49 protein-coding genes and 2 pseudogenes (1 of these 51 running past the window's edge) are annotated in these 48,944 nt (G+C 56.3%); 20 read left to right on the forward strand and 31 right to left on the reverse strand.

Annotated elements, in window-relative coordinates; genetic code table 11:
* The 6 genes from tssM to NR195_RS05060 all read right to left on the reverse strand — a co-directional run.
* Positions 1-3,623, reverse strand: partial view of a type VI secretion system membrane subunit TssM gene (gene tssM / locus NR195_RS05035; protein WP_256844200.1) — the 5' portion only. Its footprint begins 7 nt before the window's first position; only the first 3,623 of its 3,630 coding nucleotides appear in the window; its start codon is at positions 3,621-3,623; its stop codon lies off the left edge, out of view.
* 3 nt (positions 3,624-3,626) lie between these two features.
* On the reverse strand, positions 3,627-4,865 hold the full coding sequence (locus tag NR195_RS05040; RefSeq protein ID WP_010246128.1) for a DotU family type VI secretion system protein: 1,239 nt from the start codon (positions 4,863-4,865) through the stop codon (positions 3,627-3,629).
* A 14-nt stretch (positions 4,866-4,879) separates the two neighbouring features.
* Positions 4,880-6,223 carry a type VI secretion system baseplate subunit TssK gene (gene tssK / locus NR195_RS05045; RefSeq protein ID WP_010246132.1) on the reverse strand — a complete coding sequence of 448 codons (1,344 nt, stop codon included), beginning with the start codon at positions 6,221-6,223 and terminating at the stop codon, positions 4,880-4,882.
* Positions 6,224-6,228: 5 nt separating this feature from the next.
* Positions 6,229-6,723, reverse strand: a complete 495-nt coding sequence (tssJ, locus tag NR195_RS05050) for a type VI secretion system lipoprotein TssJ (protein ID WP_187505385.1) — start codon at positions 6,721-6,723, stop codon at positions 6,229-6,231.
* A 23-nt stretch (positions 6,724-6,746) separates the two neighbouring features.
* Entirely contained in the window at positions 6,747-7,343 is a 597-nt protein-coding gene (locus NR195_RS05055; protein ID WP_010669898.1) for a hypothetical protein, read from the reverse strand.
* 1,069 nt (positions 7,344-8,412) lie between these two features.
* Entirely contained in the window at positions 8,413-9,933 is a 1,521-nt protein-coding gene (locus tag NR195_RS05060; RefSeq protein ID WP_010669897.1) for an aldehyde dehydrogenase family protein, read from the reverse strand.
* A gap of 232 nt (positions 9,934-10,165) precedes the next feature.
* On the opposite strand from NR195_RS05060, the gene NR195_RS05065 reads away from it, so the two are divergent.
* Positions 10,166-10,729, forward strand: coding sequence for a class I SAM-dependent methyltransferase (locus NR195_RS05065; RefSeq protein WP_033766984.1), 564 nt, complete (start codon positions 10,166-10,168; stop codon positions 10,727-10,729).
* Here NR195_RS05065 and NR195_RS05070 read toward each other — a convergent pair.
* A complete protein-coding gene (locus NR195_RS05070) occupies positions 10,717-11,442 on the reverse strand; it encodes a glutamine amidotransferase (protein WP_187505384.1) in 726 nt (241 codons plus the stop codon). The two genes, NR195_RS05065 and NR195_RS05070, sit on opposite strands and share 13 nt — an antisense overlap.
* Positions 11,443-11,615: 173 nt before the next feature.
* On the opposite strand from NR195_RS05070, the gene NR195_RS05075 reads away from it, so the two are divergent.
* From NR195_RS05075 to NR195_RS05090, 4 genes are all read left to right on the forward strand, one after another.
* Positions 11,616-12,500 carry a DMT family transporter gene (locus tag NR195_RS05075; protein ID WP_010669895.1) on the forward strand — a complete coding sequence of 295 codons (885 nt, stop codon included), beginning with the start codon at positions 11,616-11,618 and terminating at the stop codon, positions 12,498-12,500.
* A 46-nt stretch (positions 12,501-12,546) separates the two neighbouring features.
* Positions 12,547-13,923, forward strand: coding sequence for a CoA transferase (locus NR195_RS05080; RefSeq protein WP_256844201.1), 1,377 nt, complete (start codon positions 12,547-12,549; stop codon positions 13,921-13,923).
* A 104-nt stretch (positions 13,924-14,027) separates the two neighbouring features.
* Complete coding sequence (locus NR195_RS05085) at positions 14,028-14,288, forward strand: type II toxin-antitoxin system RelE/ParE family toxin (RefSeq protein ID WP_061901548.1); 261 nt, start codon at positions 14,028-14,030, stop codon at positions 14,286-14,288.
* 72 nt (positions 14,289-14,360) lie between these two features.
* Complete coding sequence (locus NR195_RS05090) at positions 14,361-14,726, forward strand: helix-turn-helix domain-containing protein (protein WP_010246157.1); 366 nt, start codon at positions 14,361-14,363, stop codon at positions 14,724-14,726.
* Positions 14,727-14,849: 123 nt separating this feature from the next.
* Here NR195_RS05090 and NR195_RS05095 read toward each other — a convergent pair whose 3' ends face one another.
* From NR195_RS05095 to ghrA, 5 genes and pseudogenes are all read right to left on the reverse strand, one after another.
* Positions 14,850-15,416 (reverse strand): molecular chaperone, encoded by a 567-nt coding sequence (locus NR195_RS05095; protein WP_010246159.1) that lies wholly within the window; start codon positions 15,414-15,416, stop codon positions 14,850-14,852.
* 27 nt (positions 15,417-15,443) lie between these two features.
* A pseudogene (locus NR195_RS05100) lies at positions 15,444-15,638 on the reverse strand (phosphatase); the annotation flags it as partial.
* A gap of 465 nt (positions 15,639-16,103) precedes the next feature.
* Positions 16,104-16,799, reverse strand: a complete 696-nt coding sequence (locus NR195_RS05105; protein WP_064691199.1) for a hypothetical protein — start codon at positions 16,797-16,799, stop codon at positions 16,104-16,106.
* Between the two features lie 604 nt (positions 16,800-17,403).
* A complete protein-coding gene (locus tag NR195_RS05110) occupies positions 17,404-18,141 on the reverse strand; it encodes a phosphatase (protein ID WP_256844202.1) in 738 nt (245 codons plus the stop codon).
* 39 nt (positions 18,142-18,180) lie between these two features.
* A complete protein-coding gene (gene ghrA / locus NR195_RS05115; protein WP_010669887.1) occupies positions 18,181-19,122 on the reverse strand; it encodes a glyoxylate/hydroxypyruvate reductase GhrA in 942 nt (313 codons plus the stop codon).
* 210 nt (positions 19,123-19,332) lie between these two features.
* On the opposite strand from ghrA, the gene treA reads away from it, so the two are divergent.
* Both treA and NR195_RS05125 read left to right on the forward strand, forming a co-directional pair.
* Positions 19,333-21,018, forward strand: a complete 1,686-nt coding sequence (gene treA, locus NR195_RS05120; protein WP_158149392.1) for an alpha,alpha-trehalase TreA — start codon at positions 19,333-19,335, stop codon at positions 21,016-21,018.
* 191 nt (positions 21,019-21,209) lie between these two features.
* On the forward strand, positions 21,210-23,309 hold the full coding sequence (locus NR195_RS05125) for a TonB-dependent siderophore receptor (RefSeq protein ID WP_256844203.1): 2,100 nt from the start codon (positions 21,210-21,212) through the stop codon (positions 23,307-23,309).
* Between the two features lie 66 nt (positions 23,310-23,375).
* Here NR195_RS05125 and NR195_RS05130 read toward each other — a convergent pair whose 3' ends face one another.
* Positions 23,376-23,624 (reverse strand): GlsB/YeaQ/YmgE family stress response membrane protein, encoded by a 249-nt coding sequence (locus tag NR195_RS05130; RefSeq protein ID WP_010246168.1) that lies wholly within the window; start codon positions 23,622-23,624, stop codon positions 23,376-23,378.
* 211 nt (positions 23,625-23,835) lie between these two features.
* Between NR195_RS05130 and NR195_RS05135 the strand changes: the two genes are divergently transcribed.
* Positions 23,836-24,570, forward strand: a complete 735-nt coding sequence (locus NR195_RS05135; RefSeq protein ID WP_031592913.1) for a flagellar brake protein — start codon at positions 23,836-23,838, stop codon at positions 24,568-24,570.
* Positions 24,571-24,666: 96 nt separating this feature from the next.
* Entirely contained in the window at positions 24,667-25,797 is a 1,131-nt protein-coding gene (locus NR195_RS05140; protein WP_031592912.1) for a mechanosensitive ion channel family protein, read from the forward strand.
* Positions 25,798-25,908: 111 nt separating this feature from the next.
* On the opposite strand, the gene NR195_RS05145 is transcribed toward NR195_RS05140, so the two are convergent.
* The 8 genes from NR195_RS05145 to NR195_RS05180 form a co-directional block, all read right to left on the reverse strand.
* Entirely contained in the window at positions 25,909-27,327 is a 1,419-nt protein-coding gene (locus NR195_RS05145) for an L-fucose/L-arabinose isomerase family protein (protein ID WP_250327408.1), read from the reverse strand.
* Between the two features lie 20 nt (positions 27,328-27,347).
* A complete protein-coding gene (locus tag NR195_RS05150; RefSeq protein WP_256844204.1) occupies positions 27,348-28,835 on the reverse strand; it encodes an FGGY family carbohydrate kinase in 1,488 nt (495 codons plus the stop codon).
* Positions 28,836-28,837: 2 nt separating this feature from the next.
* A complete protein-coding gene (locus tag NR195_RS05155) occupies positions 28,838-29,782 on the reverse strand; it encodes a transketolase family protein (protein ID WP_010669881.1) in 945 nt (314 codons plus the stop codon).
* Positions 29,775-30,605, reverse strand: a complete 831-nt coding sequence (locus NR195_RS05160; protein WP_039391653.1) for a transketolase — start codon at positions 30,603-30,605, stop codon at positions 29,775-29,777. Before NR195_RS05160 ends, NR195_RS05155 begins: the two co-directional genes overlap by 8 nt.
* A gap of 189 nt (positions 30,606-30,794) precedes the next feature.
* Positions 30,795-31,901 carry an ABC transporter permease gene (locus NR195_RS05165; protein WP_010246189.1) on the reverse strand — a complete coding sequence of 369 codons (1,107 nt, stop codon included), beginning with the start codon at positions 31,899-31,901 and terminating at the stop codon, positions 30,795-30,797.
* A gap of 2 nt (positions 31,902-31,903) precedes the next feature.
* Entirely contained in the window at positions 31,904-33,418 is a 1,515-nt protein-coding gene (locus NR195_RS05170; RefSeq protein ID WP_182499945.1) for a sugar ABC transporter ATP-binding protein, read from the reverse strand.
* Positions 33,418-34,017, reverse strand: a complete 600-nt coding sequence (locus NR195_RS05175) for a DUF2291 family protein (RefSeq protein ID WP_033771476.1) — start codon at positions 34,015-34,017, stop codon at positions 33,418-33,420. Before NR195_RS05175 ends, NR195_RS05170 begins: the two co-directional genes overlap by 1 nt.
* A 2-nt stretch (positions 34,018-34,019) precedes the next feature.
* On the reverse strand, positions 34,020-34,961 hold the full coding sequence (locus NR195_RS05180) for a D-ribose ABC transporter substrate-binding protein (protein ID WP_010246199.1): 942 nt from the start codon (positions 34,959-34,961) through the stop codon (positions 34,020-34,022).
* A gap of 184 nt (positions 34,962-35,145) precedes the next feature.
* On the opposite strand from NR195_RS05180, the gene NR195_RS05185 reads away from it, so the two are divergent.
* Entirely contained in the window at positions 35,146-36,120 is a 975-nt protein-coding gene (locus NR195_RS05185; RefSeq protein ID WP_010246202.1) for a sugar-binding transcriptional regulator, read from the forward strand.
* Here NR195_RS05185 and emtA read toward each other — a convergent pair.
* Positions 36,113-36,742, reverse strand: coding sequence for a membrane-bound lytic murein transglycosylase EmtA (gene emtA, locus NR195_RS05190; protein ID WP_256844205.1), 630 nt, complete (start codon positions 36,740-36,742; stop codon positions 36,113-36,115). The genes NR195_RS05185 and emtA overlap by 8 nt on opposite strands.
* Before the next feature lie 164 nt (positions 36,743-36,906).
* On the opposite strand from emtA, the gene ldcA reads away from it, so the two are divergent.
* Positions 36,907-37,830 (forward strand): muramoyltetrapeptide carboxypeptidase, encoded by a 924-nt coding sequence (gene ldcA, locus NR195_RS05195; protein WP_080740521.1) that lies wholly within the window; start codon positions 36,907-36,909, stop codon positions 37,828-37,830.
* Between the two features lie 22 nt (positions 37,831-37,852).
* A complete protein-coding gene (locus NR195_RS05200; RefSeq protein ID WP_010246210.1) occupies positions 37,853-38,515 on the forward strand; it encodes an MBL fold metallo-hydrolase in 663 nt (220 codons plus the stop codon).
* On the opposite strand, the gene NR195_RS05205 is transcribed toward NR195_RS05200, so the two are convergent.
* The 3 genes from NR195_RS05205 to NR195_RS05215 all read right to left on the reverse strand — a co-directional run bounded on the left by NR195_RS05205 (position 38,516) and on the right by NR195_RS05215 (position 39,691).
* Positions 38,516-38,929, reverse strand: a complete 414-nt coding sequence (locus NR195_RS05205) for an N-acetyltransferase (protein WP_010669877.1) — start codon at positions 38,927-38,929, stop codon at positions 38,516-38,518.
* Positions 38,930-38,943: 14 nt separating this feature from the next.
* On the reverse strand, positions 38,944-39,327 hold the full coding sequence (locus NR195_RS05210) for a hypothetical protein (RefSeq protein ID WP_010246217.1): 384 nt from the start codon (positions 39,325-39,327) through the stop codon (positions 38,944-38,946).
* Positions 39,328-39,511: 184 nt separating this feature from the next.
* Positions 39,512-39,691 carry a hypothetical protein gene (locus tag NR195_RS05215; RefSeq protein ID WP_256844280.1) on the reverse strand — a complete coding sequence of 60 codons (180 nt, stop codon included), beginning with the start codon at positions 39,689-39,691 and terminating at the stop codon, positions 39,512-39,514.
* 214 nt (positions 39,692-39,905) lie between these two features.
* Between NR195_RS05215 and NR195_RS05220 the strand changes: the two genes are divergently transcribed.
* From NR195_RS05220 to NR195_RS05230, 3 genes are all read left to right on the forward strand, one after another.
* Complete coding sequence (locus tag NR195_RS05220; RefSeq protein ID WP_191938212.1) at positions 39,906-40,235, forward strand: hypothetical protein; 330 nt, start codon at positions 39,906-39,908, stop codon at positions 40,233-40,235.
* Positions 40,236-40,296: 61 nt separating this feature from the next.
* The gene (locus tag NR195_RS05225) at positions 40,297-40,854 is read left to right on the forward strand and encodes a hypothetical protein (RefSeq protein WP_022625839.1); all 558 of its coding nucleotides are present in this window, start codon (positions 40,297-40,299) and stop codon (positions 40,852-40,854) included.
* A 6-nt stretch (positions 40,855-40,860) separates the two neighbouring features.
* Positions 40,861-41,895: a phosphatase gene (locus NR195_RS05230; RefSeq protein ID WP_256844206.1), complete on the forward strand. Its 1,035-nt coding sequence runs from the start codon at positions 40,861-40,863 to the stop codon at positions 41,893-41,895.
* A 20-nt stretch (positions 41,896-41,915) separates the two neighbouring features.
* Here NR195_RS05230 and NR195_RS05235 read toward each other — a convergent pair whose 3' ends face one another.
* Positions 41,916-42,128, reverse strand: coding sequence for a DUF2767 family protein (locus NR195_RS05235; RefSeq protein WP_010246232.1), 213 nt, complete (start codon positions 42,126-42,128; stop codon positions 41,916-41,918).
* Positions 42,129-42,340: 212 nt separating this feature from the next.
* Here NR195_RS05235 and NR195_RS05240 point away from each other — a divergent pair, with 212 nt between their 5' ends.
* From NR195_RS05240 to NR195_RS05255, 4 genes are all read left to right on the forward strand, one after another.
* Positions 42,341-42,589 carry a YqjD family protein gene (locus NR195_RS05240; RefSeq protein WP_010246235.1) on the forward strand — a complete coding sequence of 83 codons (249 nt, stop codon included), beginning with the start codon at positions 42,341-42,343 and terminating at the stop codon, positions 42,587-42,589.
* A 169-nt stretch (positions 42,590-42,758) separates the two neighbouring features.
* Complete coding sequence (locus NR195_RS05245; RefSeq protein WP_010246238.1) at positions 42,759-42,929, forward strand: hypothetical protein; 171 nt, start codon at positions 42,759-42,761, stop codon at positions 42,927-42,929.
* A gap of 363 nt (positions 42,930-43,292) precedes the next feature.
* The gene (locus NR195_RS05250) at positions 43,293-44,354 is read left to right on the forward strand and encodes a glycosyltransferase family 9 protein (protein ID WP_256844207.1); all 1,062 of its coding nucleotides are present in this window, start codon (positions 43,293-43,295) and stop codon (positions 44,352-44,354) included.
* Positions 44,354-44,692 (forward strand): DUF1493 family protein, encoded by a 339-nt coding sequence (locus tag NR195_RS05255; RefSeq protein WP_122458854.1) that lies wholly within the window; start codon positions 44,354-44,356, stop codon positions 44,690-44,692. Before NR195_RS05250 ends, NR195_RS05255 begins: the two co-directional genes overlap by 1 nt.
* Here the strand turns inward: NR195_RS05255 and NR195_RS05260 are convergent.
* On the reverse strand, positions 44,686-45,693 hold the full coding sequence (locus tag NR195_RS05260; RefSeq protein WP_187515613.1) for a glycosyltransferase family 9 protein: 1,008 nt from the start codon (positions 45,691-45,693) through the stop codon (positions 44,686-44,688). The genes NR195_RS05255 and NR195_RS05260 overlap by 7 nt on opposite strands.
* 390 nt (positions 45,694-46,083) lie before the next feature.
* Between NR195_RS05260 and NR195_RS05265 the strand changes: the two genes are divergently transcribed.
* Positions 46,084-46,527: a hypothetical protein gene (locus NR195_RS05265; protein ID WP_167861874.1), complete on the forward strand. Its 444-nt coding sequence runs from the start codon at positions 46,084-46,086 to the stop codon at positions 46,525-46,527.
* 99 nt (positions 46,528-46,626) lie between these two features.
* Here NR195_RS05265 and NR195_RS05270 read toward each other — a convergent pair whose 3' ends face one another.
* The 4 genes and pseudogenes from NR195_RS05270 to NR195_RS05285 form a co-directional block, all read right to left on the reverse strand.
* The gene (locus NR195_RS05270) at positions 46,627-46,764 is read right to left on the reverse strand and encodes a hypothetical protein (RefSeq protein WP_256844208.1); all 138 of its coding nucleotides are present in this window, start codon (positions 46,762-46,764) and stop codon (positions 46,627-46,629) included.
* 56 nt (positions 46,765-46,820) lie between these two features.
* Positions 46,821-47,228, reverse strand: coding sequence for a hypothetical protein (locus NR195_RS05275; RefSeq protein WP_256844209.1), 408 nt, complete (start codon positions 47,226-47,228; stop codon positions 46,821-46,823).
* 130 nt (positions 47,229-47,358) lie between these two features.
* A complete protein-coding gene (locus tag NR195_RS05280) occupies positions 47,359-47,670 on the reverse strand; it encodes a hypothetical protein (RefSeq protein WP_256844210.1) in 312 nt (103 codons plus the stop codon).
* A gap of 246 nt (positions 47,671-47,916) precedes the next feature.
* Positions 47,917-48,944 (reverse strand): annotated as a pseudogene (locus tag NR195_RS05285) (hypothetical protein); the annotation flags it as partial.

Genomic DNA, 48,944 nt, shown 5'->3' on the forward strand with positions numbered 1-48,944 from the left:
CAGCTAAAGCCGGGAAGCTGGAACGGGTTACGAATGCTGCCAGGGGTGAACGACAGCGTGACCTGATGACCGTCCACGCTGAAACTCGCTTCGCGGGTCAGGCCGCCTGCCGCTGTCAGCCGGGCGCGGTCAAAGAAGCGATTGAGCGCCCAGGGACCGCTGGTGACCAGCGTGGAGGTAGTGCCGTTGGTCAGACCCAGCTGCATCCGCACCTGGCTGGTGCCGCCGGGGCCGGGCCAGCTGACCATCTGCACCGCCTGCGGTCCGTGGCTGTAGCGTAAAATCTGCCCATCCACATCCAGCGTCAGGTTAAGGATGTCGTTATCCATTTTTACCGTGCGCAGCGTGACGCGGAAGCCGGGCGTGGTCGCACCATTGGCAAAGAAGGCATCGCGGATTGACTGCGCCTGCTGGAAGGGCCGCAGCAGGGCTTCGCCTCCCGGCAGGGTTTTACCGTCAATGCCCGGCGTAAAGCGCCACGCCGCGTTGGTGGTGTCGACTTTGCTGGCCAGGTTGTCGCGGAAGAAGCTGTCCATCATGCCGCTGCCGGGTGCAAACATCCGCGCCAGATCGTCTGGTGTGACCTCACTGCGCGCAGAGCGAACCAGCGGATAACGACCGGCGATCGCCTGGCGGCAGAAACTGCCCACTTCCATGGTGATGCGCTTGCGGACGTTATCCATATCGCGGCGCTGTGCGTCGCTGCTGGCACCCACCGCCATGCTGGAAACCATGTTCTGCAATGAACCCGGCAGACGGCCGGCACTGGCCTGCAGACGACTGATGGCATCGCTGGCCGGGGGCGGCATCCCGCTGTTCGCCGCATCCTGTACGGCGGTGAGGTAGCGATAGAGATCGTCAATCTGATGCAGGAAGTCATCCACCGCCAGCACCTTACTGCCCTGCTGCAGCGGCTGGGCCAGCTCCAGAACCGGCGCAAAGTGAAGCGCGACGGCCTGCTCCGGTGATGCCTGGGTGGCGGCCTGTCCGCGCGCGGCACTGGCCTCGGGCGAGGTAAACAGCGCTTCAAGGGTGCGGGTGGCGCTGTTATCCGACGGCTTTGCTGCCTGCGCGGTTTTCTCATCCGGTTGCGCCCGGTTCAGCGTCAGCAGACCACCGAGGTTAATCACCAGCTGGCGCAGCGGCGAATGGTTGCCCGACAGCAAACGGGCGGTGTTGATGCGTTGCGAGAGATCGGCGCTGCTGTTGAGCTGAATATCGCTGAGAAACTGCTCCCACTGCCGGATATAGTCCTGCACGTAGAGCTGGCGCACCGCAAGATCCGTCTGCTCACTTTTCTGCTGCGGCGCGGCGCCGCCCAGCACCCAGAGATCGTCCTGATACAATGCCTGGGTCACCGGGGCAATCTGCTTATCCACGTGCTGCCAGTAGCCATCCGGCGTATAGAGACCCGCCACACCGTCATTGACCGATTTACCGCTTTTGCGGGAAAAAACCAGCTCGCTCTGGGGGCCACCCAGCGCCGCCAGCGTCACCGGCTGCAGGCTGTCATCACGTTGCAGCAGGCGCTTCAGCCGTCCATAGACGCGCTGTGACAGCGGCATCTGATTAATCAGCGCCTGCTCGCGCTTTACCAGCGCTTCATCCTTCGCATACGGCGACGAGTGAATCTGCGTCTCCAGCAACTGTTGCAGGTGCCACGCCAGCTGTTTCACCTGCTGCTGAGTGACGTTCTGCGGCAGTTCGCGTGACAGGTTGAGCATCAGCCACGCCTGCAGGAATTTGCCATCATAGTGCTTTGGCTGATAGAGCATCTGATACGCCTTTAGCGCTTCATAGCTGTAGTCAGCATCACTGCCGTTGTCATTACGCAGCCAGCGGGTGATGTTCTGCGCCACCTGCGGCAACAGCAGCTGTTTCAGTGCCTTGTCGTAGAGTGCGCGGGTGGCATCGCTGACCTCGGTGCCGCGATAAAGCCCCATGCGGCGCGTCAGCGGCGGTGCTTCCAGCGAGAAGTCGGCGCTCTCCGGCAGGTGCAACAGGGTGTTGAGATAAGGCACCAGCGCAAAGAGATCGCCATTGACCTGCTGCTGAAGCTGATCACCCAGTTGTTCAACCTGCGGCGCTTTAGCGGCCATCTCCTGCAGATAAGCTTTGTTTTTACTGTAGCTGGTGAGCCACAGCGCCCCGGCCACCAGCAATATCAGCAGCAGCGCCAGATAACCCGACCAGAGTCCGGCGCGGTTGCGCAGCTCCCACCAGCGGTTGCTGCCCGCCAGACCGGACTCCTGGAAAATCACATTTTCCAGCACCCCTTTCAGGAAGAAGCTCTGCCCTTTGTTCTGCGGGATGGGCGACTCTTTATCGACCTTATCCCAGCTTCCTGACTCGCCAGCCTGCTGCCCCGGCAGATTCAGTGCGCGGTTCAGCTCGCCCATCACCCGGTCAAACGGCAGTCCCTCCTGGGTGCCGCTGGCAAAGTAGATACCGCGCGGCGCGAACTGGGTTTCAAAATCGGAGCGGGCAAACAGCGTATCCAGCGCGTCTGCCAGCAACGGCCGCAGCGCCGCAAACTCCTGCGGGAAGAGATAGCTCTCTGCCCGCGCCTGCGCGTCGCTTTCCGTCAGCAGCCGATCGGCCAGTCCGGCATCCAGACGCTGTTGCAGCAGGGAATACTCCTGCTGGAACTGGTTATTAAGTTCGAAATCGGCGGCGGACGCCTTCGCCCAGGGAAAGGTGAATCCCCAGATTTGTTCACGCTGCGCTTTATCCAGCGAGGCAAAGTAGCTGCGGAACCCTTTGAGCAAGTCCGCTTTAGTGACCAGCACATAGACCGGGAAACGGATGCCGAGACGATCGTGCAGCTCCATTAACCGCTGACGCAGTGCCAGCGCCTGATTACGCAGCGCCTCGGGCGACTGCGACAGCAGGTCGGAAACGCTCAGCGTGACGATGACGCCGTTGATCGGCTGACGTCCGCGATATTTACGCAGCAGGTCGAGAAAATGATGCCATTCGCTGGCATCACGCTCCTGCTGACTCTCCTGGGTACTGTAGCGCCCGGCGGTATCGAGCAGCACCGCGTCATTGGTGAACCACCAGTCGCAGTTGCGGGTGCCGCCAATGCCGCGCAGCGCCGACTTGCCGAATTTATCTGCCAGCGGAAACTGCAGCCCCGAGTTGACCAGCGCGGTAGTTTTACCGGCACCGGGCGCGCCGATGATCATGTACCACGGCAGCTGATAGAGATACTGACGGCCAAAGCGCTGTGCCCAGAGCGGCGTGCCCTTGCTGCTGTGGCGCTGGAAGTGCGCCTTTTTCAGCATGTCAGTGGCTTCGGAGAAACGCCCTGCCAGCACCTGCTCTTCACTGGTCAGGCGCTGACGATCGGCTTCCGGCGCATCGCTTTTGCCCGTTTCAAGGCTCGACATCAGCTTGCGATTGAGCCAGATGTTATAGAGCCGCGGAATCGCCTGGCCTAAGCCCCACACCAGATAGAGCAGCGCGATACTGATAATGCGGTTCTGCTCCGGCTCAAGCGGGCGCGAATCGACGATTGAGAACACCGGGCCAATCACCCAGATGATAAAAGAGAGCGCGGTAATGCCGACAAAGCCCCACGCGAGGCGGCTGGTCAGCACCGCAAACAGGATATTCAGCATGGATCAGTTCCCTCTCGCCAGGCCGTTGAGTTCGGCATGCGTCGCATCCGGTGCCACCAGCAGGGTAATTTCAACACGACGGTTACGTGCACGATTTTCTGCGCTGTTATTAGGCACCAGCGGATTGCTTTCACCGCGCCCTTCCGCTTTCACCCGTGACGGCTGCGCCAGCTGCTGTTGCAACAGGGTCTGTACTGACCGGGCACGTGCCAGCGAAAGCTCAAAGTTGGAGGCGAAGCGGGCACTGCGGATCGGCACGTTATCGCTGTAGCCAATCACCTGAATCTGGCCGCTGACATTGTTCATGGCGGCAGCGATGCGCTGGATTACGTCGGTGTAACGTCCGCGCACCTCGGTGGCCGCCGAGGCAAATAGTCCGTCCCCTTTCAGCGTCACCACGCTGCGGTCCGCTTCGTCACGCACCGCTACCAGCCCGGCATCAATTTCCGGTTTCAGGAAAGCGCGCAGGTTCAGCGTGGCGGGCGGTGGTGGCGCAGGGTTACCGATCTTCACTTCCGGCAGCGCCGTCTGATAGATACGGGCCAGTACCGGGGAGGTGTAATCGCCGAGACGCCAGTTGAGCACGATATAGAACAGGCAGGCCGCCAGCCCCGCCACCGCCGCACAGGCCCACAGCGGGATCATTGGCCGCCACAATTTGCGCAGGACCGGCTGATCGGTGGGATGCGGAGACAGCGCTGCTGCATAATTGCCACGCACGCTTTTGATCATCTGCAGCAGGCGCTGTTTGATGGTCTCCAGCTGCGAGCGACCGTTGTCCAGCACCCGGTAGCGTCCTTCGAACCCCAGCAGCAGGCAGAAGTAGATCAACTCCAGCATCAGAATGTGGCGTCTTGGGTTCTGCGACAGCTTAGCCAGCAGCTGAAAAAACTTTTCGCCGCCCCAGGTTTCATTGTGAAAGGTGACCAGCAGACCATTGCTGGTCCAGACGCCGCGGCTGCCCCACGGCGTCAGCGCCGCCGCCTCATCCAGCGCGGTACAGAGACAGTATCGCGCACCGATGATCACTTCATAGCCCAGGCCTGACTGCTGGCAGCTCAGCTCGAAGCGCCGAATCTGATCGATCAGCTGCTGACGCAATTGTGCCGGGTCTTCATGTGATACCGAGTGACGGATCTGAGGAATGGCGTTAATCAGGGGGTTGGCCGCCGCGACCAGCACATTCTGATGGCTGGCCTCCGGCGCAAGATCGCTGTGTGATTTTTGTTGTTCCTGCATCATGCTGCGTGCTCAGTTTATGATTCTGACTGACTACGAATGGCCCAGAACTCCATGTTCAGACCTGGAAACTCACCGGCAAGATGCAGCGCAAAAGCGCCCGAGCGCTCCATCTCTTTCCATAGCTCGCTGTTCTTATCCAGTTCGAAATAGCTGTATCCGGCATGCCACGGGATCTGTGGCGGCGCGCCGGGCATCGCCCGAAGTGCCAGACCGGGCAATTGCAACTGCACCAGATCGCGGATTTTGCTGACCGGGGCGACTTTCATCTGCGCCGGGAAGTGGGTTTTGAGGGTGTCGGCTGGCACGCTGGCTTTCACCGCCAGCACAAAGCCAAACTCATGCACCATACTGCTCTCCGGCACGGTCGCGACGTTAAGACCGTGCGAGCGCTGAATCAGCGGCAGCTGAATCGCGCTCTCTTCCATCACCTGGGACAGCCCCTGACGCAGCAGCAGTGACAGGCGGCTAAAACAGCTGTGCAGATCGTCATGATCGTAGAGCGGCAGGCCATCGGGCGCGCGGGCTGGCGTCCAGGTACTGAGCTCCGCCGCCAGTTGCAGCCAGTGGCTGTAGAGCGTTTCAGGATGCAGCAGCGGCAGATGTTGCAGGTGAGTGTGCAGGCCAAGCTGACGATTGAGCAGCGCCAGCAGCATAAAATCGACCATATCCGCGCTGTTAAAACGACCGGTGCCCGGCGCGCGCTGACTCAGCTGCTGGCTGCGTTGCTGGATCAGCCCGTGCAGATCGTTGAACATGTTTTGCAGCGGACGGCTGCTGTTAAGCGTCAGCATCGGCGGGATGTAGTCGCTGTCGAGCCGGATGTGGTTGTCGCTGCGTTTTTCAATCACCTGAGCCACGCCCATGGCGGTCCACTCGGCGGTCAAATCCTGTTCCAGCATCAGCCGCAGACGCAGTTTGCCGAACTGCACCGTGGCGCTGCCCACGGCCTGGGCATTGTCATCTTCCACTTCTGCTTCCCAGGCGAGGTAGCGCGCCAGAGAATCCTGCGACTCCTGAAAGGCCACCGCTTCGCGGCCATTGCGGCGTGCCGGAATGGCCAGCACCACTTTGCTGCGGTCAACGGAGGCAGGCAGATCAAGCGGGGCCGGACCGTGCTGTGGCTGGCTGAAGGCAAAAAACGTGCCGTCAGGCAGACAACCGCTGGCGGCGCTCAGCGCCAGTTTCCCCTGGCGCAGCAGCGCTTCATCGAACTCCAGATCGTAAAAACCCCAGGTATAGGCGCGCTGCGACTGGCCCCACTCACGCAGGGTGCTGAGAAGATAATTTTCTGACTGCTGGAAATGGTGAGGACGCAGAAACATCCCCTCGGTCCAGACCACCTTTTCGGCTCTGTTCATAGACATCACTGTTTTTCCACGCGAAGGCCGTTAATCCCCGCCACGATGCGCGCATTCAGCTCACCATCGTCACGCTTCCAGAACGCCCAGAATGAGGGTGATTCGCCTTCTGGAACCGGCAGCGACAGTCGCCAGACCTTGCCATCCAGCGCCTGATATTCCGCCATGATGCCGATGAAGCGCGCCTCGGGCAGACTCTTAATCCGCAGCGTTTTATGGGGCTGAGTGGAAGTCAGGAAGAACTGTTGCATATTGAGTTGCGCATTATCCAGCGCGGTAGCGGACTGGTTTTGCAGGGAGTAGAAGTCAGCCGACATAAATTCCGCATCGGAGGTCAGTAATACCACCCGGATTTTCAGCGGCGCACCGCCGTTAACCTGGTTTTGCGCCTGAACGTCCAGGTTGTACCAGGCAACGGGCTGTGGAGTACTGCTGCACGCGGTCATCAGCCACGTCAGCAGCACTATCAGCGCCCCACGCCATAGCGTTGTTGTCATCATCCCGCCCTCCCTGCTTAGTGCGATTAGTTAATAATCCAGGTTCCGTTAGTGCTGTTCTGGCAGGCGGTGCTGTCACCGTTTACCGCAACACAGGTTTTCTTCTTGCTGCTGCGCACCCGGCGCTTCGGCTGGTCAGCCTTGATCGTCTGATCGTAAAGCTCGCTTTTCACCACGGCGCGAAATGGCACATAGCCGGTCAGCTGAACGGTTGCCTGCGGCGCTGCGGAGGGCGCTGACTCTTTAACGGCACTGCTGGCTTTACCCGGTTCAGGTTCTGCTGACGCCTGAGCGGGTTCACCCAGCGCCAGCCAGTTGTTCTCTACCTGACCAATCACGGTGTAGCTTTCGCCGGTTTTCAGCGTCTCCACCACCTTGCCGCCAAAACTCGGATGGCTCATCACCGAAGCGGGATAGAGCGCACGGTAGGTTTCATTGACCGGGCTGAACTGCGCAGGCGGTTTAACCGCATAACGGTGACTGATCACCACGCCATCCACGGTGCTGGTAACCAGCGTGTCATCCGTCATTTTTGGCGGCGTTTTACAACCCGCGACAGAAAAAACAAACATCAGGCCTAACGCAATACGGAGCTTCACCATTTTTTTCATGTTGTGTTCCATTCATATCCTGGAGAGTGGCCAGAGGCCGGTTGTCAGTAATGAAAATCGGGAATGTGGTGCTGATAGAGCGCCACTTAGTGCCAGCCTAAAAGAAAAACCTTAAGCAAATAGCGTTAACGTGCCATGGCGAGGCACTTTAAAAGATCAACTAACGTTAACTATTAAAAAGCAACTCTGGCGACCGGGACAGGTGCAGCGAGAAATCTGAGCTGGCAAGAAATGATCAGAAACATGATCTAATTTTTTGCGTCAGATTGGATGAGGAAGGCAAAACCCAAGCTTTACTTATGCCATCCCTGGCCGAAAAACTGACATATTGACTCAGATTTACACTTGTGACGCTATTCGCTGACAAAAGAAAAAAGCGCAGCGCACAGGCTGATTTTCCTGTTTTCACGATCACATTCAGTAAGTTACAAGATGTGTATAAGCTCATAGCTACCGCACGAGCCAGGTATATCCTGCCCGTCGGTATGAAATCACAATTCCTTTGTAAACATAAGCTGCGAGTTTACAGAAGATTGACAAAATTTCAACGGGCCACTTTCATAAGATTTTACTTAAGTAAAGTTTAAGTAATTTACTTAGTGCAAATATGTGTTACTTTTAATCACTCACTTAGGATTATTCCTAACATGATGAGCAACTATGAAGTATTCTTACACAGAAAACAGACACCCCTGTAGTCAGCATTAAAAAATCTCATGTAAAAAATGGCGCTGTTTCAACAGGCCGGAATGAAGGTTAACGGCGAGGTGACCGTAATACGTGGCAGTTTTTAGCGTAAAAAACAGTGAGATAATGCCTACAAATCAGCAAGTTGTTTCATTATGGGACGGTTCATAAAGGGCTGAGGATGAGGTGGTCGTGAAGCGAGGTAAGCGAAGCGCAAAACGGCCCGGCGTCGCTTTAAGAAAGGACTAATTAATTGTTCTTTATCGGCATTGCAGCCATTGCCACGCTTCTGATGCTTCTCAGCATGCCCGGCTATGTGGAGCAAAAAAAACCACGCCGTAGCGTGGTTCTGAGGGAAAAGTGCAGGGTTATCCTGGCAGGTTGCGGGCCAGACCTAGAAGAAGCCCAGCGGCTCGATACTGTAGCTGACCAGCAGGTTTTTAGTCTGCTGATAGTGATCCAGCATCATTTTGTGAGTCTCACGCCCGATACCCGACTTCTTATAGCCACCAAAGGCAGCGTGCGCCGGATAGAGGTGATAACAGTTGGTCCAGACGCGCCCGGCTTTAATCGCCCTGCCCACACGGTAAGCACGGTTGATATCGCGGGTCCAGACGCCAGCACCTAACCCATAGATGGAGTCGTTGGCGATACTGATTGCTTCTGCCTCATCTTTAAAGGTGGTGATGCCAATGACCGGGCCAAAGATTTCCTCCTGGAAAACGCGCATGCTGTTGTTGCCTTTCAGCAGTGTCGGCTGAATGTAGTAGCCGCTGTTAAGTGAGTCATCCAGCTTCTCTACGCCACCGCCCACCAGCACTTCCGCGCCCTCCTGTCGGGCAACCTCAAGATAAGAGAGAATTTTATCGAACTGCTGCTGCGACGCCTGCGCGCCCACCATGGTTTCGGTATCCAGCGGATCGCCACGTTTGATGGTTTTTACCCGCTTCATCACGGCCGCCATAAAGGGTTCGTAGATCGACTCCTGTACCAGCGCACGCGACGGACAGGTACAGACTTCGCCCTGATTCAGGAAGCCCAGCACGACGCCTTCGGCGGCTTTCTCTATAAAGCTCTCCTCCGCCTGCATGATGTCTTCAAAGAAGATGTTAGGTGATTTACCGCCCAGCTCGACGGTCGAGGGGATCAGGCTTTTTGCTGCCAGCTCCAGAATATGACCGCCGGTTGCGGTAGAGCCGGTGAAGGCTACCTTGGCGATGCCGGAATGGGAGGCGAGCGCTTCACCCGCCTCTTTGCCGAACCCATGCACCACGTTCAGCACACCCGGCGGCAGCAGATCTTTAATCAGATCGACAAAAACGGTGATCGACAGCGGGGTCTGCTCAGCCGGTTTCAGCACCACACAGTTACCCGCGCCCAGTGCCGGAGCCAGTTTCCACGCCGCCATTAATAGCGGAAAGTTCCATGGAATGATCTGCGCTACCACGCCCAGCGGCTCATGGAAATGATAGGCGGCGGTAAACTCATCAATCTCGGCGGCACTGCCCTCCTGCGCCCGGACACAACCGGCAAAGTAACGGAAGTGATCGACGGCCAGCGGCATATCGGCCGCCAGGGTTTCGCGTACCGGTTTACCGTTATCCCAGGTTTCATAGACCGCCATCGTCTCCAGATGCTGTTCCAGCCGATCGGCGATTTTCAGTAACAGCAGCGAGCGTTGTTGCGGCGAGGTCTTGCCCCAGGCTTCCGCCGCCGCTGCCGCAGCAGCCACAGCGTTATCAACATCGGCAACGTCTGAGCGCGGAAACTCACCGGCCGCAGAGCCGTTCACCGGGGAGGTATTGGTGAAGTAGTTGCCGTTCACCGGCGCGACGAATTCACCATTAATGAAGTTGCCATAATTCTTTTGTAGGGTAATCAGAGAACCCTGTTCTCCGGGGGCGGCATAACGCATGATCATTCTCCTGACAGGTGACTGATGTAACAATGATGAAACTTATTATTAACATGAAGCATCATCAAGAGCCTGTCAGTTCTGTTAACCGGAAACTGTGACCGCCCCGAAGGAATGGGTGTTTACGCTTCGTCTTTAGATAATTCCGACTTTTACCCAAAAGGCTGGTCAGAGAGAAACTTGTGCGGCACAAAGGGGTCAACGTGAGGATGAATTCATTCTGGAGATGAGCATGCTGGCTTCAGCTTTTACCCTGATGCGCGCTAAAGCCAATTTCGTGCATCAGTTTATCCGCAACCCGCGCAAGATGGGCAGCATTACGCCCTCGTCAGAGGCGCTGTGCCGCACCATGATTACGTCGGTGGAATGGCCTGAAAAGTTACGTATCGCCGAACTCGGCGCGGGCGACGGTGTACTGACGCGGCAGATACTGGCGCAGATGTCACCCGATGCCACGCTGGATGCCTTTGAGATCAGCAGCACGCTGGCCGATAAGCTTAATGCGCTGAACGATCCGCGCATGACGGTGCGCACCTGTTCAGCGGAATACCTGAGCGGAGAATATGACGTGATCTTCTCTGGCCTGCCGCTGCTCTCCTTACCCACTGAATTGCGTGAGGCGATTCTGCGTGCGGTGTATAACGCCCTCGGGCCCAACGGCGTCTTTGTACAGTTCCAGTATACCTCGCTGACTCAGCCAGACCTGTCGCGCTACTTCACCTGGGAGCGCCAGCGGGTGATGAAAAACGTGCCACCCGCCTGGGTCTATCGCTGCACGCGTCACTACGCACCCTGAGCTTGCGCCATTGCAGGGCGCGTTTGTTGCCAGAACGCCACCAGCAACTCACGCGCCCAGTCTTTCCCCTCCATCTCGTTTTCCCCATCTTCTGTACAGCCTTTGGGCATACAAACGTTCATGATGTGCCGTGAAAATTCAGGATGAAACTGCACCGATAGCGCCTGCGGCGAATAACGGACAATCTGACAGCCATCGCGCGCAGAGGCGGCCAGCACCTGCGCCTGTTGTGGCGCGCTGATCACCGACTGGCGATGTGACAGCCAGACGCTGAAGTCCTGTGGCAATTTCTTTAGTAGCGGATCGCGCTGCGCCTCCGGCATACAGTTGATTGGTAACAGCCCGCGTTCCCAGCCGTTGGGGTTGTCCGCCACCTCGCCACCCAGCGCATAGGCCATCAGCTGGTGACCGTAGCAGACCCCCAGCAGCGGCAAGCCGTGATCCATCGCTGCGCGAATCCATACGGCGCTGCGTTCGCTCCATTCAGCGTGATCGGTGACCATCGCCCAGGAACCGCTGAGGATCGCCCCGGAAATCTGGTCGAAAGCGGGTAGCGCCTCGCCCAGATGGGGCCGTACAATCAGGTATTCATCGGGTTGCAGGTTTAACGCGTCGATGAACCAGCGCGGCTGTTCACCAATCTCTGAGACAACGTTTGCGGGTGGGACTTCAAGCTGAATTAACGCAAGGGGTAAGGCGGACGTGTAGGTCATACCGAATCAGTTCCTTTAAGAAGTCGTTTCAAATCAGTCTGCCAGCAACGCGCCCGAAAGTCTCATCAGGCTGCGCCGCAATCGCAGAAAATTTCTCCCTGCGATTGGCTGCAATGCCGCAGTTCGTGCCATCATTAGCGGGCTAAGCAAAAAAACATCGAAAGGATATTATCGTGGCTGTGCGGCATTTTTTTCTGATTCTGATGGTGGTTTCAATCTGGGCCTTCAACAACGTTGCGGTGAAATGGGGCCTGCTGGAGCTTCCACCACTTTTCCTGACGTTTATGCGCTTTGTGGTCGTCGCCATCGTACTGGTACCGTTTTGCCGGATTAACCGTCAGCAGCTACCCTGGCTGTTGCTGCTGGCTTTCACGTTCGGTTTTATGCACTTTTCGCTGCTGTTTGTCGGCCTGCGCTATACCGATGCCGGCACCGGCGCGATTGTGGTTCAGCTCGGTACACCCATTGCCATGCTGCTGGCGATGGTGGTGCTGAAAGAGAAGCTGAAGCTGGTGCAGCTGATGGGCATTATGATCTCGCTGAGCGGCGTCGTCGTGCTCTCCGGCAGCCCGACGATTCCGTCGTGGTGGGTGCTTTGTCTGTTGTTGTGCAGCGCCACCGGCTGGGCTGTCAGCAACCTGATTGTGAAAAAGTCACCGCCGATTAAACCGCTGACCATGACCGGCTGGATTGCGTTTCTGGCCATTCCTGTCGTCGGCGCATCCAGTCTGTTGATGGAATCACATCAGCTCTACGCCCTGCAAAATGCGGGCTGGCATGGCTGGTTTGCCATTCTTTATAGCGCTATCGCCTCGTCAATTGTCGCCTATACACTGTGGTATATGCTGCTGAAGAAATATAACGTCAACCTGATCATGCCCTACTCACTGCTGACGCCGGTATTATCCGTGCTGATGGGGATTGTAGTGCTGGGCGACAGCCTCAACAGCTTCAAGATTATCGGTGCGTCGCTGGTGATCCTTGGTACCGCTATTGCTGTAATCAACCTGCGTAGCCTGCGGATGCATGCCCGCTTCCCGCGCCTGCGGCGGCGTTAATCCCGCGTGCTATGCTTGAGAAATCACCTCTCTCAGGAAGCACAACATGGACTCACCGCTTGCCGCCTCTCTCTGGCAGCAGATGCAGCAGGGATTGCGAGGTCGCGACGCCGCCTGGCCTCTCCCCGCCTTCGTTGATCGCGCCACCTTCTCTTCTGCCTTTGCCGTCAGTGAACTGGCGGCCACCAGTATCGGTCTGGCAACGCAGGCTGCTGCTGCGCTTATCGCCACATCCCGCCCTGAACTCTCTCCGCCCGTCACCGTTAACGTCCGGCTAGCGTCACGCTGGTTTCAGCAGAGCTTTCATCCGCTGAATCGCGCGGCACCCGCGATGTGGGATGCGTTTGCCGGTGACTATCGCAGCCGGGATGGCTGGATCCGTCTGCACACCAACGCCGTGCATCACCGGCTGGCGATGGAGCGGGTGCTGGGCGCGCACGCCGATCGCGCAGCACTGGCGCAGCAGGTGCAACAGTGGCAGGCCAGCGAACTGGAGCAGGCCGTTATTGATGCGGGTGGCTGTGCCGCAGAGATGCGCAGCGCCGCCGCCTGGCAGCAGCATCCGCAGGGCCTGGCCGTGCAGCGCGAACCGCTCTTTAGCTGGCAGACCACACAACAGGCAGCGGCGCCGGCGTGGCCGCTGGCCGAAGCCCGTCCTTTACTGGGCATCAAAGTACTGGATCTGACGCGGATTATTGCCGGGCCGGTCGCTACCCGTTTTCTTGCCAGCCTGGGAGCCAGCGTGCTGCGCATCGATCCGCCCGGCTGGCAGGAGCCGACGCTGGATGAAGAGATGAGCTGCGGCAAGCGACGAGCGGTGCTGGATCTGACTCAGCCCGCCGATCGCGAGCAGTTTATCCACTTGCTGCGTGAAGCGGACGTGCTGGTACATGGCTATCGGGCGGATGCGCTGGAACGGCTCGGGTTTGACGCGGAGACCCTTCAGTCCCTCTCACCCGGTCTGGTTGATGCCGGCCTGAATGCCTGGGGCTGGCAGGGTCCGTGGCGCAATCGCCGGGGTTTTGACAGTCTGGTGCAGATGGGGTGCGGCATTGCTGAAAGAGGCATGCAGTGGCAGCAGAGCGACAAACCGGTTCCGCTGCCGGTGCAGGCGCTGGATCATGCCAGCGGCTATCTGCTGGCGGCGGCGGTGCTGGAGGGATTACGGCGACGCATTACTGAGGGCCACGGCAGTCAGGTCCGGCTGTCGCTGGCGCGCACCGCGTGGCTGTTGCAGCAGCATCCCACCGATCAGCGCACAGGCTCCGGCATTGCGCCGCAGGTTAAGGATAACCTGCCCTGTTACGAATTAACGCCGTGGGGGTTTGGAGTGAGGCTGCGAGCGGCCGCCTGGCTGCCCGGCACCCCACAGCTCTGTGCGACGTCAGGCTGTGCGCCGGGTACGCACCCGGCGACGTGGTGAAGCAAAACATTAGATAATTAGAAAAATAATGTTGATAGCATTAGATTGCTATCTTATTATTTACATATGAGTCAGGGACGAAGTTCATTGAAACGGGGTGCAGAATGGTCAGGGTAGACTGGTCCAGGCGGGCATTGAAGCACCTTATGAAGATCGACAAACGTTATCAGAAAATCATTTACCAGAAGGTGGGTGAGTTAGTCAGTTTCCCGGTCGTCACACTGGACATTAAAAAAATGCAGGGCAGAGATAATCACTACCGGCTGCGGGTTGGCAACTACCGGGTCCTTTTTACGTTAACCGGGGGCGAACCGGTGATTCTGGAAATTACAGAGGTAGCAAGAAGAACATCCGTCACTTACTAAAGCTTTTTGGATACCGGCATAGCCTTACGCACTCACGACCTCTGCTGCGACACACAATTACCCGGATAAACTATGTCAAAACAGTACATCTATGATGAAGCAGGCAAACCCCAGTTTGTGGTCTTGCCGGTGGCGGAATATGAAAGGCTGCTCTCGGCCAGCGATGGCGAATGGGAGACTATTCCTGTGGAGGCTGACGAGCACGACGATGAGACGATCCCGCACGACGTTGCAGGGATCATGATTGAGCAGGAAGTGAGTCTTCAGGCGGCCTGGCGCATCTGGCGGGGGCTTAGCCAGCATGATGTGGCTCAGCAGTTGGGGACCACGCAAAGTGCGATCTCTCAACTGGAGCGTATTGAAAGTAAGCCGCAGAAAAAGACGCGTGAACGTCTCGCAAAACTGTATGGCTGCCGACCCGGGCAGTTAATCCTGTAAGCCGATTGAGAGGGCTCAGGTGCCCGAAAAAAAGCACGCCGTATCCAGAGAATCCCCCCCAGAACCCATTGAGAAAGATGATTCAGCACTGTGCGCCGGGTACGCACCCGGCGACGTGGTGAATCAGGCGTCAGGCGTCTCTTCGCTGCTATCCAGCAGTTCGTTGTACATCGCCTGGATCGCTTCGCGGCTCAGCATGGCAAGAGTACGATAAAAAGCGGTGGTCGCGTGCGCTTCCACTTTCCCCAGGAAAGCACCGCACCACGGCAGCAGATACTCTTCAAACAGCGCCATCTGCGCCGCGCTCTCATCTTCCGCTGACTGATCTTCCAGCCATGACGCAGCCAGCATCAGCACACCAAAATGATCAGCAGGCGCATCGCTCAGCGGCATTCCGCGTGAGGTCAGGAACGCACGCACTTCTGGCTCCGTTTTGCCTTCCGGCCACTGTGAGGCGTACGGCGGCACGTTGCAATCGCTGCCAACAAACAGCGCGTTGTAATCGGCGGCCAGCGCCTGGGGATCGCTGTTCTGTTGCAGACGGGTCAGCAGCTCATCCTGCTCCAGCGGCCACTGCGACTGCAGTTTGCCTTCACGCAGCAGCGTAAACAGCGGCACCAGCAGCGGGTCCTGCGGCTGACGATTAAACAGTGAGCCGATCACGCGGCACAGAATGGAAAACTCATTCATGAGTCAGATTTCCTTGAGGCAAGTAAATTAAAAGTCAGCCAGTTCAGCAATATGTTTGCCGCTGCGCTGCTCCAGAAAGTCGAGCAGGCGACGCGGCGTGACATTTAACACCCGATCCTCAGGAAAATCCACCTCGCGGGCGATGCGCAGGCAATGTTCAAAATTTCCGAGCATAAACGCCGTATGGGAATCGGAGCCAAATGCCAGCCGTCCACCGGCATCGGCGGTCTTAAAAACGGCGATGACCGGGACTCTGAGTAATCGACCCTTACACCTGGCTATCTCAGCCAGAAAGTGAGTTCATACTTCAGAAAAAATCTTAAAGCAACTGGTTAATTTTGCATAGAAAACTTCAGAATACATCATCCAGCAACTTCTGATTCTGATGAACTATTAGCCAGGCGGAATGAAGATATGCAATAACAGGCTAATCAAATTCGTAAATTTTCATAAAAAAATAGAATAAAATAAAAAGCACTTTTCATACGAGGGCTTACCTCCACTAGTAATAGCGAAAATATTTTCCACAAAAATAAATAATTAAAAGGATCCATAGAAAAGCGAACAGCAGACCATATGTAGGAAAAACGCTTACAAAAAAAATGGCCCCGACCAGACCGGCCGCTGGTGGTATAAGTCCAAAGAAGGATTGACTTACCCAGGCATATAGCCAGCGAAGGATCGCCTTCATTTTATTAAAATCTTGTTTAGTAGATTTAAAATCTGCTCTTCGCTAGTGGAACCTGAATTTTTCAAATAGATTATTTTAGACATTTCCGGCTCAATCAAATAATAGAACATTTCTAAATTAGCATTATATAAGTCGAAGTAATACTCCGCATCATCGAAGCGTAATTTTCTTGCTGCTTTTGTGGCAATCTCAAACTTACCATAAAATTTAAAAGCGGTTACGGCATACGAACTTGTAGCATTAATTACATTAATATGTGACTGTTTGAAATCCCGGGATTGTGTAATAACGAGAGCGATTAACTGTGCTATAGCAAGTTTAGAGAATTTACCAGAAGCATAATCAGACGCTTTTTCAGCTAACAGTCTCTGTATGTTCTGGATGCCTGTATCACCAATACGGCTCAGTTTTTTTCTGAAGTATATTTCTACCATCTCTAAAACCACGTCCTGCCGGGTAAACAGCATTCTGAGTTGCTTCAGGTATCGCAAATCTTCCTGCTTAAGTTGATTACAAACATCCTTGTAGTCATCAAAAAAGCATGAACCATAGCCGCTTGCACGTTGAGCGCCAGACACAATCCCCCTTCCTGTATCAAGCATTGTTTGATGTAACTCAGCAAGTGCCTTCTCAAAGTTAAGCGCAATGGTTCGCTCTGCCTGAAGTTTAATCTTAAGATAAGACATGCTCATACTCATCCCTTTGTGTAGAATTCCTTATGCAACGATTGTATACTGAAGTGAAAGGTATGCAAAGAGAATGGCTTATGAAAAGGATCAAGTGGCTGGCTTTATACACCGTATTTACTCTATTTTATCTTATAGTGATCCCGGAAATCATCTTCAGAACCCTTTCGGAAGATGCTTACATGAAGCTCGGTGAAATCGTAAATCCATTTCAAATTTTCCCTTCAACAGCGAATGCATTATTCATAGCAATAATAATTTCAGCTTTGCTATTAGCATGGTTAACTATTAAATTAGTAAAGCGCGTTACCAGGCGTGGTAATTCTACGCTTTGATCTAACGCGATCAATAAAGAGCAGAGTAGAACTTAAAATTTACGCCATTACCCGCCCGGACGAACCGCCCCGTTGACATTGCTAACCCGAACGATTGAGACCATTTTTCAGTTATTAAGTGCTCTCTCAGCTTTAAGCTTCAGGTCTTGCCACACGCCCTTTCCGGGCTGATAAGAGAACACGTTACGGTAAAATACTCGCCTCAGTCATTATATCCCCGCAGATAAAAGCGGGGATTTTCATCATGGTGAGCGTGTTGCTTACCTGGCATGGCGCTAAAAGTCAGCCAGTTCAGCAATATGTTTGCCGCTGCGCAGCTCCAGAAAGTCGAGCAGGCGACGCGGCGTGACATTTAACACCCGATCCTCAGGAAATTCCACCTCGCGGGCGATGCGCAGGCAGTGATCGAAGTGACCCAGCGTAAACGCGGTGTGGGAATCGGAGCCAAATGCCAGCCGTCCACCGGCATCGCGCACCGCGGCAGCGATAGCCCGGCAGTTTGGTTCACTGCCCGGACGCGAATGGGTAAAGGAGGAGTTGTTCAGCTCCAGCGCCACATCGTAGTGCGCGGCTGCCTCGGCGATAGCCGGTATATCGACCGGGAATTTCGGGTTGCCTGGATGACTGATGATATGGACCAGCCCGCCCGCCATCGCAGCGATCATCGCATCCGTATGATGTTTCCGGTCGCGCGGCGCATAAACCGGCTCGTGAAAACCGGCGACGATCAAATCCAGCGCATCGAGCATCGGGCCGGAACAGTCGATTTCGCCCTGCTGATTTTTAATATTGGCTTCGATACCGCGCAGAATACCCACGCCATCGATCACGCGCGGCCAGACGCGCATATTAATGAAGTGCCAGTAGTGCGGCGCGTCGGCCATGTCGGGGCCGTGATCGGTAATAGCAAACAGTTTCATGCCGGTTTGCTTCGCCTGAGTCACGTAGTCGTGCAGCGTGCTGTAAGCATGCGTGCTGGCGATGGTGTGCATATGCAGATCTACCGGATACATCCTCTTCTCCTGCTGATTGCCCCTGACGGGGCCGGTTCATTAATAGCCGCGCTGACGATCCACCCTGCCCTGCGGCGGCTCGCCTGCCTGGTCCTGGGTGATGGCGCGGGCGATGTAGTCGATAGCTTCGTCGATCAAGGTTACCGCCGCATTATGGGGCGTGATCGTGACGCGCGGATGTGACCAGAGCGGATGCGCTTCGGGCAGTGGTTCAACCTGAAAGACATCCAGCGCCGCTGCTTTCAGCTGCCCGCTATTGAGCGCGGCCAGCAGATCTTCTTCCACCACCTGCGCGCCACGCGCGATGTTGAGGAAGAAAGCGCCGTGCGGCAGCTGCTGTAAAAAGTGGTGGTCGATAAGATTAATGGTCTCGTGCGTGCTCGGCAGCAGGTTGATCACCACCCGCGTCTCCTGTAGAAAGGCAGGCAATGCATCGCGACCGGCAAAGCTGGTCACGCCATCAATTTCTTTGGGTGAGCGGCTCCAGACGCGTAACGGGAATCCCCAGGGTTTAAGGCTTTCCGCCACGCTCTGCCCCAGCACGCCCGCCCCCAGGATGCCGATAGTAAAGTTTTCACGCGTGTAAGCGGGCAGTGGCTGCCAGCACTGTTGCTGCTGCTGGAGACGGTAGTCGTCAAAACGACGGAACCAGCTCAGTACGCTATGAACCGCATACTCCTGCATCTGCCGCGCCATGCCGGTATCTTCCAGCCGGTACAGTGGCACGCTGTCGGGCAGCATCTCAGGGTTCTGCTGCAGCTGTTTCAGAATCTCGTCCACGCCTGCCCCCAGCGCAAAGACGCCGCGCAGGGTGGCGCGTCCCTGCAGCATTTCTGTGGGGGGCGAACGGACCAGCGCGTAATCAGCCGGACCGTTATCGCCTGGCTGCCAGGCACGCACCCGCGCCTGGGGCAGACGCTGTTGTAAACCGTTAATCCAGGCCGCTGCAGACTGCGACGGGTGATACCAGATGATCTCCATCCTGCTCTCCTTTTTTTCTTTCAGCGTCAGGGAAAAGCGAGGTGAGAGCAAGAAAAAACCAGCGTAATAAAGCGGTTTTTTCCATAAAAATAATTCCCGTGGCTTCACATTTCCGGCTCGCTTCAGGGTGAAGTGGTCAGATAAGGTCTAAAGTTGGTCCTGTGGTCAATGCGTTACGCGCGGCCGCGTTTCGGACAAGGAGAAAAACCGATGACAAAAATTGAGGTAAACGCCGCTCCACGGCGTCAGCGTTATGCGCCCTTTCTGCTCACGTTGCTGCTGAGCGTACCCGCCTTCACTGCCCAGGCCGACGACAACAGTCGCATGCTGAATAATCAGCCGCAGCCGCCTGACGTTCGTTTAGGACCGCTGTTTAATGCCGTGCAACAGGCGAAGTTCTATCCCGATCAAAAGACCTTTGCGGATGCGGTGCCGAAATTCGATCCCGCCTCAATTCTTGCCGACTGGCAGATGCAGAAGAAACAGCGCAATTTCGATCTTAAGCGTTTTGTGGATGCCAACTTTACCCTGCCCGCGGCCGGTGACAAATATGTGCCACCAGCCGGACAAAACCTGCGTGACCACATTGATGGCCTGTGGCCGGTGCTGACGCGTACCACCAGCAGCGCCGGTCAGTATGACTCGCTGCTGCCGTTGCCCAAACCCTATGTGGTGCCAGGCGGGCGCTTCCGTGAAGTCTATTACTGGGACAGCTACTTCACCATGCTGGGGCTGGCCGAGAGCGGACACTGGGATAAAGTGCAGGATATGGTGGATAACTTCGCCTCGCTGCTCGACCGCTATGGCCACATTCCCAACGGCAACCGCAGCTACTATCTGAGCCGGTCACAGCCGCCGTTCTTCAGCCTGATGGTCGATCTGCTGGCGACGCACGATAACGGCAAAGCCTATACCCGTTATCTGCCGCAGCTGCAGAAAGAGTATGACTACTGGATGGCAGACAGCGATAAAGTCGCGGCGGGCGCAGCCAGCAAGCGCGTGATTAAGCTGGCGGACGGCAGCCTGCTCAACCGCTACTGGGATGCGCGCGACGTGCCACGTACAGAATCCTGGATGGATGACATTGCCACCGCGCAGAAAGCGCCGCAGCGCAATAAAGCTGAACTCTACCGTGAGCTGCGTTCCGGTGCGGCGTCGGGCTGGGATTTCAGTTCGCGCTGGTTTACCGATGCGCACAACCTGTCGACAATTCGTACCACGCAGCTGGCCCCGGTTGACCTCAACAGCCTGCTGTTCCATCTGGAGCTGACCCTGTCGAAAGGCTATCAGATGAACAAGCAGAGCGATCTGGCGAAGCAGTTTGCCGATCGCGCGGAGAAGCGCCAGGCGGCGATCAACCGCTATCTGTGGGACAGCAAACAGAACTGGTACGCCGATTATGACTGGCAGAAAAAGCAGGTCCATCCTCAGCTGACTGCTGCCGCGCTGTTCCCGCTCTATCTGCAGGTCGCCAGCGATAAGCAGGCTGAAAGCACCGCCAGCGCGGTAGAAAAACAGCTGCTGAAACCTGGCGGTCTGGTGACCACCACCGTAAACAACGGTCAGCAGTGGGATGCACCCAATGGCTGGGCACCGCTGCAGTGGGTCGCTGTGGAAGGTCTGGAGCACTACAACCAGCCGAAACTGGCGAAAGAGGTGGGATTACGCTTCCTGCAAAACGTTCAGAACACCTATGACCGTGAGCATAAGCTGGTGGAGAAATATGTCGTTGATGGCAAAAATCTCGGCGGCGGCGGTGGCGGTGAATATCCGCTGCAGGATGGCTTCGGCTGGACCAACGGCGTCACGCTGAAACTGCTGGATAAGTACTGCCCGAAAGATAAAACCTGTAACAGCGCCCACGATATTCCGCAGGCGTCTGCCTCACAACCTTAATCCACTCTGGATACCTCTGGCCTTGCCGGGGGTATCCCCACTTCATTTCCGCGAATTTTACTTGACCTTCTTTCATCAACAGGCAAAATTGCAGCCAATTTACAAAAGGTAATAATTCTCATTATGATAATGAGATTGCCTATCAAAGCTTTTATTCACCTGCCTGAACCTTTGCCAAGAAAGGAATTTTGATGAAACTGTCATTGTCGCTGAAAGGTTATGTTCGCCTCTGCACCCTGGCGCTGACCGCGCCTGCTCTGAGTTTTGCTGCCGATATGGTGGTGACTGCGCAACCGCAGGAAGATTCGACCTCGCCGACCCAGGGCTATCTGGCGACGACCAGCCAGGGCGCAACCAAAAGCGATCGTCCGCTGATCACCACGCCGCAATCGATTTCCGTGGTTACCCGCCAGCAGATGCAGGATCAGGGCGCACTGACCCTGAATCAGGCGCTGGGCTATAGTTCCGGCGTCTTCACCAACTTTGGGGGTGCCGCGACGCGTTACGACACTATTTCGCTACGCGGCTTCCATGGCGGCGATACCGATAATACCTTCCTCGACGGCATGCGACTGATGAGCGACGGTGGCAGTTACAATGTATTGCAGGTCGATAACGCCTTCCTTGAGCGCATCGACGTGATCAAAGGCCCCTCTTCTGCGCTCTATGGTCAGACGGTGCCGGGCGGACTGGTGAACATGGTCACCAAGCGTCCTCAGTTCAGCGAAGAGGGTCACATCCAGTTGCAGGCGGGCAGCAACGCCACCACCGGCACGATGTTTGACTATACCAATGCCATCAACGATCAGTGGGCGTTTCGCCTGACCGGCGTGACCCGCAACAGCGATACCCAGTACGATCACACCCGCGAAGAGAAATATGCACTGATGCCGCAGCTGATGTGGCAGCCGGACGAAGATACACATCTAATCCTGAAAGCCTATCTGCAGAAGGATCCGTCGGGCGGTTATCACGGTTCGGTACCGGGTGACGGCAGCCTCACCGAACACAACGGCTACAAGCTGAGCAACGGCTTTTATGAGGGCAACAGCGATCTCGATCAGTTCAAGCGTCGCGAGCAGATCTACAGCTTCGATTTCGCCCATCGCTTCAACGACGTCTGGTCATTTTACTCGACCGGCAGCTACAGCCACTCGAATGTCGATCTCGATCAGGTCTATCAGGTTGGCTGGGATGAAAATAATCCCGACCTGCTGAACCGTTCTTACTCCGGTGAGCGCTCGTCGCTCTCTGCCTGGTCCACCGATAACCGCTTACAGGCGGAGTTCGACACCGGTGAACTGGAGCACCGCGTCACCCTGGGTGCCGAGTATCATCGTTACAAAAATGAGATCAGCGCGGCGGGCGGTTCAGCCAGTCAGCTCAATGCCCTGACCGGCGAGCAGGTAGGCGACATGCCGGATTACACCTGGGCCGATAAAACCCGTCGCTACTATCAGACCGGTCTTTATCTGCAGGATGAGATGAAGCTGGATCGCTGGCATCTGGATCTCTCCGGTCGTTATGACCGCATCGTCGCCAATAACAGCGGCAATGAGCGTCGTCAGGATGATCACATCAGCGGACGCGCTGCGCTGCTCTATGCCTTTGACAACGGCATCTCGCCTTATGTGAGCTGGAGCCAGGCAATTACCCCGACCGCGCTCACCGATTCCAACAATAACCTGCTGAAGCCCACCACCGCGGAGCAGTATGAAGCCGGGGTGAAATATCAGCCGGTCGGCACCCGCGATCTCTATAGCGTTGCGGTCTATGACCTGACGCAGAAAGATGTGGCGAACCGGGAAGCACCGACGCCGTTCTTTACCCCTTCGGGCAAAGTGCATTCACAGGGCATTGAGCTGGAAGCGCGTAATCAGTTAACCCCGCGTCTGAGCACCGTGGCGAGCTATACGCTGAATCATCTGCGCTTTAAAGAGTCGGTGGATGGCAACGACGGACATACGCCATATGTCACACCCAACAGCATGGCTGCACTCTGGGGTCACTATCAGTTTGATTACGGTCTGAGTGCGGGTGCGGGCGTGCGTTACATCGGCAAACAGTGGGCGGACAATGAAAACACCACCCGTGTGCCGTCTGTGACGCTGTTTGATGCGTCAGTGCGGGCCGATCTCGGCGTCTGGAACAGCAGCCTGAAAGGTGCCTGGGTGCAGGTCAACGCCAATAATCTGACCGACCGCACCTATGTGGCAGGCTGTTACGGTACGGGCTTCTGCTACTGGGGCGCGGAACGCAGCGTGATGGCGACAGTCGGTTACGACTTCTGATAGCAAAATAAGAGATAAAAAAGGGGACGAATCGCTTCGTCCCCTTTTTCGTTTAAACCTTTACGGTCAACTGCGTACTTTGCGGTAGATGAACAGCACCACGATGGCACCGATAACAGCGACCACGAAACTTCCGAAGTTAAACCCATCGACGCGGCCGAAGCCAAACAGCGTACTGATCCAGCCACCCACTACTGCACCGATAATACCCAGAACGATAGTCAGAATGAAACCGCCACCGTCTTTACCCGGCATAATCCACTTCGCCAGAATACCCGCGATTAAGCCAAAGACGACCCAGGAAATAATACCCATCTGTTGCTCCTTCCTTTTTTGATTAAATCGTGAACGCCTGATTAATCAAGCGGTTTACCGCGATAAGTATAACCAGCTTTTCAAAAAATGCCTGCCTGCTCACAGTTATTATTGATGAATAGCATGCTAAAGCTTTTTTTTGCCGCGCCGATAACCGAGACGAGGCAAAAAAAACAGCATCAATAAAGTAACCCCCCTTGTGGAGCAGGACGTGAAAGAAGCCGACCAGGAACAATATCTAAAACGTGGCACGCTGGCGGTTCTTGGCGTTATGAAAGATCTGCTGCGATTGCAGACGCCATTACTGGTGCGCTTTCCGCGTGGGCAGTTTATCAGCCGGATGCTGGCTGCCGATGAAGATCGCCTGCTGTTTGACCTCGGCAGTAATAATCTGGATAACGATTATGCCCTGACCAGCGACGATCTCAGTATCACTGCGGAAACCTACGGCGCTAAGGTGGAATTCAGCCTCGCCGCGCTGGAAATCGTGGAGTTTGAAGGGTTACCCGCTTTCAGCGCGCCGCTGCCAGACCTGCTGTGGCAGATCCAGCGACGTGAGTTTTTCCGGGTCTGCGCTCCGCTGGAGCCGCAGTTCTGGTGTCATACCGTGTGGCCCGATGGCAGGAAAACGCGCCTGCGTCTGCAGGATCTGTCGCTGGGCGGTATCGGCGTGCTGGTCGATGAAGCGCTGCCGGACGGGTTGCAGGACGGTGACAGCTTCAACCCGTTCCGGGTCGAGCTGGGCGAGTATGGCCATTTTGACGTGCCGGTAAAGCTGCTGAGCATTGGCGAGCGCAGCGTGGTGACCGGCAAAAATGAAACCCGCATCACACCGCGACTGAGCTTTCGTTTTGCCACGCTGAACCCGGCGCAGGAGCGGCAGCTTCAGCAGATTATTTTTGCCCTTGAGCGCCTGGCTCGCGATAAATCGACCCGATTCCAGTAACCGCTTTACGGATGCGCCACACAGGTGGGCCGCATCCAGGCTATGCTTCTTGCTTGTTTTCTTTTAAACCGGAACCCAGCAAGGAGACCCTCCCCAATGGAAAACTGGCTCTCTTCACGTCGTTTTCACTCCCTCTTTTTTAATCAGGAACTCTGGCTAAACAGCGCCATCGTGGTGGTGTCCACGCTGGTGATTTACTGGATATTACGTACTCTGATTCGCTTTATCTCCAACCGGATTGCCCTTTACAGCGAACATCGTCATGTTCGCGCCACTGCGATTCTGGTGGAGATATTGCGCAGTACCAGCCAGACCCTGCTGCTGATCTTTTCGCTGCTGATTGCCCTGAAGTTTGTCGATCTGCCCGCGTCGTGGAGTGTAACCATCGCGCACGGCTGGTTCCTGGCGCTGATTGTGCAGCTCGCTCTGTGGCTCGACTGTGGCATCCGGCTATGGCTGAAAAGTCTGCTGCGTGACCCGCTGCACGTGCGCAACCCGGTCACTACGGTGATCCTCGGGATTCTGCTGCGGGTAGTGGTCTGGATCATGATGTTCCTGGCCATTCTGTCGAACATGGGCATCAACATTACCGCACTGGTCGCCAGTCTCGGGGTCGGGGGTATCGCGATTGCGCTGGCGATTCAGACGGTACTGAGCGATGTGTTTGCGTCGCTGGCGATAGGCTTTGATAAGCCGTTTGAGCATGGCGATTTTATTGTCTTCGGTGACATTGCCGGTTCCATCGAGCATATCGGCCTGAAAACCACCCGACTGCGCAGCCTGAGTGGCGAGCAGATTGTCTGCTCAAATACCATTCTGTTGCAGCAGACGATCCACAACTACAAGCGCATGCAGCAGCGCCGCATCGTCTTTAAGTTTGGTATCAGCTACGCCACGCCGTCAGAGCAGGTCCGGGAGATCAGCCCGCTGGTGAAAGAGATTATCCAGGGCGTTGAGACCACCCGTTTTGACCGTGCCCACTTCCTGGCCTTTGAGGATTCAAAACTGACCTTCGAAGTGGTCTATTTTGTGCTGGATGCGGATTACAACAAGTACATGGATATTCAGCAGGAGATTAACCTGCAGCTGATGGCAGCACTGGAAGAGCGAAATATCCGCTTCGCCTTCCCGATTCGTCAGGTGGAGTTCAGCGGCGGCAATCTGCCACCGGTGGATCTGGTTGCGGTGCAGAATGACGATGACGAGGTGCGCAGAATGGCGCGCTAAATCAGTGCCCGCCTTCCTTTTCAGAAGTGGCGGGCATACAAGCCGGTGCGGGCGGAATCGTGACCGCACCGGCTGCTTCATCCCCTGCATTCAGCCGTTCCGCCTTACCGCTTACTGATGCCGGTAGCAGCTCACGCCGAGATACTCACTGAACGCTTCCTGCAGCACACCAGCCGTGGCAGAGTGGTTCATCGCCACATGATGCTCAAAGCCGTTACTGCAGATCCACGCCAGCAGTGTCTCCAGCTGCGGCACCTGGATCACCGCACGGCAACCTACCGTGTCCAGCGGATCGGTGACCGACATTCCCTCTCCCACATAGGCTTTGATTTCGCCGCTGAAGTCGTCGGTAGAGAGGCGGAAATAGGTCAGATCGCCCTGCTTCATGCGGCCATGCACTGCGCCACAGGTGTTCTCTTTGCCCACGGTGGTGCCGATGATATCCGCCGTGCCCATGGTCGCTGACTCCAGGCTGGCGCTGGCGAAATTACCGCAGTGAAACAGCACACATTTGTCCCGCTCGTCGCCAAAGTTGTTGTTCCAGTCTGCCAGCGAGGCGGGGTTCAGCGAGCAACTGGCGAGCGCATACATCGACAGCGCCCCCATCACATCCACTTCGCAGGCGCTGGGCATCAGCTGGCCCGACATCACGCTCATGATTGAGCAGACGTTAATGCCCAGGTTCTCCTGCAACGACGTCCAGCACTGGATGGCGGTGGTATCGATATCGTTGTCGCTGATCCACTCGCTGATCACCACAAACAGTTTGGCCATGGTCACCAGTTTTTCACCCGGAATCCCCCGCGCATCGGCGTTGGCCTCCAGGATTTCACGCTTCTCTGCCACGCGGATATCGTCATCGCGCAGCCGGTTGGTGCGGGTAAAGATCTCCGATAAATCCAGGGTCTCCACCGCGATACCCATCTTCTCCAGCAGCTTTTCGCTGTAGCGCACGGTGTTGAATCCGGCGGGCCGGGCACCAATCGCCCCGACGCGTACCCGCCGCATAGCATTCACCACCCGACAGAGCTGGCTGAACCGCTGCAGATCCTGCATAAACACGTCGCCGCTCAGGGCGCAGACGTGCTGACGGGTCAGCGTAAACGGGATGCCATATTGCCGCAGGTTGTTGCAGAGTGAAATTTTGCCGCAGAAGCTGTCGCGGCGGGTCGCCAGTCCCATTTTATCCAGATTGTCCTCCTCGGCCTGCACCAGTACCGGCACGTTCAGCCCGGCGAGACGCAGCGCTTCCGCGATGGCTTTTTCATCACCAAAGTTTGGCAGCAACACCACAATGCCGTGAATCGCTTCGCGATGCTGGCGAAACAGCGCGGCGCAGGTTTTCGCCTCCTGACGCGTCTCGACGCCGCCCAGGTTGGTCTGGTTCTCATCCAGCATCACCGTATTAATATTCATCTTTTCAAACAGCGCGACCGCCTGCTGGCGCGCCTCGCCCACCAGATAGCTGGGAAAAAAACCCCGGTTGCCAATAATGACGCCGAAGGTTAACTGCTGAGGAAGTGTTGACATGGCTCTGCTCCGGATAAGGATTAATGTGGCTGATAACGACAGCGTGCAACGGCGTCAATCCAGCCTTTATAGTTTTCCTGCATACGCTGCGCGTGCTCTTCACGCGGCATGATGACGCTGCCGCCCTGCAGCGCCTGCATATCACTGCCCTGCTGCCACCATCCCAGCACTTTGCCTGCCAGCAGTGCCGCGCCCAGCGCGGAGACCTCGGCGGTAGGCACCCGCTGCAACGGCCGCTGTAACACATCCGCCTGTAACTGCATCAGCCAGCTATTTTCGGTGGCGCTGCCATCCACACAGAGCGCCGGAAGCTGCTGGCCGCTGGCCTGCTCCATGGCAAAAAAGACGTCGGCGATTTGCCAGACGATCGACTCCAGCGCCACCCGCGCCAGCACGGCGGGTGTGGCGGCATCCGTCAATCCGCACACCATGCCGCGCGCCTGCAGATCCCACCAGGGCGCGCCCAGGCCAGAGAGCGCCGGGACAAAATAGATGCCCTGATTGTCGTCGCAGCGCTGCGCCATCGCGGTGAGCTCGCGCGGCTCCTGCACGCCGAGCATTCTGCCCAGCCAGGCGGCACCGGAACCGGTGTGGGTGATGTTGCCTTCAAAGGCATAACGCAGCGTGCCGTCATGCCAGGCCACGGTGGTGCTGAGGCCATTTTCCGTCAGCAGCGGCGTCGCCATGGACATCATCAGGGAAGATCCGGTGCCGTAGGTGGCTTTCACCACTTCAGACTCGCCGCGCCGCTGCGCCTGTAAGGCGGCATGAGAGTCGCCGATGCGCGCCAGAATCGGCGTGCCTGGCGCTAAGCCGGGAATATCACTCACCGCGACCACGCCCTGTTCACTGGCTGAGGCGGTGATGCGCGGCAGCGCGGCGCGCGGCAGTTGAAACAGCGTCAGCAGCTCGTCGTCCCAGTCATTAAGATGCAGGCTGTAGAGTTGAGTACGGGAGGCGTTAGCATGATCGGTAATAAATACCTCGCCGGCGCTGAGCTGCCAGCTGAGCCAGCTGTCGACCGTGCCGATACAGAACTCACCCGCCGCCGCCCGCGCCGCGCCGTCAGGAATGGCGGCCAGCATCCCGGTCAGCTTGGCGGCCGGAAACATCGGGTCAACGGCCAGGCCGGTCAAACCGGTGATGCGAGGTGCTTTGCCCGCCTGATGCAGGTCACGACAGAGTGACTCGGATCGTCGATCCTGCCAGCTCACCAGCGGCGTCAGCGGCTTGCCGTCACGCCGCTGCCAGATCAGCACCGACTCGCGCTGATTACTGATCGCCACAGCCGCGACAGGCGCACCACCACAGGCTGCCAGGCAATGGGTAATGGCCTCTTTTACCGCCTGCCAGATCGCCACAGGGTCCTGCTCAGCCAGTCCCGGCTGCGGATGTTGCAGGGTTAAGCTCTGGCTGCCGCGTGCCACCACACGGCCATCACGATCAACCGCAATCGCCTTGGCATTGGTGGTGCCTTCGTCGATCGCCAGAATCAGGGGTCCCACCATGTTTATGCTCCTGCGCAGATGCGCGCTGCACTGTTCACCACGCTACTGGCATCAATGCCATGATGGGCACGGGTAGAGGCGCGATCGCCGGCAATTGCATATTCCCCATCTGCAATGCCGAGCCGCAACAGCGGGATGCCGCAGCCGCCTTCCGCCAGCACTTCGGCCACCAGGCTGCCGACACCGCCATTAACGTTATGCTCCTCTACGGTAATCACCGCTGGGTAGTGATTTAACAGGTTGCGCAGCTGTTGGGTATCACAAGGTCGAATCGATGGAACCGCGATCACACCGGCTGAAATGCCCTGCTCAGCCAGTTGCTCAGCAGCGTGAACCACCTCGTGAACCGTTGAGCCCATCGCCACCAGTGCGATGTCGCTGCCTTCACGCAGCAGGTCGATCGCGCCCGGCCTGAACTGGTAGCTTTCCTCATGCAGCTGCGGCAGATCTTTGCCATCCAGACGGATATAGACCGGCCCGACATGCTCAAGGGCGTAATCGATGATCTGACGGCACTCCAGCGGGCAGGACGGCGCATAGATCTCGATGTTGCCGAAACCGCGCATCACCGCGATGTCATCAATGCTGTGATGCGTGCTGGCTAACGGGCCATAGCTGGTCCCGGCGTTCAGCCCGAACAGTTTGACGTTGGTGTTGTTGTAGCAGACGTCGACTTTTACCTGCTCATTGGCGCGTGACACCAGAAATGGCGCGGCGTTACAGGTCACTGCGACTTTGCCGCCCAGCGCCAGACCGGCCGCCGTGCCCACCAGCGTCTGCTCAGCGATGCCGACGTTAATCAGCCGGTCGGGAAAGGCCTTGATAAAGGGGGCGATTTTGGCCGTCGACGTGGAGTCCGCTACCACCGGCACCAGATCCACACCGCGATTCACCGCGTCGATAAAGGCCGTGACCATGACGCTTGCTAAATGTTGTGCATTACTCATCTTTCAGTTCCTCCAGTGCCAGTGCGATCTCTTCGCCTTTCGGCACCCGGTGATGCCATTCCGCCTTGCTCTGGATAAAGGAGACGCCAAATCCCTTCTCGGTATGCGCCACAATCACCTGCGGTTTGCCGTTCTTCGGCAGGTTTTCAATGGTGTCGACCACCGCCGCCATCTCATTGCCGTTGCATTCGGTGACCTCCAGCCCGAAGGCGCGCCATTTTTCCGGCAGCGGATCGGTGTTCATGATGTCGCGGGTCGCGCCCGCCAGTTGCAGCTTGTTTTTGTCATTGATGATGATCAGGTTGTCGAGGCCGTAATGCGCCGCCACCAGCGCCGCCTCCCAGTTGCTGCCTTCAGCTAGCTCACCATCGCCAGTCACCACAAAGATGCGGCGCGGGCTGTTATCTTTTTTCGCCGCGATAGCAATGCCCACCGCCACCGGCAGACCGTGACCCAGCGCGCCGGTGTTCAGCTCAACACCCGGCGTTTTCTGCCGTACCGGATGGCCGGGCAGATGCGAGTCGGCATGCTGGTAGGTTGCCAGCCAGTCGGTCGGGAAGTAGCCCGCTTCCGCCAGCACGCAGTAATAGCCCCCCACCGCGTGCCCTTTGGACTGGATATAGATGTCACGCTGATCGTCCTCTGTACGATCCGGTGCGCAGTTCAGAATGCGGAAGTAGAGCGCGGTGAGGATCTCTACCTGTGACAGGTCAGCGCCGGTATGACCGCCTGCCGGGCTGCCCGCGTTAAGCTGGATGATGCGGCGGCGGATTGCCCGCGCCCGGCGCTCAAGGTCATCGACCGGAAGATTGAAAGGATTCATACACTACCTCTGAATTTTAAATCGGTTATGAATATATATTCACGTCGGTTAAAAAATTTTGTGCCTGAAAAAAGGGGCTAATAAACTAAACCGCCCTTTGTTCACTACTCTGCCCATTAAACCGGGCAGGCCGTCCGCTGCCAGGAATCACTCAGCGGCACCCGCTGTCCGGTTCAACGCACTTTCCCGTCAGGGTTTTGCCGGTGTCCCCTCCTCGATTAACGCTTTCTGAGCCACCACGGCCGCCTTCTGCTGCATCCGGCTCTGGGTCTGATCGATGATCACCGCGATGATAATCACGATGCCTTTGATCACCATCTGCCAGAATTCACTGACACCCATCATGATCAGGCCATCCGCCAGAAAGCCGATGACGAAGGCACCAATCAGCGTGCCGAGGATGGTGCCGCGTCCGCCCGCCAGCGACGTGCCTCCCAGCACCACGGCGGCAATGGCATTCATCTCAAACGCGGTGCCGTTAGCCGGATGGCTGGCGACCAGTTGCGATGAGACCACGATGCCAGCAATCGCCGCGCAGAATCCCGACAGGGTGTAGACCAGAATTTTTACCTGCCGGGTTTTCACACCCGACAGTTCAGCGGCACGTTCATTGTCTCCGATGGCATAGACCTGACGGCCAAACGGCAGGCGACGGGCGATGTAGGCGATCACCAGCGCCAGCACCACCATCATCCAGATGGCGTAGGGCAGCCCGAGAAAGGTTCCGGCACCGATCCGATCGAAACCGGTGTTGCCCAGCAGCGGATTCCCCTGCAGACCGGGAAAGGTCTCGCCGCCGGAGGTAAGCATCGCCGCGCCGCGCAGGATGTACATGGTGCCGAGGGTGCAGATAAAGGGGGCCACGTTGTAGCGGGTAATGATCCAGCCGTTGCCCGCGCCAATCAGCGCGCCGATCAGCAGCACCACCGGCACAATCACCCAGACGCTGGGAAAAATAGCGATGCCAAACATCGGCAGCACAATGCCTTTGGTAATCAGCCAGCCGGCGATCATGCCGCACAGTCCCAGCGTTGCCCCAATCGACAGGTCAATTCCCGCGGTGATAATGACAAAGGTGATGCCCAGCGCCAGAAAGGCGTTGATGGCGATATGTTTCACCATGATCACCAGGCTGCCGGTGGCGAGAAAGTCCGGCACGGTGATGGCGAAGAAGCCGACGATCAGAATCAGCGCAATAAAAGTGCGCAGCTTCAGAAGCAGCAGCAGAATGCTTTCACGTGAACTGAACGCCTTAGCCGGAAGTGTGGTCAGCGCGACGCTGTCATTGCTTTTCATGCTCAGAACCCCTGCGCACTTGCTTTCACCAGCGCTGCCTCTTCCGCCTGGTCGCGGGGAAGATCAGCCGTAAGTTTGCCGCCCGACATCACCAGGATGCGATCGGCTACCGCCATAATCTCTTTCAGGTCCGAGGTGGAGAAGAGAACTGCAATGCCCTGCTGCGACAGCGCCACCATCATGCGAAACACCTCTGCTTTTGCACCGACATCAATGCCGCGACTCGGCTCATCCAGCAGCAGCAGACGCGGATTGGTCAGCAGCGCGCGGCCAATCACCACTTTCTGCTGGTTGCCACCACTCAGCGCGCTAATGGCCACGTCCGGCGAGGAGATTTTGATCGCCAGGTTGCCCACCGTCTGGCTCACCGCCTGCTGCTCCGCCTGGTGGGCAATGGCAAAGCGATGTGACAGACGCCGCCACAGGCTGGCGATGGTGAGATTACTGGCAACCGAAGAGACCGGGAAAATCCCGGCGCGTTTGCGATCTTCCGGCACCAGACTCATGCCCATGCGGATACGGTCAGCGGTGGGCAGACGGGTCGGCAGCGGTTTGCTGTCGAGCCACAGCTTGCCCAGATAGTGGCGCTGACTGCCAAGCAGACACTCAAACAGCTCGGTGCGGCCTGCGCCCATCAGCCCGTAAATCCCGACAATTTCCCCGGCCCGCACCTGAAAACTGACGTCATCCACCAGGGTATTGCCATTGGGGCTGACGCAGGTAATGTGCTGCGCCTCCAGCACCGGCGCGCCAAACTCACGCGCTTCCGGCAGGAAGGTGGTGACCGGTTCACTGCCCAGCATCTCACGCACGATCCACGGCACATCGATGCTGCTGACCGGCGCTTCGGCCTGAAAGCGCCCGTCGCGCAGAATGGTGATCACGTCGCCAATTGCCATCAGCTCTTCCAGCCGGTGGGAGATGTAAATCACGGTAACGCCCTGCTGCGTCAGGTCGCGGATCACCCGGAACAGGATCTCCACTTCGGTTTTGCTCAGCGCCGAGGTCGGCTCGTCGAGGATCAGGATGTCCGCATCTTCCGCCAGCGCTTTGGCAATCTCGACCAGCTGCTGCTGACCCACTTTGAGATTACCGACCCGCTCATGGGGTGAAATCGGCTGATCGAGGCGCGCCATCAGCGCGGCGGTGCGGCGAGCCTGCTCCGCCTCGTTGATCGGGGCCAGGCCGCGCTGGATCTCCCGGCCCAGAAACAGGTTTTCAGCCACCGTCAGGTTCTCAAACAGATTCAGCTCCTGGTGCACCATGCCGATGCCGTGTCGGGCGGCGTCACGGGTGCTGCTCAGCGTCAGCGGCTCGCCATTCAGGAACAGCGAACCGGCCGTGGGCTGCTGTACCCCGGCCAGAATTTTCATCAGGGTCGATTTTCCCGCCCCATTCTCACCGATGATGACGTTAACTTTGCCGTGCCAGACCCGATAGTCGACGCGATCCAGCGCCAGCGTGCCGGGAAACAGCATCGATATCTGTTCGGCCCGCAGAATGATCTCATCGTCCATCAGGGCGTCCCCCGCTTCAGCTCAACCGCTACCACATCTTCAACGCTGTTCTGCCCGATGGTTACGGCCAGCAGCGCCTGCACCGGCTGGTTGACCCAGCTGGCATCCAGCGGTGGCAGTTGCTTCACCGCGTGACGGTTCAGCGCCCGCGTCAGCTGGGCGTACTGCACCTGATTGGTAAACTCTTCGAAACGGAAACCGGCGGCATCCCGGATAGCGTTACTGCGCAGCACCGGCCCGACACTGACCGCCACCGGCTTGCCGTTAATCATCAGCGTCAGCGTGCGTTCACGCGGGTTACTCTCATCAAAGGCGCTGGCTGTCCCCCCGGCTCGCACGAAGACGCTTTCGCGCCCGCCGGGTTTGACCGTCTGACTTTTCGCCTCCATGTCGGCCCAGCTCAGCGCATGGCTGTTCGCGGTGGTCATCACGCGCGGCTGCCAGGTCTCTTCCGCAATCTGCTGCGGTGTCTGGGTGGTATAGCTGGGTTTCGCGTGCGGATCCTTCGGCAGGATCGGCTTACCGTCCGCATCCAGATCCACCACGGTGCAGGCGCTGAGCAGCGCCATACCGGTCAATACCGCCAGCATCCGTTTCATGGTTATTTCGCCAGGTTGAAGTTTTTCAGCTTAGCGGCGTTGCTGTCGTCAATCAGCACGCAGTCCATCAGCTGCTTCTCCTGTTTCTGCGCTTTGCCGTTCTTCAGGTAGTAATCCGCCTGCGTGACCGCCATCTGCGCCTGATCCCAGCCCGGCTGCAGCACCGTCGCTTTAATATTGCCTTTGTTGAGGATCGAATCCCGGGTGTAGTCGCTGCCATCAAAGCCCACCACGATCACCGATGTTTTCCCGGCGGCTTTCAGCGCGGCTTCGGCACCCAGCGCCATGGTGTCGTTACCGGAGATGACGCCCACGATGTTGGGGTGTTTCTGCAGCAGGGTTTCCATGCGGCTGAAGGCTTCGGTCTGGCTCCAGTTGGCGCTCTGCTGAGCCACCATTTTCATGTCGCTGTAGTCATCCAGCACATCGTGATAGCCCTGCGACCGCACGCCCGCGTTGGTGTCAGACTCTTTGCCCAGCAGTTCAACATAGTCCCCTTTGCCGCCCAGCAATTTCGCAAATTTCTCCGCGCCCAGCTGCGCCCCCTGATAGTTGTTAGAGACGATCTGCGCTACCGCGATGCCGGTTTTGTTGATCTCCCGGTCAATCAGGAAGGTCGGGATCCCGGCATCTTTGGCTTTCTGCACCGGCCCGACGGTGGCGTCGGCACCAGCGTTATCAAGAATGATCGCTTTGGCTTTGCGCGCAATCGCGGTCTCAATCAGCTGGTTTTGCTTGTTTACGTCATCATCGTGCGATGCCACCAGCGTGGCGTAACCCAGCTCTTTGGCTTTCGCTAAGGCCCCTTCCGCCTCGGCTTTAAAGAACGGGTTGTCATGGGATGGGGTGATAATCGCCAGCAGGCCTTGCTCTGCCGCCAGCGCGGTCGCTGAAAAGGCGAGCATCGATGCGAGCAGGGTCAGTTTGATCAGAGGACGAGTCATTATTTTTCTCCGCTTTGAATATATATTCACACGCGATTTTATATGCATAATGACTATGCGCCCGCGCTGACGTGCCGTCCAATGCGCGATCGTCAAAAAGCGAAAACGATCACAAATTAGCCTGCGTTGTGATTTTGATCATCCTGGTTAACAATACCGGGCAGAATCAGAGAGGGAAAAACCGATGGCAAAACAGGATGAACAGCGACTGATGGTGAAGATTGCCACCCTTTACTATGTCGAAGGCTTGAAGCAGTCAGAGATTGCGCAGTCGCTGACCTTATCGCAGTCGTTTGTCTCACGCATTCTTAATCGCAGCGTGAAAGAAGGTGTGGTCAAGATCAGCGTGGTGCCACCAGCCAACGTCTACCCTGAGCTGGAAAAGGCCATTGAGCAGACCTATAACCTGCCGCAGGCGATTGTGGTGGATGTGCCGGACCAGGCGTCGTCGCTGCAGATTAAGCAGGCGATTGGATCGGCGGCCGCTCACTATCTGGAGACCCGACTGCGAAACGATGAGCTGATTGGTATTTCGTCATGGAGCGGCACGATCCGGGCGATGGTGGATGCGCTGCATCCGCTCAACAGCGCCTGCAAAGGGGTGATCCAGCTGCTGGGTGGCGTCGGGGCTAACGGCAATGTGCAGGCCACGATTCTGACGCAAAATCTGGCGGCGCTGCTGAACTGCCCCGCCTGGCTGCTGCCGTCGCAGTCGATTGAGCATTCGGTCAGCGATCGCCAGCGGCTCTCTGCCAACGCGGAGGTCGCCGAGGTGCTGAGTAAATTTGAGCAGGTCGACCTGGCGATTGTCGGCATTGGCGATCTGGAGCCGTCGGCGCTGTTACGTAATTCGGGCAACTACTACGATGGCAGGATGCTACAGACGCTGGCGGCGCGCGGTGCGGTAGGCGATATCTGTCTGCACTATTTCGACGCCTGCGGACAGCCGGTGCTGAAAGCAGAAGAAGATCCGGTGATTGGTATGGAGCTGGCGCAGGTGAAACAGTGTCCACAGGTGGTCGGGCTGGCAGGCGGAAGAGAGAAAGCGCAGGCGATTCGCGGTGCGCTGCTGGGCGGCTACATCAAGGTGCTGATCATCGACTATCCCACGGCGCGGCTACTGCTCACGCCGCAGGATTCATCACAACCGGTCAGATAGTGCGGTAAGCCGTGGTGACTTTCCACAGATAGCGCGGGGCCTGCGCCGCCGGATGCTTGTTCTGCACATGCTGATAGAACTCATCCGGTGACATCGCATTGATCATCGCAATGGCCCGATCGCGATCGCTGGAGAAAGTCCGCAGTAACGCCCCTGCGCCGTTGGCATAAGAGACGATGGTGGCATAGCGCAGGGTCAGCGGATCGCGGATGCCCGACAGCGCGGAGTTCTGCAGAATGCGGATATAGGCGGTGCCGATATCAATATTTTTGGCCGGATCGCGCAACTCGGCATTCGACGGCTGACCACGACGGCCCAGCGTGCGATAAACTTCGCGCCCGGCGGTCGAAGCTTTAATCTGCATCAGCCCCACCGCATTTGAACGGCTCACCACGCCCGGATTTCCACCCGACTCGACACTGATAATGGCGCTGATCAACTTCTCATCAACGCCATAATGACTGGCGGCATCTTCGGTAAACATCGCCCAGGTGCCATTGACGCTGGAGGGCGGTGCCTGAGTTAATGGCGTGTTGCGCTGCTTAACTGCATGGTGCGGTGACTCGCTGGCACAGCCGGTCAGGAGTAACGCTGAGAGTATAAGGTGTCGGATTTTCAGCAATTTTTCATCTCGTAGCTGTTGTGGCGAATGCTATCATACCCAGGCAGCCTGAGAGCAAAATTACCGTTTATCCTAAATGCATGAAAATGCGGCGCGTACCGTGACTTCAGCGGCGCTTTTCGCCATCATCGCCGTCAGTCAGGCGCTAACAGCAGGAAAGTATGATGATTTCACGTTCAGTTCGTCTTATCTCCCCCTCCGGTTACTGTCACAATCAGTCTGCGGCGCTGCAGGGCATTGCACGACTGCGTGCGGCCGGCCATCAGGTAGAGAACGAGCAGGTGATCACCCGCCGTTTTCAGCGCTTCGCCGGTACGGACGCGGAGCGCCTGGCGGATATCAACCAGCTTGCCAGTCTCAGCACGCTGCCCGATGTGGTGCTGGCGGTGCGAGGCGGTTATGGTGCCAGCCGGTTACTGGAGTCCATCGACTACATCGGCCTGCAACGCCGTCTGCTGAATCAGCCGCTGGCGCTGTGCGGCCACAGCGACTTCACCGCGATTCAGCTGGCGCTGCTGGCGCAGGTCGGCCTGATTACCTTCAGCGCACCGATGCTGGCCGGTAACTTCGGCGCCGCGACCTTATCTGAATTTACCCTTCACCACTTCTGGCAGGCACTGACTTCACCTACAGTAGAGGTGACATGGCAAAGCGAAACGCCTGACGAGGGTGAATGGCAGGGTACGCTGTGGGGCGGGAATCTGGCGATGATCTGCTCACTGATTGGCACGCCGTGGATGCCGCAGTTTGAGAACGGCATTCTGGTGATTGAGGATGTGAATGAGCATCCGTTCCGCATTGAACGCATGCTGATTCAGCTGCAGCAGAGCGGCATTCTGGCGCGACAGCGGGCGATCGTTACCGGCAGCTTCACCAGTACAGCCCTGACAGAATATGACAACGGGTTTGACTTCAGCACCGTCTGGCAGCGACTGCGTGACACCACCGGTCTGCCGCTGATTTGTGGATTAGATTTTGGTCATGCCGCTGACACCGTAACACTGCCTTTGGGTGCCAGCGCACGATTAGCGGTCAGCCAGGGCCACGCCCGTTTGCAGGCGACCGGGCATCCCGTCCTGCGGGAATAGCGTTTGTTTCAGGAGATCGACATTGAAGCCGTTGTATGACGATTTGTGGATCTCAACCCCGGAATTTCCGGTGGAAGATGCCGTTAATGACCTGATGATGCATGGCTTTATGCTGCGTCACCCGCGCGGCAATCTGTTGATTGGCCGCGTAGAAAATCCGCTCGATCATGAAGTCATGGCCGATACCGGCGGCGTGATCCGCCACTACCTCACCCACTGGCATGAATCCGCGCCCGGTGCGGCGCTGATCCAGCAGCGCTTCAGCAGCGCACTTTACTGCCATAGCCGCTCGCTAGGCCCCATCAGCCGTTTTGCTGAGCCTGATGACACCTTTTCGCAGCAGGAGACGCACTTCGGGGATTTCCATCTGCTGCCAACGCCAGGACACACACCGGGCAGTTGCAGCTATCTCTACACCTCGCCGCTGGGGCTGACCTATCTGTTTGTTGGCGATACCGTGACGCGTTCGCATGACCGCTGGATCACGGTGCTGGTGCCGGACAGTAATCCGGCTGAGCTGAGCCAGACGCTGGAGTTTTACCGCTCCCTGCGTCCCGACGTGGTGCTGATGAGTACCACGCGCGGGCATCTCTCCTGGAAAAAAGTTACGCTGCAGAGCTGGCTGGCCGCGATTGATGAAGCAGAACAGCATCCGCTGGATTTGCGTCAGCAACCATTATTCTGATTACAGGGCTTTCGTCAGATAGTGGCGCTGATGATGCCGCGGATAGTTATCCAGGCTGAAGCGCAGCGTATAGCCGAGCTTTTCATAAAACGGTCGCGCCTGAAAACTGGCGGTATCCACCTGGGCAAAGCGGCAGCCGCGATCCCGCGCCTCCTGCTCTGCCGCCTGCATCAGCTTACTGCCCGCCCCCTGCCCGCGTAGCGCCTCACTCACCCACAGCATATCGATCCGCAGCCAGTTTCCGGCGGTTGATCCGGTCAGTCCGGCCAGCTTTCTGCCCTGGTCATCACGAATAAACACGCCGATCGATCTGATCTCATCAATATTAATATATTTGCTGTTGAACGCAGTCAGACCCAGCCTGACTTCATCCAGATCCTGCGTCGTGACCTTGTCGGTAATCTCGGGTTGCATAGTGGCTCCGTGGGTTAAGTGTCGGAGTGCTGACGATCGTCGTAGCGCTCCAGGCTCAACGCATCAACATCGCGTTTTTCGCTGCGGCTGCAGGGCAGCAGTTTATCGCTGTCGCGGTAGACAAAAAAGGTCGCCTGGCTGCGCTGGTTCACAATCAGCTGATCGCCATTGCGAAAGCGGGTAATCGCCACCTTATCACCCGCCTCTAAACGGGTACGCTGCTGACCGGCAGCAATCTGGAAATGCCCCGGCGGCCACATTAACGTGGTTAACCCATATTCGGCACGCGAAACGGTCATGGTTGTCCGGCCGGGACAGTTAAGCTGAAATTCCGTCTCGCTCCAGGCGGGTGCGATGTGACAGGCCAGCAGGCCCAGGGCAATTAATGCTGCCTTCATGCTGTTTCTCCGCTGATTTTATTGAGATTTTTTAGCTTAACACATCACAGGACGGAGAAGGGACGCGGGGCAACCCGCAGCAAGACCATTGAAAGATAGAATCGGCGTGCGAAGAAATCTGAAAGTTGAGAAAAAATAAAGTAATCCGGCCAGCGTAACAGGCTGCCACACTGACCGGATATGATTATTCGGCTGCTACCTCGGCGGCCACTAACATCAGTGCCAGCCCGGCATTCTCGCTATCGTAAGCCTGCATTGCTGCACGTATATCCGCTGAACAAGCGATCACCTGTTGCTTCTTATCGGCTTCTAACTGGCCAATCGCATGGCGAATAATCATTAGACTTGCTTCTTCTTCGTTCATCATTTATCCCTGAATTTGCCTAAGTGGTGCGCAAAGGAGCCAAGAATAACGTTTATTGATAAGCAAAGTCACCCTTTTACATTCCTGTTGCTTAACGATTAAACAAATCACAAACAGGAAGCGCAGCGTAAACTGCTATGATTAAGTAATCAGTGACGCAGCAGGATAGACTCTGCGCCACGAAACTCCCAGGGATTGAAGCAGGTAGAAAATCATGATGCGTCTCAGCATTTTTATCCTCATTGCGATGATGACTGGATGTTCATCTGGCCCGAAAGGGGTGGAATGTCCGGGTGAGGTCTCGACAATTTATGGTCAGTCGATGGGGCATACCCAGGGCGTGATTTTTGATCTGGTTAATAGCTTCACCGTGACCCGGGATAAGGTCAGCGTTAAGAGTGGCCCGCTGCAGTCGCTGGATCGCTTTAAATATGTTCCCTCCGCCGTCACGCCTGAGGGCTATTACGCGCAGCGCCTGTCAGATAAGCAGTTCCGCCTGATCAACCCTTACCAGGACACCCAAATCACCTGGACCTGTCCATAAGGGATGAATCCTGCTGCCAGATGGTTTATTGTCAGGAAACGTCAAGCAGCAGGTCTCCCCGATGGAAAAGCGTCTGGATAACAACGGTTATATCGACTTCCCCTTCCCCGCCACCCGCAATGCGGATGGCTCCGTGAATCCCTGTGGCTTTGATCTGACGCTGGAAACAGGTCGCCTTGAGGAGATCGCGGTGCTGAACCATTCAGTGAATCTGCGGCGGCTGGTCGAGGAGATCAATCTGCAGGAGGGGCTGTTTATGACCCTGGCCTGCGACTGGCAGCAGCAGGCAGATGCGGTCTGTGGCTTTATCGATGTGGCTTTTCGTCCCGACCTGCCGCAACACGGCTTTGAGGAGGCGCTGCAGCTGGAAGCGAACTTTTATCGCTACCTGACCGGGCAGGAGCAGCAACATCAGATGCCCGCGGAGACGCTGGTCAATTATGCCCGCTCGGTACTCGACTGGAGCTGGTCGCCGCTGCGCCAGCGTCAGCGCGATTATGAAAAGATCACTATTCAGTTCTATTGCCCGCAGGCGGATGACGCCGAATGGTGTTTTGATCATCTGCGTCACTTCCTGGTGAGCGTCTATCCGGCCTGCGTCGCCGCCCGTTCACTCTGATCCTCATTGCACCCGGAGTCGCTATGCGTTCTGCTGCGCTGTCTGCTGTCTGCTGTCACGCTGTTCTGCTCACTGTTTTTTGCCGCTGCTGTCCAGGCCGATCGTTGCCAGCAAATTCGCGCCGGTCTGGATATCGGTTCCGGCACCACCAAAATTGCGGTAGCCCGTGTCAATGTCTGCCAGCTGCGCATCGAAAAGATGATGTATCAGGATCAGCGCGCCGTGGCCTGGAACGAGGCCTTAGCGCATTCAACAGATAATCAGCTCAGCCCGGCGATGACTCATGAAGGTGCCGCCGCCCTGCAGCAGCTTTTAACGCAGGCACAGCGCTTTCATCCACAGCGGATCAGCGGCGTTGCCACTGCGGTGTTCCGCAACGCCAGCAACGGACAGGCGGTCATCGATCAGTTGCAGCGCCAGACCGGTGCGCAAATCAGCATCATCTCGCAGCAGCAGGAAGCGAAACTCGGTTTCCTCTCTGCTAAAGCCGCGCTTAACGATCCGGCGATCCGTGATGAGCAACTGCTGGTCTGGGATATTGGTGGGGGATCGATGCAGATGACTGCCTGGCGACAGCAGGCGGGTCAGGCGGTTGCAGATATCTATCAGGGCAAACTGGCCTCGGTGACGCTGAAAAACTTTATTCTGACGGTGCTGAAGAACAGCCCGGAGGCCAAATCCCCTAATCCGATTGGCTCCTGGCGTCAGTCGGTACTGCGCTTTGTGCAATTTTATGCCGCTAATGAGGTCAGCCCGCAGATTAAACAGGATCTGGCGAGCCGTCGGGTCATTGGCATCGGCGGCGTCCATGGTTTTTCAATCCGCCATCAGTTACCGGGCAAACCCCATCGTTACAGCCTGACGACATTAAGCCAGCTGTCGCAGCAGCAGGTCTGGAAAGGCGACAGTGAACTCCCGGGCGACTACCGGGCCACTGATGTCAGCAATCTCTTACTGGTTGAAGGTTATATGCAGGCGCTGAAAATTAATGAGGTTACGATTGTTGAGGCCAGTCTGATTCAGGGCGTGCTGCTGCAGTAGCGCAGCGTTTCCGCACTATGCTATACCTCAGGCTTAATCAGCCGGATAGCATGATCCAGCATCCGCTGCTCATCCCGTTCACTGTGGGCCCGCTGCTGACGTATACGTTTAAGCAGGTCGTAGATTTCGCCACGGCGGGTGTCATGGCCGCGCTCCGACAGCACAATGACCGCATCGCCAATGACCCGGCAGACTTCGTCATAGTCGTCATCATTCAGTGCATCACGTTTCATTGCTTATCCTCCGGCTGTAGCTTTGGCTATGGCTGTGGCAGCGCCTGAGTGCGCCTCTCTTTCCAAAGGCTAGACAGTAAATCCCTTACCCGCAAACGCAGCGCCATTAACAGCCAGAAATGATTTTTTAGCCCATTTTCCTCCGCTGGAGGAGCAGAATTCACTATCTTTGCTACGCTTTGAGGGTCTCACTCAAAACCAAGGAGCAATAAATGTCAGGAAAAATCGAAGATAAAGTAAAAGAAGCCGCTGGCGCAGTTCAGGAACAATGGGGTGCAGCAACCGGTTCATCTGAGCATCAGGCTAAAGGCGCAGCACGCCGTTACACCAACCAGGCAAGCTATGCTGCCCGCGATGCTGCTGACTGTATCAAGGATCAGGTTCAATCCAATCCTGTTGCAGGTCTGGCCGTTGCTGCAGGCGTTGGCGTATTTATCGGCTTCCTGCTGGGCCGCAAGTAATAGCGCTGAACGTCAACAGAACGGGAGCCACTGGCTTCCGTTTTTTTTTGCCAGGCCGCCCTCCGCCGGCTGAGAAACATCTGAAAGATAAGCCTTTTCAGGCCAGAGTGCGGTAAGTATCTATGCTTAGTCTGGTTTCGTCTCTTTCTGACAACATCAAGGTGACCTTATGAAAACAATTCCTGCCCTGCTGCTGGTTGCAGCGACCTTAACCTCTCTGGCGGGCTGCTCGCAGAAGAGCGACGCAATTAAAGATGATGGCCGCCCTCATGCACCAAGCGGTCAGTCGTCACCGGGCGGTACGCTGGGTTCAGGCCCGGTGGGTCAGCCACAGTCGTAATACCCTGCCCCGGCACACGTGCCGGGGTTTGTTTTATCGCATGTTTTTTAATAGATAGAAGTCATAGAATAATTCCGCTAATAATTAACCTGCTATTAGTTATGGCCGAAATCAGAGTATTTTCCATACTTTCCTTTTTATAAGAATCATCCCATCTCTTTTTAATAATCTCTTACTTCTTTTACACAATTCTGTATATATACCCAGAATAAACAACATTAAAATTGTGGAAACAATTTAAACGAAATTTCTACGGCAGCGAAAAAATAAACCTTAATAATGAACTTTAGTCGCAGAAATATTCTCTAATAACTCACAACACCTTTTGTTAAATATTATTGATACGTTTAAGAGAATTCAGACGTGAAGAAAAAAAAGATTTATCTGATAGACCGACTTTTAACGCTCTATTCTCGATTTTCCAGCAGAACAAAACTACAGGCCTTGCACGACCTGGCCCCACAGACAGTGGTGATTTACTCCACCACGGCACTGGGCGACTTTCTGATGAATACGCCGGCTATCTGGAGCCTGAAAAATCGCTTTCCCACCAGCAAATTTATTCTGGTTTCCAGCAAGAAAAATAAGGATCTCGTCAGCCGTTATAACTGGTTTGATAAGATCTATATCTGGGATAACAAACTGGCGAATTTCCTGCCGCTTTTTTTCAAACTGCGCCGTCAGAAACCTGACCTGTCAGTAATATTACACGCCCATTTCCCCTACGATATTATGAGCTCGGTACTGACCGGCAGTAAGGTGATTGTGCGCGATCATTACGGCCGAGAGTCGCCTCTGCTAAATAAATATCTCGATCACTATTCAGGCTATTTTGACGACCATACCATCAAGCGTAAGCTGAAACTGATTGAAGTCCTGGGCGCAGAGACAGAGCAAACCCGGATGCACCTTCCAGCACTGAACAACAGTCCGACTGCAAAGGCTGACCATCGCCGTATCGGTTTTCAGTTAGGGGCATCAAAAGATATTCGCCGCTGGCCGCTGGCCTCCTTCAGCCAGCTGGCGACAGCCTTGCTTGAACGCTGGCCTGACACGGAAATTATCGTTACCGGCACCGCCGCTGAGCAGCCTCTTGAGCAGGAATTTATTGAAAGCCTGCCCCTGCACTACCGTCAGCGTGTGACCCCGATGGCGGGTAAAACGAATCTCAGCGGCCTGATTAGCCTGATTCGCACGCTGGATGTGCTGGTTACCGGGGACACCGGTCCACTGCACATCGCCGTGGCCGCGCAAACGCCGACGGTCAGCCTGTTCTCGACCGCCAATCCGCGTTATACCGGTCCCTGCCAGGACAGCGATCGGCACATCATTATTCACCGCCCGGATAAAACCGCCTCACAGCATCCGATGGCAACGATCAAGGCCGATGAGGTCGGGCAGGCCGTGGCGAAACTGGTGGGGTAATGAACGACCTTTCTCAATCCATCATTGCGCTGATTGAGCACCACAATCAGCCAACCGCACTGGGCTGGTTCCGGAAAGTGGATCGGGCAGGATTTCATCTGCAGCAGTTACCGCTGAGTGAAGTGGACTTTGCCATTCTGATGAGTGATTTTTTTATCACTTTCGGCGTCTGTTCAGAACAGTATGATGACGCCCGCTATTTTCCGGAGCCGCGCCGACGGCGCTTTGCAGTGGCAAACTGGTTTACTGCGGGCACAGCACAGCCTTATCGTCCACTGACGGTCGCCATGCTGTGTGAAGCGGCCAGACTGGGACGCTGGCCTGAAGAGGATTACTGAGTAATGGTATGGGCGAAGGCGTCGTAGACCTCGCTGCTGCTCAGCGCATTGACCTCACGTGACGCCGGTTGCAGCACCTGATAGTTAACCTGCCACGGATGCCAGCATGCCGGATCGCTGTCGCCAAACAGCGCGACGACCGGCAATCCCAGCGCCGCACCAATGTGCATTGCCCCGCCATCACTGCTCACCAGCCCCTGACACAACGACATTGCTGCAATCAACTGCGGCAGGCTGGTGGTTGCCACCGCTTTGATTGGCAGATGCGGGCAGAGCGCCATAATTTCACGCGCTTTTTCATCATCTCCCGGATGACGCGGATTATCACGGCTGCCGGGTGACCAGAGCAGCATTATCTGGCAGGAATGACGCGCCGCGATTTTTTCAGCCAGCCCGGCAAACCGCGCGGCTTCCCACTGCTGGCTCGGCTTGCGGGCGCTGATTTGCAATGCATAGACGGGAACAGCGGGATCAATTGCACAGCTGTCACGCAGGCTGGCCGCGATTGCCGCATCCGGTAGCAGCGTCAGTTTGCCTGGCGCTGTGGCGCTGAGATTGAAAGGCCGCCCCAGGCTAAACAGGGTTTCACTGATATGACACGGCGACTGGCTGGGTGGCGGCAACAGATCGGTAATCAGCGGATGGGGATGGCCCAGGGCGATCACTCTGGCAGGACGCACTGTTTTAACCCACTTCAGGCCATGCTGATCCCAGCGGCTTTTTGCCAGAATCACCACATCGTAACGCTGTTTTTTCAGGGTCAGCATCAGCTTCAGTCGCTGTAATACACAGGCCAGTCGTCCCTGCCCTGCCTCACGGTGATGCAGTTTGGTGTAATAGAAGAGCTGCCGGATATCGGGATTATGCTGCAACACTGGCGCAGCGTAATTGTTAGTCAGCACGTCGACCTGATGCTGCCCCGATTGCGCCAGCGCACTAATCAGCGGCGTGGTCAGTAAGGTGTCGCCAATATTATCCCGACAAATAATTAAAAACCGCATGTCTGACATCCTCTGCGCAAAGGCTAAACATGAAACACATCACAGCGTTTCCCGTTGATGGGATAAACGTGACGGCATACGTCAGCCATTAGTCAGCGTGGATTGCGGATGGTTCCCTGACGGGAACAGCAGAAATAGATCTGGCTGGGGAGAGAGAAGACAGGCGGCAGAGCTGACAGAACAAGAAAAGAAGCATGCCCCATCCGGCGCTTATCTCCGGCACTCGTAATGGCTTAGCTCTTGAAGGGGCGTAAGAATCATCTCATTATGCGGCACGCCGGACTTAACAATAATTGCTACTGTGACTATTAACCTGCAAAGCAGTTTACACCAGTCTGCCTGGTGGACAATCGCTGAGCTTCGTGTCAGGGAACGGGTTTTACGCTTTGGTTGATATCGTATTTAGCGACAGTCTGTCACCATCCGCGCTCGGTAAAAAAACTGCGCCAGCAAGAAGGAGACCCGGTGCCTTATAAGTATTTTATTTATATCATCACCACACTGGCGATCTTGCTGAGTTATCTGACCTTACCGGGTATCCTTGACCAGGTAAGAAACAATCCGCAAATTGCCTATCTGACTGCACATCCCGACACCGCGTTTACGCTGTTCAGTCAGTGTCAGCGTAAAGTGACGGATGTGGCCCGTTGTTACAATGCCTACAGCGCCGCGGTAGCGCTTGCAGAAAGGCATAACTGTTCTGATGACGGACTGAAACTCAGATTCAGATTCAAACGGCTGACTGAACATGCCGCAGACGACGTGATTAAAGCTGAATTGAAAAAAGACTGTCCAGACCGCGACAGGCCAGATTCACGTTTCCCGACTCGATAACGTCAGAGAAAGAATTAAATGGCACACTGTGAGGAACCCTCTCCTTTCGGTGTCAAAGAGAAGCGGGCTCCCTTAAAACCGGTTTAACTAACTCTTATGTCAGTGAGTGCTGCTCCAGCGCAGACATTCGACCAGGACAATAGTGACCGCGACGAAAACAAGCGTGACAAAGATTTGTTTCCACATCCCTACGGCCAGAAAAAACACTTCACGTTCGTCACGAATCTGTTTCTCCATGGCCTGCATTGTTTCCTGATACAGTTGGCAAATAAATTTCAAATCTTCACCCTGTCTCACTTCATCCAGCCCTCAAACTGGCCATTTTGCATTAATGCGACTTTACCGTTTTTGTAAAAAATCACATTACTGATACCTGTCGCAAAGACCTGATTCCCCTTATTTTCTTCAGTCATTACGGCCGGTTTACCGTCTATGCTCACAATGCCCAGTTTATCGCGGGAGACGACCACGTCTTTATACCGCCACGTTTTGGCAGCAGACTTATGCGCTTCCTGGGCGAACTGTGCATTTTCCAGAGCCTGTTTCCCGGCTACGTCCACCATCGCCAACTGGCGGTTCTGTTCAGCCAGATAGCACGCATCACGGGTTACGCCTTGTGCTTCGCTCCCGGCCATACGAGACGCGGAAGACGAGCAGCCGGTCAGCACAAGTAGTGCACCTACAATCAAAAATTTTTTCATGTTACAGCCCTATTTTGCTTCAAACATTAATGAAATTTCGTCAGGCATGCCCGCAGGTAATGGCAGGAAGTAAGCATGTTTAGTTGCCAGCAGGTCGACGTCACAAAACAAAGGTTCATCGCCCTGTGCTTTAACATTTGTCATTCATTGCTGGCGCTTTATTCTGGCCCTGGGCTCGAAGGTTCACCACATGGCTTCCTGCTGTAGGTATCAATGGATAAACCGTCCAGAATTTCAGTTGCGCAACTGTGAGCGCATGCTTTTTATGCTGTGTGACTAACTCAGTGCCATTTGCATGCACCATCAACCACGCTTTAACTTTTTCAGTATTCATCACATCTCTGCCTGAATTGCTTGCGATAATGCCGCGACGCTTAAAAATGAATAAACCCAGCATGAAAACTGTACATGCCGCCAGAAGAGCCCTTTCACTCCAGCGCATTAACCGCGCGCTATTAATCAATACATTACTCTGATAAAAAATGAAAACCTGGCAAATTCCCAAAGTTCTGAATAGCGAGTCCTTGCGCAATAAGCGATAACGTTATTGCCAGACAGAACGCCAGAAGCCGAATAAACCTAACCAATTATTACAGCGCCAATAAACCGGAATTAACCCCTGGTGTTCACATTCCACTTGTTCACGCTGACAACACCGACTAAAACAGCCCGCCGAAGCGGGCCATTTTCAGAAGTCCCCGTGTACGCCTGCGCCTGCCATCCAGCCACCGTAAGAATCGGTAGAAGCCTGGATGGATACGGCTGAGTGTTCGGTTACACCTTTCTGAATGCCAGCCGCGAAGCCTGCACCTTCGCCGTTTGCAGTGCCGGTAGAAAGCGCCCAGCTATTATGAATCGCATCAAAATGCAGTGAAGACATAGCCGCGGCATTATCGCCAATTTGCTTAATTTTCTTGCTGTTTTCATCGATGCGATCTGCGTTGTGCCTGATGCTTTTCTCAGCGCTATTGAGGCGTGCGCTATTTTGATCAATGCGAGCGCTGTTGTGCTGAATACTTTCTCGGTTTGTACTGATGGCTTGTCCATTGGTATCAATACGCGCAGCGTTGTACTGAATAGCCTGTCCGTTTGTGTTAATACGAGCGCTGTTGGTCTGGATGCTTTCGCGATTAATACTAATATCCTGCCCTTCAGCATCAATGCGAGCTGCATTAGTCTGGATGCTTTCACGATTAGCACTAATATCCTGCCCGTCAGTATCGGTGCGAGCTGCATTGTGCTGAATAGCAACCGGAACAGATTGAGTCGAATGCGACTGCATTTCGGTAACGGCTGCGCGATAGGTGCTGCCGGTAATGGCTGGCGTTTTAACCGGCATTGCCTGCGGGATCTGCTGTGGTGCAACAGGCACCTTCTGGACGATCGGCACGGACTGTGGACGTGGAGGCGTTGCCTGCGGAACCTGCTGCGGTGCAACAGGCACCTTCTGGGCGACCGGCACGGACTGTGGACGCTGTGGCGTTGCCTGTGGAACCTGCTGCGGTGCGACAGGCTCCTTCTGGGCAACCGGCACGGACTGTGGACGCGGTGGCGCTGCCTGCGGGATCTGCTGTGGTGCAACAGGCACCTTCTGGACGACCGGCACGGACTGTGGACGCGGTGGCGTTGCCTGCGGGATCTGCTGCGGTGCAACAGGCACCTTCTGGGCGACCGGCACGGACTGTGGACGCGGTGGCGTTGCCTGCGGAACCTGCT

It is taken from the genome of Pantoea sp. Ft-CA_14, assembly GCF_024520875.1.
In the GTDB taxonomy this organism is placed as follows: domain Bacteria; phylum Pseudomonadota; class Gammaproteobacteria; order Enterobacterales; family Enterobacteriaceae; genus Pantoea; species Pantoea agglomerans.

What these genes read in the sequence shown, in the direction of transcription:
- NR195_RS05040 (WP_010246128.1), bottom strand. Translation starts at nt 4,865, where the DNA reads ATGATGCAGGAACAACAAAAATCACACAGCGATCTTGCGCCGGAGGCC.
- tssK (WP_010246132.1), bottom strand. Translation starts at nt 6,223, where the DNA reads ATGAACAGAGCCGAAAAGGTGGTCTGGACCGAGGGGATGTTTCTGCGT.
- tssJ (WP_187505385.1), bottom strand. Translation starts at nt 6,723, where the DNA reads ATGATGACAACAACGCTATGGCGTGGGGCGCTGATAGTGCTGCTGACG.
- NR195_RS05055 (WP_010669898.1), bottom strand. Translation starts at nt 7,343, where the DNA reads ATGGAACACAACATGAAAAAAATGGTGAAGCTCCGTATTGCGTTAGGC.
- NR195_RS05060 (WP_010669897.1), bottom strand. Translation starts at nt 9,933, where the DNA reads ATGCGTTATGCCGCCCCCGGAGAACAGGGTTCTCTGATTACCCTACAA.
- NR195_RS05065 (WP_033766984.1), top strand. Translation starts at nt 10,166, where the DNA reads ATGCTGGCTTCAGCTTTTACCCTGATGCGCGCTAAAGCCAATTTCGTG.
- NR195_RS05070 (WP_187505384.1), bottom strand. Translation starts at nt 11,442, where the DNA reads ATGACCTACACGTCCGCCTTACCCCTTGCGTTAATTCAGCTTGAAGTC.
- NR195_RS05080 (WP_256844201.1), top strand. Translation starts at nt 12,547, where the DNA reads ATGGACTCACCGCTTGCCGCCTCTCTCTGGCAGCAGATGCAGCAGGGA.
- NR195_RS05085 (WP_061901548.1), top strand. Translation starts at nt 14,028, where the DNA reads ATGGTCAGGGTAGACTGGTCCAGGCGGGCATTGAAGCACCTTATGAAG.
- NR195_RS05090 (WP_010246157.1), top strand. Translation starts at nt 14,361, where the DNA reads ATGTCAAAACAGTACATCTATGATGAAGCAGGCAAACCCCAGTTTGTG.
- NR195_RS05095 (WP_010246159.1), bottom strand. Translation starts at nt 15,416, where the DNA reads ATGAATGAGTTTTCCATTCTGTGCCGCGTGATCGGCTCACTGTTTAAT.
- NR195_RS05105 (WP_064691199.1), bottom strand. Translation starts at nt 16,799, where the DNA reads ATGAGCATGTCTTATCTTAAGATTAAACTTCAGGCAGAGCGAACCATT.
- NR195_RS05110 (WP_256844202.1), bottom strand. Translation starts at nt 18,141, where the DNA reads ATGTATCCGGTAGATCTGCATATGCACACCATCGCCAGCACGCATGCT.
- ghrA (WP_010669887.1), bottom strand. Translation starts at nt 19,122, where the DNA reads ATGGAGATCATCTGGTATCACCCGTCGCAGTCTGCAGCGGCCTGGATT.
- treA (WP_158149392.1), top strand. Translation starts at nt 19,333, where the DNA reads ATGACAAAAATTGAGGTAAACGCCGCTCCACGGCGTCAGCGTTATGCG.
- NR195_RS05125 (WP_256844203.1), top strand. Translation starts at nt 21,210, where the DNA reads ATGAAACTGTCATTGTCGCTGAAAGGTTATGTTCGCCTCTGCACCCTG.
- NR195_RS05130 (WP_010246168.1), bottom strand. Translation starts at nt 23,624, where the DNA reads ATGGGTATTATTTCCTGGGTCGTCTTTGGCTTAATCGCGGGTATTCTG.
- NR195_RS05140 (WP_031592912.1), top strand. Translation starts at nt 24,667, where the DNA reads ATGGAAAACTGGCTCTCTTCACGTCGTTTTCACTCCCTCTTTTTTAAT.
- NR195_RS05145 (WP_250327408.1), bottom strand. Translation starts at nt 27,327, where the DNA reads ATGTCAACACTTCCTCAGCAGTTAACCTTCGGCGTCATTATTGGCAAC.
- NR195_RS05150 (WP_256844204.1), bottom strand. Translation starts at nt 28,835, where the DNA reads ATGGTGGGACCCCTGATTCTGGCGATCGACGAAGGCACCACCAATGCC.
- NR195_RS05155 (WP_010669881.1), bottom strand. Translation starts at nt 29,782, where the DNA reads ATGAGTAATGCACAACATTTAGCAAGCGTCATGGTCACGGCCTTTATC.
- NR195_RS05160 (WP_039391653.1), bottom strand. Translation starts at nt 30,605, where the DNA reads ATGAATCCTTTCAATCTTCCGGTCGATGACCTTGAGCGCCGGGCGCGG.
- NR195_RS05165 (WP_010246189.1), bottom strand. Translation starts at nt 31,901, where the DNA reads ATGAAAAGCAATGACAGCGTCGCGCTGACCACACTTCCGGCTAAGGCG.
- NR195_RS05170 (WP_182499945.1), bottom strand. Translation starts at nt 33,418, where the DNA reads ATGGACGATGAGATCATTCTGCGGGCCGAACAGATATCGATGCTGTTT.
- NR195_RS05175 (WP_033771476.1), bottom strand. Translation starts at nt 34,017, where the DNA reads ATGAAACGGATGCTGGCGGTATTGACCGGTATGGCGCTGCTCAGCGCC.
- NR195_RS05180 (WP_010246199.1), bottom strand. Translation starts at nt 34,961, where the DNA reads ATGACTCGTCCTCTGATCAAACTGACCCTGCTCGCATCGATGCTCGCC.
- NR195_RS05185 (WP_010246202.1), top strand. Translation starts at nt 35,146, where the DNA reads ATGGCAAAACAGGATGAACAGCGACTGATGGTGAAGATTGCCACCCTT.
- ldcA (WP_080740521.1), top strand. Translation starts at nt 36,907, where the DNA reads ATGATTTCACGTTCAGTTCGTCTTATCTCCCCCTCCGGTTACTGTCAC.
- NR195_RS05205 (WP_010669877.1), bottom strand. Translation starts at nt 38,929, where the DNA reads ATGCAACCCGAGATTACCGACAAGGTCACGACGCAGGATCTGGATGAA.
- NR195_RS05210 (WP_010246217.1), bottom strand. Translation starts at nt 39,327, where the DNA reads ATGAAGGCAGCATTAATTGCCCTGGGCCTGCTGGCCTGTCACATCGCA.
- NR195_RS05215 (WP_256844280.1), bottom strand. Translation starts at nt 39,691, where the DNA reads ATGAACGAAGAAGAAGCAAGTCTAATGATTATTCGCCATGCGATTGGC.
- NR195_RS05220 (WP_191938212.1), top strand. Translation starts at nt 39,906, where the DNA reads ATGATGCGTCTCAGCATTTTTATCCTCATTGCGATGATGACTGGATGT.
- NR195_RS05225 (WP_022625839.1), top strand. Translation starts at nt 40,297, where the DNA reads ATGGAAAAGCGTCTGGATAACAACGGTTATATCGACTTCCCCTTCCCC.
- NR195_RS05235 (WP_010246232.1), bottom strand. Translation starts at nt 42,128, where the DNA reads ATGAAACGTGATGCACTGAATGATGACGACTATGACGAAGTCTGCCGG.
- NR195_RS05240 (WP_010246235.1), top strand. Translation starts at nt 42,341, where the DNA reads ATGTCAGGAAAAATCGAAGATAAAGTAAAAGAAGCCGCTGGCGCAGTT.
- NR195_RS05245 (WP_010246238.1), top strand. Translation starts at nt 42,759, where the DNA reads ATGAAAACAATTCCTGCCCTGCTGCTGGTTGCAGCGACCTTAACCTCT.
- NR195_RS05255 (WP_122458854.1), top strand. Translation starts at nt 44,354, where the DNA reads ATGAACGACCTTTCTCAATCCATCATTGCGCTGATTGAGCACCACAAT.
- NR195_RS05260 (WP_187515613.1), bottom strand. Translation starts at nt 45,693, where the DNA reads ATGCGGTTTTTAATTATTTGTCGGGATAATATTGGCGACACCTTACTG.
- NR195_RS05270 (WP_256844208.1), bottom strand. Translation starts at nt 46,764, where the DNA reads ATGGAGAAACAGATTCGTGACGAACGTGAAGTGTTTTTTCTGGCCGTA.
- NR195_RS05275 (WP_256844209.1), bottom strand. Translation starts at nt 47,228, where the DNA reads ATGAAAAAATTTTTGATTGTAGGTGCACTACTTGTGCTGACCGGCTGC.
- NR195_RS05280 (WP_256844210.1), bottom strand. Translation starts at nt 47,670, where the DNA reads ATGCGCTGGAGTGAAAGGGCTCTTCTGGCGGCATGTACAGTTTTCATG.